This is a genomic window from Streptomyces sp. R35 (assembly GCF_041053035.1).
Classification (GTDB): Bacteria; Actinomycetota; Actinomycetes; order Streptomycetales; family Streptomycetaceae; genus Streptomyces; species Streptomyces lutosisoli.
The window spans coordinates 507,162-564,832 of the sequence record NZ_CP163440.1 but is presented as its reverse complement, the minus strand read 5'-3'; the positions used below and the strand labels follow the sequence as shown (position 1 = coordinate 564,832).

Annotated in this window: 39 protein-coding genes, 1 tRNA gene and 14 pseudogenes (2 of these 54 cut by a window edge); 25 read left to right on the top strand and 29 right to left on the bottom strand. The window is 68.8% G+C overall.

Annotated features, from left to right (window positions below; translation table 11 throughout):
* Window positions 1-319, bottom strand: partial view of an alpha/beta hydrolase family protein gene (locus tag AB5J50_RS02830; RefSeq protein ID WP_369254562.1) — the 5' portion only. It extends 641 nt beyond the left edge of the window; the window shows 319 of its 960 coding nt (coding positions 1-319); it begins with the start codon at window positions 317-319; the stop codon falls past the left edge of the window.
* 169 nt (window positions 320-488) lie between these two features.
* Between AB5J50_RS02830 and AB5J50_RS02825 the strand changes: the two genes are divergently transcribed.
* A complete protein-coding gene (locus AB5J50_RS02825; protein WP_369254560.1) occupies window positions 489-1,076 on the top strand; it encodes a TetR/AcrR family transcriptional regulator in 588 nt (195 codons plus the stop codon).
* A 208-nt stretch (window positions 1,077-1,284) separates the two neighbouring features.
* The gene (locus tag AB5J50_RS02820; RefSeq protein WP_369254558.1) at window positions 1,285-2,025 is read left to right on the top strand and encodes a VOC family protein; all 741 of its coding nucleotides are present in this window, start codon (window positions 1,285-1,287) and stop codon (window positions 2,023-2,025) included.
* Window positions 2,026-2,180: 155 nt separating this feature from the next.
* On the opposite strand, the pseudogene AB5J50_RS02815 reads toward AB5J50_RS02820, so the two are convergent.
* Both AB5J50_RS02815 and AB5J50_RS02810 read right to left on the bottom strand, forming a co-directional pair.
* Window positions 2,181-2,863, bottom strand: a pseudogene (locus tag AB5J50_RS02815) (transposase); the annotation flags it as partial.
* A 493-nt stretch (window positions 2,864-3,356) separates the two neighbouring features.
* Window positions 3,357-5,332: pseudogene (locus AB5J50_RS02810) on the bottom strand (BTAD domain-containing putative transcriptional regulator).
* Window positions 5,333-5,445: 113 nt separating this feature from the next.
* Between AB5J50_RS02810 and AB5J50_RS02805 the strand changes: the two are divergent.
* Window positions 5,446-6,324 (top strand): alpha/beta fold hydrolase, encoded by an 879-nt coding sequence (locus AB5J50_RS02805; protein ID WP_369254556.1) that lies wholly within the window; start codon window positions 5,446-5,448, stop codon window positions 6,322-6,324.
* 165 nt (window positions 6,325-6,489) lie between these two features.
* Here the strand turns inward: AB5J50_RS02805 and AB5J50_RS02800 are convergent, their stop codons facing one another.
* From AB5J50_RS02800 to AB5J50_RS02790, 3 genes and pseudogenes are all read right to left on the bottom strand, one after another.
* Entirely contained in the window at window positions 6,490-7,605 is a 1,116-nt protein-coding gene (locus AB5J50_RS02800; protein ID WP_369254554.1) for an FAD-dependent oxidoreductase, read from the bottom strand.
* Between the two features lie 31 nt (window positions 7,606-7,636).
* Window positions 7,637-8,174 (bottom strand): annotated as a pseudogene (locus AB5J50_RS02795) (DEAD/DEAH box helicase); the annotation flags it as partial.
* Window positions 8,175-8,227: 53 nt separating this feature from the next.
* Entirely contained in the window at window positions 8,228-9,199 is a 972-nt protein-coding gene (locus tag AB5J50_RS02790) for a Clp protease N-terminal domain-containing protein (RefSeq protein ID WP_369254552.1), read from the bottom strand.
* 68 nt (window positions 9,200-9,267) lie between these two features.
* On the opposite strand from AB5J50_RS02790, the gene AB5J50_RS02785 reads away from it, so the two are divergent.
* Window positions 9,268-9,627 carry an excisionase gene (locus tag AB5J50_RS02785; RefSeq protein WP_369254550.1) on the top strand — a complete coding sequence of 120 codons (360 nt, stop codon included), beginning with the start codon at window positions 9,268-9,270 and terminating at the stop codon, window positions 9,625-9,627.
* 91 nt (window positions 9,628-9,718) lie between these two features.
* Here AB5J50_RS02785 and AB5J50_RS02780 read toward each other — a convergent pair.
* Window positions 9,719-10,393 (bottom strand): annotated as a pseudogene (locus tag AB5J50_RS02780) (transposase family protein); the annotation flags it as partial.
* Between the two features lie 271 nt (window positions 10,394-10,664).
* On the opposite strand from AB5J50_RS02780, the gene AB5J50_RS02775 reads away from it, so the two are divergent.
* Entirely contained in the window at window positions 10,665-11,309 is a 645-nt protein-coding gene (locus AB5J50_RS02775; protein WP_369254548.1) for a dihydrofolate reductase family protein, read from the top strand.
* A 19-nt stretch (window positions 11,310-11,328) separates the two neighbouring features.
* On the opposite strand, the pseudogene AB5J50_RS02770 reads toward AB5J50_RS02775, so the two are convergent.
* The 5 genes and pseudogenes from AB5J50_RS02770 to AB5J50_RS02750 all read right to left on the bottom strand — a co-directional run.
* Window positions 11,329-11,733 (bottom strand): annotated as a pseudogene (locus tag AB5J50_RS02770) (transposase); the annotation flags it as partial.
* Window positions 11,734-11,757: 24 nt separating this feature from the next.
* Window positions 11,758-13,140 (bottom strand): SMI1/KNR4 family protein, encoded by a 1,383-nt coding sequence (locus AB5J50_RS02765; protein WP_369254546.1) that lies wholly within the window; start codon window positions 13,138-13,140, stop codon window positions 11,758-11,760.
* Window positions 13,141-13,392: 252 nt separating this feature from the next.
* Window positions 13,393-13,623, bottom strand: a pseudogene (locus AB5J50_RS02760) (IS5/IS1182 family transposase); the annotation flags it as partial.
* 236 nt (window positions 13,624-13,859) lie between these two features.
* Window positions 13,860-15,542, bottom strand: a complete 1,683-nt coding sequence (locus tag AB5J50_RS02755) for a C1 family peptidase (RefSeq protein ID WP_369254544.1) — start codon at window positions 15,540-15,542, stop codon at window positions 13,860-13,862.
* Window positions 15,539-15,832: a hypothetical protein gene (locus tag AB5J50_RS02750; protein ID WP_369254542.1), complete on the bottom strand. Its 294-nt coding sequence runs from the start codon at window positions 15,830-15,832 to the stop codon at window positions 15,539-15,541. Before AB5J50_RS02750 ends, AB5J50_RS02755 begins: the two co-directional genes overlap by 4 nt.
* 231 nt (window positions 15,833-16,063) lie before the next feature.
* Between AB5J50_RS02750 and AB5J50_RS02745 the strand changes: the two are divergent.
* From AB5J50_RS02745 to AB5J50_RS02725, 5 genes and pseudogenes are all read left to right on the top strand, one after another.
* Window positions 16,064-16,657: pseudogene (locus AB5J50_RS02745) on the top strand (transposase); the annotation flags it as partial.
* Window positions 16,654-16,986 carry a hypothetical protein gene (locus AB5J50_RS02740; protein ID WP_369254540.1) on the top strand — a complete coding sequence of 111 codons (333 nt, stop codon included), beginning with the start codon at window positions 16,654-16,656 and terminating at the stop codon, window positions 16,984-16,986. The pseudogene AB5J50_RS02745 and the gene AB5J50_RS02740, both read left to right, overlap by 4 nt.
* Before the next feature lie 481 nt (window positions 16,987-17,467).
* Window positions 17,468-17,854 carry a DUF4440 domain-containing protein gene (locus AB5J50_RS02735; RefSeq protein WP_369254538.1) on the top strand — a complete coding sequence of 129 codons (387 nt, stop codon included), beginning with the start codon at window positions 17,468-17,470 and terminating at the stop codon, window positions 17,852-17,854.
* 260 nt (window positions 17,855-18,114) lie between these two features.
* Window positions 18,115-21,717, top strand: coding sequence for a patatin-like protein (locus AB5J50_RS02730; protein WP_369254536.1), 3,603 nt, complete (start codon window positions 18,115-18,117; stop codon window positions 21,715-21,717).
* A 666-nt stretch (window positions 21,718-22,383) separates the two neighbouring features.
* Window positions 22,384-22,713, top strand: a pseudogene (locus tag AB5J50_RS02725) (transposase); the annotation flags it as partial.
* Window positions 22,714-22,835: 122 nt separating this feature from the next.
* Here the strand turns inward: AB5J50_RS02725 and AB5J50_RS02720 are convergent.
* Entirely contained in the window at window positions 22,836-23,387 is a 552-nt protein-coding gene (locus tag AB5J50_RS02720; RefSeq protein ID WP_369254534.1) for a GNAT family N-acetyltransferase, read from the bottom strand.
* 741 nt (window positions 23,388-24,128) lie between these two features.
* Here AB5J50_RS02720 and AB5J50_RS02715 point away from each other — a divergent pair.
* The gene (locus AB5J50_RS02715) at window positions 24,129-24,599 is read left to right on the top strand and encodes a hypothetical protein (RefSeq protein WP_369254532.1); all 471 of its coding nucleotides are present in this window, start codon (window positions 24,129-24,131) and stop codon (window positions 24,597-24,599) included.
* Here AB5J50_RS02715 and AB5J50_RS02710 read toward each other — a convergent pair.
* The gene (locus AB5J50_RS02710) at window positions 24,578-24,946 is read right to left on the bottom strand and encodes a VOC family protein (protein ID WP_369254530.1); all 369 of its coding nucleotides are present in this window, start codon (window positions 24,944-24,946) and stop codon (window positions 24,578-24,580) included. The genes AB5J50_RS02715 and AB5J50_RS02710 overlap by 22 nt on opposite strands.
* Before the next feature lie 257 nt (window positions 24,947-25,203).
* Here AB5J50_RS02710 and AB5J50_RS02705 point away from each other — a divergent pair.
* Window positions 25,204-25,464, top strand: a pseudogene (locus AB5J50_RS02705) (zinc ribbon domain-containing protein); the annotation flags it as partial.
* Window positions 25,465-25,521: 57 nt separating this feature from the next.
* On the opposite strand, the gene AB5J50_RS02700 reads toward AB5J50_RS02705, so the two are convergent.
* The 4 genes from AB5J50_RS02700 to AB5J50_RS02685 form a co-directional block, all read right to left on the bottom strand.
* Window positions 25,522-26,085, bottom strand: coding sequence for a GNAT family N-acetyltransferase (locus AB5J50_RS02700; RefSeq protein ID WP_369254528.1), 564 nt, complete (start codon window positions 26,083-26,085; stop codon window positions 25,522-25,524).
* A gap of 255 nt (window positions 26,086-26,340) precedes the next feature.
* A complete protein-coding gene (locus tag AB5J50_RS02695; RefSeq protein WP_369254526.1) occupies window positions 26,341-26,760 on the bottom strand; it encodes a hypothetical protein in 420 nt (139 codons plus the stop codon).
* Between the two features lie 36 nt (window positions 26,761-26,796).
* A complete protein-coding gene (locus AB5J50_RS02690; RefSeq protein ID WP_369254524.1) occupies window positions 26,797-27,462 on the bottom strand; it encodes a hypothetical protein in 666 nt (221 codons plus the stop codon).
* A 144-nt stretch (window positions 27,463-27,606) separates the two neighbouring features.
* Window positions 27,607-28,467: an NADPH-dependent F420 reductase gene (locus AB5J50_RS02685; protein WP_369254522.1), complete on the bottom strand. Its 861-nt coding sequence runs from the start codon at window positions 28,465-28,467 to the stop codon at window positions 27,607-27,609.
* Between the two features lie 41 nt (window positions 28,468-28,508).
* On the opposite strand from AB5J50_RS02685, the gene AB5J50_RS02680 reads away from it, so the two are divergent.
* On the top strand, window positions 28,509-29,336 hold the full coding sequence (locus tag AB5J50_RS02680) for a helix-turn-helix domain-containing protein (protein ID WP_369254520.1): 828 nt from the start codon (window positions 28,509-28,511) through the stop codon (window positions 29,334-29,336).
* Between the two features lie 652 nt (window positions 29,337-29,988).
* On the opposite strand, the gene AB5J50_RS02675 is transcribed toward AB5J50_RS02680, so the two are convergent.
* Window positions 29,989-31,047 carry a VWA domain-containing protein gene (locus AB5J50_RS02675; protein WP_369254518.1) on the bottom strand — a complete coding sequence of 353 codons (1,059 nt, stop codon included), beginning with the start codon at window positions 31,045-31,047 and terminating at the stop codon, window positions 29,989-29,991.
* Between the two features lie 273 nt (window positions 31,048-31,320).
* Here AB5J50_RS02675 and AB5J50_RS02670 point away from each other — a divergent pair, with 273 nt between their 5' ends.
* Complete coding sequence (locus AB5J50_RS02670; RefSeq protein ID WP_369254516.1) at window positions 31,321-31,830, top strand: hypothetical protein; 510 nt, start codon at window positions 31,321-31,323, stop codon at window positions 31,828-31,830.
* A gap of 339 nt (window positions 31,831-32,169) precedes the next feature.
* Here the strand turns inward: AB5J50_RS02670 and AB5J50_RS02665 are convergent, their stop codons facing one another.
* Window positions 32,170-33,117: a GlxA family transcriptional regulator gene (locus AB5J50_RS02665; RefSeq protein ID WP_369254514.1), complete on the bottom strand. Its 948-nt coding sequence runs from the start codon at window positions 33,115-33,117 to the stop codon at window positions 32,170-32,172.
* 287 nt (window positions 33,118-33,404) lie between these two features.
* Between AB5J50_RS02665 and AB5J50_RS02660 the strand changes: the two genes are divergently transcribed.
* From AB5J50_RS02660 to AB5J50_RS02650, 3 genes and pseudogenes are all read left to right on the top strand, one after another.
* Window positions 33,405-34,205: an alpha/beta fold hydrolase gene (locus AB5J50_RS02660; protein ID WP_369254512.1), complete on the top strand. Its 801-nt coding sequence runs from the start codon at window positions 33,405-33,407 to the stop codon at window positions 34,203-34,205.
* Between the two features lie 155 nt (window positions 34,206-34,360).
* Window positions 34,361-35,407, top strand: coding sequence for an SgcJ/EcaC family oxidoreductase (locus tag AB5J50_RS02655; protein WP_369254510.1), 1,047 nt, complete (start codon window positions 34,361-34,363; stop codon window positions 35,405-35,407).
* Window positions 35,408-35,478: 71 nt separating this feature from the next.
* A pseudogene (locus tag AB5J50_RS02650) lies at window positions 35,479-35,832 on the top strand (MBL fold metallo-hydrolase); the annotation flags it as partial.
* Between the two features lie 89 nt (window positions 35,833-35,921).
* Here AB5J50_RS02650 and AB5J50_RS02645 read toward each other — a convergent pair.
* From AB5J50_RS02645 to AB5J50_RS02635, 3 genes and pseudogenes are all read right to left on the bottom strand, one after another.
* On the bottom strand, window positions 35,922-36,482 hold the full coding sequence (locus AB5J50_RS02645) for an SMI1/KNR4 family protein (RefSeq protein WP_369254508.1): 561 nt from the start codon (window positions 36,480-36,482) through the stop codon (window positions 35,922-35,924).
* A gap of 276 nt (window positions 36,483-36,758) precedes the next feature.
* Window positions 36,759-36,832, bottom strand: a tRNA-Met gene (locus AB5J50_RS02640).
* Window positions 36,833-37,262: 430 nt separating this feature from the next.
* A pseudogene (locus AB5J50_RS02635) lies at window positions 37,263-37,972 on the bottom strand (IS5 family transposase); the annotation flags it as partial.
* Window positions 37,973-37,982: 10 nt separating this feature from the next.
* On the opposite strand from AB5J50_RS02635, the pseudogene AB5J50_RS02630 reads away from it, so the two are divergent.
* Window positions 37,983-38,099, top strand: a pseudogene (locus AB5J50_RS02630) (IS5/IS1182 family transposase); the annotation flags it as partial.
* 20 nt (window positions 38,100-38,119) lie between these two features.
* Here AB5J50_RS02630 and AB5J50_RS02625 read toward each other — a convergent pair.
* Window positions 38,120-38,575: a VOC family protein gene (locus AB5J50_RS02625; protein ID WP_369254506.1), complete on the bottom strand. Its 456-nt coding sequence runs from the start codon at window positions 38,573-38,575 to the stop codon at window positions 38,120-38,122.
* 584 nt (window positions 38,576-39,159) lie between these two features.
* On the opposite strand from AB5J50_RS02625, the gene AB5J50_RS02620 reads away from it, so the two are divergent.
* From AB5J50_RS02620 to AB5J50_RS02605, 4 genes and pseudogenes are all read left to right on the top strand, one after another.
* Window positions 39,160-39,693, top strand: coding sequence for a hypothetical protein (locus AB5J50_RS02620; protein WP_369254504.1), 534 nt, complete (start codon window positions 39,160-39,162; stop codon window positions 39,691-39,693).
* A 543-nt stretch (window positions 39,694-40,236) separates the two neighbouring features.
* Entirely contained in the window at window positions 40,237-40,725 is a 489-nt protein-coding gene (locus tag AB5J50_RS02615; RefSeq protein ID WP_369254502.1) for a hypothetical protein, read from the top strand.
* 74 nt (window positions 40,726-40,799) lie between these two features.
* Window positions 40,800-41,094, top strand: a pseudogene (locus tag AB5J50_RS02610) (RNA-guided endonuclease InsQ/TnpB family protein); the annotation flags it as partial.
* Between the two features lie 264 nt (window positions 41,095-41,358).
* Window positions 41,359-42,456, top strand: a complete 1,098-nt coding sequence (locus AB5J50_RS02605) for an NAD(+)/NADH kinase (RefSeq protein WP_369254500.1) — start codon at window positions 41,359-41,361, stop codon at window positions 42,454-42,456.
* Between the two features lie 2,224 nt (window positions 42,457-44,680).
* Here AB5J50_RS02605 and AB5J50_RS02600 read toward each other — a convergent pair.
* The gene (locus AB5J50_RS02600; protein ID WP_369254498.1) at window positions 44,681-46,195 is read right to left on the bottom strand and encodes an exo-alpha-sialidase; all 1,515 of its coding nucleotides are present in this window, start codon (window positions 46,193-46,195) and stop codon (window positions 44,681-44,683) included.
* Between the two features lie 1,057 nt (window positions 46,196-47,252).
* Between AB5J50_RS02600 and AB5J50_RS02595 the strand changes: the two genes are divergently transcribed.
* Complete coding sequence (locus tag AB5J50_RS02595) at window positions 47,253-47,459, top strand: acetyl-CoA synthetase (protein ID WP_369254496.1); 207 nt, start codon at window positions 47,253-47,255, stop codon at window positions 47,457-47,459.
* A 38-nt stretch (window positions 47,460-47,497) separates the two neighbouring features.
* Here AB5J50_RS02595 and AB5J50_RS02590 read toward each other — a convergent pair whose 3' ends face one another.
* On the bottom strand, window positions 47,498-50,167 hold the full coding sequence (locus AB5J50_RS02590; protein WP_369254494.1) for a glycosyl hydrolase: 2,670 nt from the start codon (window positions 50,165-50,167) through the stop codon (window positions 47,498-47,500).
* Window positions 50,168-50,323: 156 nt separating this feature from the next.
* On the bottom strand, window positions 50,324-51,535 hold the full coding sequence (locus AB5J50_RS02585; protein ID WP_369254492.1) for an MFS transporter: 1,212 nt from the start codon (window positions 51,533-51,535) through the stop codon (window positions 50,324-50,326).
* 16 nt (window positions 51,536-51,551) lie between these two features.
* Between AB5J50_RS02585 and AB5J50_RS02580 the strand changes: the two are divergent.
* Window positions 51,552-52,058: pseudogene (locus tag AB5J50_RS02580) on the top strand (RNA-guided endonuclease InsQ/TnpB family protein); the annotation flags it as partial.
* A gap of 112 nt (window positions 52,059-52,170) precedes the next feature.
* Here the strand turns inward: AB5J50_RS02580 and AB5J50_RS02575 are convergent.
* Both AB5J50_RS02575 and AB5J50_RS02570 read right to left on the bottom strand, forming a co-directional pair.
* Window positions 52,171-54,288 (bottom strand): SpoIIE family protein phosphatase, encoded by a 2,118-nt coding sequence (locus AB5J50_RS02575; protein ID WP_369254490.1) that lies wholly within the window; start codon window positions 54,286-54,288, stop codon window positions 52,171-52,173.
* An 824-nt stretch (window positions 54,289-55,112) separates the two neighbouring features.
* On the bottom strand, window positions 55,113-56,558 hold the full coding sequence (locus AB5J50_RS02570) for a PHB depolymerase family esterase (RefSeq protein ID WP_369254488.1): 1,446 nt from the start codon (window positions 56,556-56,558) through the stop codon (window positions 55,113-55,115).
* 506 nt (window positions 56,559-57,064) lie between these two features.
* Here AB5J50_RS02570 and AB5J50_RS02565 point away from each other — a divergent pair.
* Window positions 57,065-57,671: the 5' end (the start) of a glycosyltransferase family 4 protein gene (locus AB5J50_RS02565; protein WP_369254486.1), read on the top strand. Its footprint extends 659 nt past the window's final position; the window shows 607 of its 1,266 coding nt (coding positions 1-607); the start codon lies at window positions 57,065-57,067; the stop codon falls past the right edge of the window.

The following is a 57,671-nucleotide window of genomic DNA, read 5'->3' as shown; positions in this document are numbered from 1 at the left end:
GCCAGTGCGGAAGCGCACCGGGGGCGTCGGGATCCAGGCTCAGTGTCCTGGAGTCCAGATGGGTGGGCTGGATGACAACGAAGCCGTGCGCCGCCCAGAAGTTGGCGAGGGGGGCGTAGCCGTTCAAGGAGGAGAGGTTGTTCGAGAAGCCGAGACCGTGCGAGAGGAGGATGACCGGCAACTCGCTCCCGGTCATCGGGGCGGAGACGCGCACCTCAAGGTCCACAGCCCGGCCGGGAGCCGGCAGCACGACCGGACTGACCGCGAGGACCGGAGTGGGCGAGCTGAAGGCGTCGGCCGTGTAAGTCGATTCACTCATGACGCGCATTTCCCTTCGATAGCCTCTGCTGCCCGGCTCATGCGGCCGGGCAGCGGGCGAGACGGGGCCAGGAACGCCCGGCTTCAGCTACCCTGAAATCGGAGCGTCGTTCCGTTTACGATACGGAGCGCTGTTCCGTTTCGTCAACTGTCCTTGGAAGGAGAGCGTGGTGCCCGCTGCAAGCCCGTCCAGAGGGGCGTCCGCCCGCAGCAAGCGGGCCGACGCGGTGCGCAACCAGCAGACGCTGCTCGAAGTCGCCGCCGAGGTGTTCGTCAGCTCCGGCGTCGACGCGCCCATCCGGGAGATCGCGGCCAGAGCCGGCGTCGGGATGGGCACGATCTACCGCCACTTCCCGACGCGCGCGGATCTCGTCGTCGCCGTCTACCGCCACCAGGTCGAAGCCTGCGCCGAAGCAGGCCCGAACCTGCTGGCCAGTGCCGACTCCCCGCTCGCGGCACTCCGCCAGTGGGTCGACCTCTTCGTCGACTTCCTGGTCACCAAGCACGGACTCGCCAACGCACTGCAATCGGACAGCGGCGGCTTCGACGCACTCCACGCCTACTTCCTCGACCGCCTGGTGCCCGTCTGCACGCAACTGCTCGACGCCGCCGCCGACGCCGGCGAAATCGATCCCGGCACGCACGCCTACGAACTGATGCGCGGCATCGGAAACCTCTGCATCGGACACGACAGCGACCCCCGCTATGACCCCCGCCGATTGATCGAACTGCTCCTGCAGGGGCTACAGCGACCGTAGCGAGCTACCCCAACGCCAAGATCGTCCCGGTGACGGGCTTCTGGCGCATCTGGGTCATGCACAACACGCTGAACCTGACAGGGAAAGCCGGTCAGTGAACGGCTGCGGCACCATGCGCAGCGCATGCGCGAGACGTTGGTGAGCGAGTTGATCTCTGTTTGGCGACGGTACCTGCGTCGTTGCAGAGCGGGTGCATAGGATCGCGGGCATGACACTGCGACCTGTCCTGGTGAACATAAAGGCACTTGATGACTCGGCGGTCGGCCGGTTCTGGGCGGAGGCGCTCGGCTGGAGTGTTGCCAGCGCGGAACCCGGCGCGACCGCCGCTAAACCAGCCGGCTTCGATTGGCTGGACCCGGTCGGCGTCTGCGTCGACGTCATTGCCGTCCCGGAACCCAAGACGGCAACAAAGAACCGTGTGCACCTCGATCTCGCCACCACCTCTGCGGCCCATCAGGCGGAGTTGGTCGCGCGCCTGAAGGCTCTTGGTGCGACGCCCGCCGACGTGGGCCAGGGTGACGTGCCGTGGACGGTCCTCGCCGACCCCGAGGGCAACGAGTTCTGCGTGCTGGAGCCTCGGGAGGTCTACCGGGACACCGGGCCGATCGCCGCGGTGGTGGTCGACTGCGTGGATCCGCAGGCCATGGCCCGGTTCTGGGACGAGGCGATGGACTGGACCCTGCACGAGGTGACTGACGATCATGCGGTGTTGCGCGACGCCAGAGGTGTCGGCCCGTATCTCGAGTTCCTCCGCAAGCCCGGCGTGAAGACCGTGCCGGACCGCGTCCATCTTGACGTGGTGCCGGACCCCGGTGACGACAAGGCAGCGGAGGTGGCCCGGCTGCGGGCCCTCGGCGCCACCGACCTCGACGTCGGCCAGGGCGACGTCCCGTGGACGTGCCTGGCCGACCCGGAGGGTCACGAGTTCTGCGTCCTCGCCCGGTCCTGACGCGGAGCCTTGACGACACCCCGACACGTGAGCCTTGTGTGTTCATGGGCCATGCCCCTGGGTGGGTTGGGCTGCGGCGGCTCGGTCGATTCGGGCGGCGAGAGGTTGTGTGTAGGGGCCGAGATCGGTCGTGTCCCCTCCCGTGGCGTAGCCGATCAATCGGTGGGCTCGTTCGTGGTGCGGGGCAGTGCGGGGGCGCTGTCGGGGAGTTCGGGGTAGAGCTTGTCCATGCTGCCTTCAGGGAGGTAGCGGCGCGGGAAGGCGATCCATTCGTCGTGCATCTCGCAGAGCACGGCGGGGGTCAGCCGTTCCAGGGCGGGAGGGTTCGGGAAGACCTGGACGACGTCGGGCCGGCATTTGATCTCCCGGCTGATCCGCCCCAGCGGGTTGGCGCCGAGCATGTCGGCGACGGTGTCCAGTTGGGTGCGCACGAGGCCGGCGGTGGGCTGGGTGAAGATGGTGCGGACTGTCGCGGCCACCATTCCGCGGACTCCTTGTCGATCACGCCGAAGACGTTGCGCAGGAAGTGAACCCTGCACCTCTGCCAGGCAGCTCCGAGCATCACCTTGCGGACGGCGGCGACCAGTCCGGAGTGGTTGTCGGTGATGACCAGGCGGACGCCGGTCAGGCCGCGTTCGCGCAGGGAACGCGGGAACTCCTTCCAGAATGCCTCGGTCTCGCTGTCGCCGACCATCAGTCCAAGGACCTCACGCCCGCCGTCCTCAGTGATGCCGGTGGCGATCACGACCGTCTGGGAGACGATCTGGTGGTTCACCCGCACCTTGCCGTACGAGGCGTCGAGGTAGACGTAGGGGAAGCGGGTGTGGTCCAGCGGGCGTATACAGGTCAGACTGAGACAGGGCCATCGTGCACTCCAACCGCTTGAACTCGCGTTTTAGCAGGGAGAGTTGCACGATGGCCCGCCCGATGCTGAGGGAGCGGCCACTCGCATCAGGTGCGCGCCGGGGGTAAACGCCCGCGCACTCCCACACCTTGATCGGCTACACCACGGCAAGGGACACGATCCGTGCGGGGTGATCCTGTCGGATGCGAGCCTGCTGGACCGGCTGTGTAAGGTCCGTGGCTCCGTGCGCACCGGGGCCTGCGGAAACGCTGGAATCTGGGCTTGACGCGCACTGATTGCGTCGGCTGGGAATGCGCGCTCTGCTTCATGCCACCCTGTGCGGTGGTCACGGCGTGTTGTCGTCGAGGAGGCGCTCAGGACACGCACGCCGCCTCGGGGGTCAGGTTCGGCCCGGCCCGCGACGTTCCGAGGACGCCGCGCGTGGCGAGTTCCGCGTCATGGGGCACGGACGAGTGGTGCGATCTGCTCACCGAGGATGCTTGAGGGCGGTAGCGAGGTCGTTGAGGTGCTTTGCCACTGGGCCCAGGGTGAGCAGGCCGCTGCCTGCACCGGCCAGCTCCGCCGCTGCGGGGGTGAGTTCGGTGTAGGCGCGCTCCATCGTCTTCCGGTCGCCGACGGCGATCGCCGCTTGTGCGGCGAGGCACCACAGGGCTTCGAACAGCAGGTCGCGGGGCGGTTCCGGGAGCCGGCGCAGGACCGACGTGACGTCACCGGGGCGGTGTTGGGCCAGCAGCACGAGGGGGCGGGCCCAGGGCTCGTAGGGTCCCCAGTCGGTGCGTTCGTGCGCCTGGGCGGGCTGTGCGTGCTGCAGGCGCAGGGACAGCAGGGCGAGCGGCAGCAGTCCGTGTTCCAGCCCGGGCATGCCGGCTCCGCTCAGTCGCGCCGCGGCGTCCTGGTAGGCCGCCTCCCCCTCGGCCGTCGACGCCTTGCCGGTCGTGGCGATCCGCAGTGCCCGGTACCACTGGGTGAACACGCCCACCAGCGGCAGCTCATGACGCTCGGCCAGGCGGTCCGCGGCCGCCGCGTGCCCGTCGGCCGCGGGGAAATCAGCGAGCGCGCTGCGGGCCTGGAGGCGGATGAGGTGTCCAAGCACCTCCCAGGTGGCCAGGCCGTTCCTGGCAGACAGGTCGATCAGCTCGGCGCCGATCGCGTCCCGGCGCGGGGCCAGACCCGCGCGGTGGAAGGTCTGCATGAACACGCCGTTGAGGGTGAACGCCAGCAGCGTGGGGTCGTCCAAGCGGCGGGCGATCTGCTCCGCTTGCCGGGCGGCTTGGGGCCCGCGCGCCGAGCCGGTGCCGCGTGACTCCAGGGCGATCGTGGCCAGGAGGCGGGCCCGCGCCGCGGGGTGCGCACCCGGCCGGAGGACAGACAGGGTGCGCTCGGCCGCCGCCACGACACGCGCGGCCTGCTGCGGGTCGTCGACGCGGGTCCAGATCGCCGGGACGTCGTAGGCACCGATCACACGGGCGATCAGTTCCGCGTCGCCGAGCTCTTCCGCCGCTGTGATGGCTGCCAAGCGGTGCCGGCGGGCGGCCTGAAGGCCCTCGCCTCCGGTCACCGCGAGACTGCGCAACAGGCCCACCGCTGACTCCAGTCGCGCCCGAGAGCCAGATGCGACGGTTCGGTCGTAGTCGGCGGCCGCCTGCGCCCACACCCGCCCCGCCGGACCGCTGGGCCCGGAAGCGGGGTAGAGGTGGTCTGCGTGGTCGAGGATGTCCGCCTCCAGGTGGCGCAGACCCGGGCCCAGATCCACCCCAGTTGCTCGGCCAGGAGCGTTCGTGCCCGGCGCAGCACCGCGAGCGCGTCGCCCTGGCGGCCGGTGCGGTACAGAGCGAGGGCCAGCAGCCCCCAGGCGTCCTCGCGCCAAGGGTGCTCGGTCACATGCGCGTCCAGATCCGGCACCGCCTCGCCCGCGAGCCCCAAGGCCAGGCGGGCCTCGGCCTGCCGCTCGACGGCGTGCAGCCGCAGCTCGCCCAGGCGGGACCGCTCCGCACGGGCCCAAGTCTCCTCAGCGAAGTCGGCGTAGGCGGGCCCGCGCCACCATCCCAGCGCCTCTTCCAGCCGGGCGAGCCCATCCTGCGGTGGCAGCGTCGCGGCAGCGGCCACCGCCCGCTCGAAACGCCAGGCGTCAACCCCACCCGGCTCGGCGTGCAGCGCGTACCCCGAGCCCTCGGTGACCAGCAGCCGGGCCCGAGCACGGGGCGGGCGCTGCGGCTCCAGCGCACGGCGCAACGCGGCCACGAAAGTGCGCACCGCACCTGCCGCATCAGCGGGCGGGTCCTCCCACAGGTCCCCGACCAGACGCGTCACCGGGACGACGCGGCGGCGTGCGACGATCAGCCGGGCCAGCACCGCGCGGTGCCTCGGCCCCTTCAGCGCGATCGCACCGCCGGCACCGTCCCAAGCCACCACCGGCCCCAGCACCCCGAACGCCACCCGCACCCTTGACCACCCTTTCCGGGGCATCGCCCCTGGTCACGGTAGCGCGCTCACTCGATGCTCATCCGCGTCCAGCAGGCTTTGAGGCGCCTGGTCACCTACGAAAGGGCGAAATCATGACGCCTGCCATCGCCGGCTTCGACTACCGGTGCGTTCCCGTCGCCGACGGCGTCACTCTGAATGCGGCCGTCTCCGGCTCGGGCTCCCCGATCGTGTTGCTGCACGGCTTCCCGCAGACCCACCTGATGTGGCGGCATGTCGCCGCCGACCTCGCGGCCGACCACACCGTGATCTGCCCGGACCTGCGCGGCTACGGCGCCAGTGACAAGCCCGCCGAGACCGACGCCACCACCTACGCCAAGCGAACCATGGCTGCGGACATCGTCGCCCTGACCCGTGCGCTGGGGCACGAGCGCTTCGCGCTGGCCGGGCACGACCGCGGGGCCCTGGTCGCCTTCCGCGCCGGGCTCGACCACCCCGAGACGATCACTCACCTGGCCTGCCTCGACGTGCTCCCCACGCTGGACATGTGGGAGGTGATGCGCGGTGTCACTGCCGCCGTCGGCTTCCATCTCTACCTGATGGCCCAGCCCCCCGGCCTGCCCGAGCAGATGATCGCCGCCAGCCCGGACGCCTTCTTCGGTCACTTCCTCGACATCTGGACCAACAACCCGCAGGCGATCCCCGCCGACGTCCGCGCCTCCTACCTGGACGCCTGCCGCGACGCGGTGCCCTCGATCGTGGCCGACTACCGCGCCTCCGCCGGCATCGACGTCGACCACGACCAGGCCGACCGGGACGCCGGCAACTGTCTGCGGATGCCGGTCACCGTGCTCCAGCAGGACTGGGGCGCCGCCCTCGGCTTCGACGCGGCAGCCCTGTGGAGCGCCTGGGCACCGGATCTGCGGCACACCACCGTCACCAGCGGTCACTTCATGGCTGAGGAAGCCCCCGCCGAGGTTGCCAAGGCACTTCGAGACCTCCTCGCCCGCTGAGGACCGAGGCCGGGAGCGGCGCCAGGGCAGCGCCGGCGCATGGTCCGGCGCCAACCGGGCACCGAGACTCATGTCGCGTGACGTTCCGTGAGTTAACCGAGGGACCTGAACCTCGGGTGATCGCGCTGGCTGGGCGGCCGGTTGCCTGGTCGTATGCGGTTACCTTCAGCCCGGTAGGAAGAACGCGAGCAATTTTCGGCCGGCGTCCGGCGACATCAGGATTTCCTGGACGTGCGCGGACTGTCGGCCGACGGCGCTGGTGCGTTCGAACATCTCGCGTTCGTATTCGTTGACGGCGGCGGGAAAGTCGTCCGGGTGCGCGGCCAGCGCGAGGCCGAGCAGGGCGCCGTCGAGCAGCGCCATGTTGGCGCCCTGCCCCACCGGCGGCATCAGGTGCGCGGCGTCGCCGAGCAGCGTGACGTCTGGCGTCGACGGCCAGGTCAGGCCGACCGGGAGAGTGGTGATCGACCGCGGCAGGACCGTGTCGTCGCAGGCTGCGATCAGTGCGGTGAACCGTGAGTCCCAGCCGGTGAACAGGTCGATCAGCCGCACCCGGGCGACGGCTGGGTCGCCGAACGGGATCCCACTGGTTGCGAACCAGTTCTCGGCGGTGTTGTTGAAGCTGAGGTAGATGCGTACGCGGCCGTCGCCGTTCCGCTGCGCCGACAGGGATTGTCCGTTGCCGAGCACCCAGTAGTTGCCGCGCCCAACCATCGCCGCCAGGTCGGGGTGGGTGCGGTCGATGTCAGGAATGCCGAGCTCAACGACGTTTTGGCCGGTGTGTGCTGGCCGGGCGTCGGTGAGCAGCGCACGGACCCGGGAGTCCGCGCCGTCGGCGCCGACCAGCAGGTCGTACGTCGCACTGCTGCCGTCGGCGAAGTGCAGCAGGCCATTGTCGGCGGATTCGAACGCGTGCCCCCAGTGCACCGTGTGTTCGGGGAGAGAGTCCAGCAGCAGGTTGCGCAGATCGGCACGGTCGACCTCGGGTCGCTCGAGTGGGGCGTCGTCGGGCGTATCCTCCTGCAGCAGCAGGGTGCCGTCCGGCTCGAGAAGTCGCAGGTCCTGGCCTTCACGACGGGCAATCGCGTGGAACTGGTCGATCAGGCCGGCCTCGCGCATCGCCCGCTGCCCGGTCCCGGAGTGAAGATCAAGCATGCCGCCCTGACCGCGCGCGCCGCGCGACGATTCACGTTCGTACACGACGGCGTCGATGCCGTTCACGTGCAGCACACGGGCAAGGGCCAGGCCGGCCAAGCCGGCTCCAACGATGGTGATGGTCATGGTCTTGGTTGCCTCCGATTCACGGTATTGCCTGCTCGCGGGACATCGGCCCGTGGTGCGCGCGGGCCACCACCACCGGCGGGGCGGCGAACGCGATCCCGGACTCGCCGATCGCCTCGGCCGGGAACCTGGTCAGCTGGCCGGCCTTGGTCGGCTCGGCGATCCGTTCGTTCAGCCGGGCGCTGAACCGTTCGGCGAGCCGGCGGGAGTTGGCGAACACGATCGTCGACCGATGTTCGGCGACCAGCGCGAGAATCCGCTGTTCGGCATCCGGCCAGCGGCGCCCGCAGGTTGCGCTCGACCGCCAGCGCCTTGAGAGGCGAGATATACAGCACCCGGCAGCGTGCCGGCGGATCCGCCGGCACCGGGTCGGTGGCCAGCCGGTCCAGTGCCCAGAGAAACGCGGCCGGCGTCTTGCCGGAGCCGGTCGCCGCGACTACCAGCGACTGCTGGCCGGCGGCGACGGCCTGCCAGGCGCCGCGCTGCGCCTCGGTGGGCGCGGCCAACGCGCCTGTGAACCACGCCCTGGCCGCCGGCGAGAACGGCGCCAGCGCCGCGTCGCTCACCACGCCCCCGTCCTCGCCTATCCCGCGGACAGGTTCCGGCCCGCTGATCAGCTGGTTCACCGGCGGAGCCGGGGCGCGAGCACCGTGCGCACGACCTTGGCCACCTTGCTCGCGGCGGATCCGTCCTCCTCTTCGGCTTCCGGTTCCAGCACGCGCTGGATCTGCAGCAGCAGCTGGTTGGTCGACCGCCAGAGCGGGACGAACATGCCGGCGACCGGCCCGACGCCCTGGATCGGGCCGTCGGACAACTCGGTGACCTTCTTGGCGATCGTGACCGTTGTCGGGTCCCGAAGGATCAGGTGCACCTCATCGTCGACCAGCCGGATTTCCATCTTGCGCGCGGCGGCTTCCTCCGGGTTCGCGTCCGTGGTCGTCTCCGGATCCAGTTCGTCGATCTTGGCGGCGACCGCGTCCGGGTCGACCCCGAGTTCGCGCAGCACCCTGGCCGCCATGCTGTTCTCCGTCCGCAGCATCGCCTCCAGCAGGTGATGGCTGCCGACCGGTGCGCCACCGGCCAGCGCGCTGGCGGCGGACACGGTGTCCTCCGTGGCAGGTGTGCCGGCCGGCCATGGGCCGGCCGCGACGTCCTGCGACCCCTCCAATGACGCCAGCACCGCGGCACGGATCTTGCTGATCGGATTGATCCGCTCGGCAAGCACCTTCGCGCCGACGCCCTCACCTTCCCGGACCAGGGCGAGCAGGATGTGTTCCGTACCGATGTAGGTGTGGTGCAGCTGCTGCGCCTCGCGCAGGGCGAGATCCAGCGTCTTCTTCGCGCGCGGCGCGAACGGGATGTGGCCGCTCAGCTCCTGCGTGCCGGGCTTGACCGCCGCGGCGATATCGACCAGCGCCGTCTCCTTGTCGTACCCGAGCCGGTGCAGCACTTTCGCCGCCATGCTGTCCGGCGCGTCGAGCAGCCCCAACAGGATGTGCTCCGTGCCGATGTAGTTGTGCTTGAGCAGCCTCGCCTCCTCCTGAGCCGTGACGACCACCTTGCGGGCTTCCACCGTGAACCTTTCAAATGGCATGTCTCCATGGTCGCAACCATGTCAATACACTGTTATTGATAGGGTCACCCTGCTGAAGGGAGCGTGTGATGGAGACACCGTCGGACTGGGAGTACCGGCTCGCGCGCTGGCAGAGCGAGCTGGAGCTGTTCGAGCAGCTGGACGAGACACCCTGGGTCACGCTGGCCAAGGCGGAAGCCGAGACCGGCGTTTCCCGCTCGGCCCTGCGGTCCTGGTACCGCAACGGTGAGATCCGGTCCCGGCTGGTGGACGGCCCGAACGGTCCACAGCGCCTGGTCCAGCTGGACGCGGTGATCGAGCGCGCCGCCGCGTCACCGCGCATTCAGCGCAGGGCGGAACGGGAAGTCAGTCTGGAAGCCCAGGTCACCCTGCTACGGCACCGGGTTGACCAGCTCGAGCTGCGGCTGGCCGCGCTGGAACGGAAGTGACCGGCGCGAGCAGCACCGTGCCATCGGCCCGGAACGGTGCCACCGTCGCCGGAATCGCCTGCTTATCCACGTCCAGGGTGTACGGCCGGTCCAGCGGCGCCCAGCAGGGGAACGGGCTGGCACCGAGCTTGGAGTGCTCGGCCGGCACCACCGCGGTCCGCCCCGCGTACAGCATCATGTGTTTCAGCTGCGCCTGCTCCAGCGTCGGCGCACAAAGGCCACGCCCGGCGATCAGCGCGTCCGCGCCAAGGAAAACCACATCAGGCGTGATGGACCGCAACTGCTGCTTGGCGGCGCTGCCCACCATCGCCTCGTTCGGGTACCGCAGCCGCCCGTCGGATGCGATCACCTCGAGCTCCGGCGAATGGGCCGGCGCCAGTAGCGCGGGCGTGGAATGGTGCCTCGCCACTCCTCGCCGCTGCCGCACACTTTCCGATGACATGTTCCACCCGGGCGCGGACCTTGCGGTGCTCGGCGTTGTCGTCCTCCTCGCCCGGTAGGAGAGCCCGCCCGGGGCGTTTGCGGTGCGGTAAAGCCATCCCGCAATTGAGGGGGGAGACGGGCTCGAGCGCGAGCAGCGGCCCCAGCCGCTGGATGCCCCGGCACTCCGTGGAAGAGGAGACACCGAGCAGCGGACCCAGCTGCCGCATGGTCAAGTTCGTACGCTAATACACCGCGACCACCAGCACCCGCCCGCCAGCGGCAGAGACCACGGCCGGCCTCGCAAGGTGCCGTTGCCGCCGCGTTCCCGCACCACCTTCACGAGTGCTCTGACCGCATAGGTTCGCCGGGTTGGCGGTCGGGGCGGTGGGATGGGCGGTGACGTCCGTTGCGACGCATGTGAATGGTCGCGGCGGCCACCCGGCCACCTCGATGCCGTCCGTGTCCGCCACGGCCACACCGTCAACAGGGCGGCTTCCTGACGCGCCTTGGAAAAAGAGTTGCGGGCCGCTGTCGATCCGGCCACGTCCCGTTCGACGTCATGATGTGCGGCGCCTCGCCACACGATGACGCGACAGGACCCGACGAGGAAACACGTGGATCAACTGCTGAGAGTCATGAACTTCAACATCTCGAGTGACGGAATCGGTGCCGGTGAGCACCAGAGTCTCGAGAGACCGTTCGGCCACGACCATCCCGAGAGGCTTTTCGCCTGGGCCGGAGCCACGGCGAGCTGGCCCATGCGCACGGATCCCGGAGGGAGCCGGGGTCTCGACGACTACTTCACGCGAGACTTCGCACGCAACATCGGTGCCGAGATCATGGGCCGCAACAAGTTCGGGCCCCAGCGCGGGCCTTGGCAGGACGATGAGTGGCGCGGTTGGTGGGGGGAGGAGCCCCCGTTCCGGACGCCAGTGTTCGTCGTGACCCACCACAAGCGTCCGTCGTTCACGCTCTCCGACACCACGTTCCACTTCGTCGACGGCGACCCTGCCACGGTCCTCGAACGGGCGCGGGAAGTGGCGCAGGGCAAGGACGTCCGACTCGGCGGCGGGGTCACCACCATCCGGCGGTTCCTTGATGCTGACCTCGTCGACACCATGCATGTGGCGGTTTCGCCGGTAAAGCTCGGGTCCGGACTACGACTCTGGGAGTCCCCCGATGAGCTGCTCGACCGGTTCCACCTGGAGGTCGTGCCCAGCCCGAGCGGCGTGACGCACCACCTGTTCTGGCGAAAGTGAGGCGAGGGCCCACTTGAGTTCAGGCTGCGACTGCGAGGGGGCGTCCGCCCCAGCGGATGCCCTTCTCGCTGCGGATACGGGCGCGTTCCTTGCGTTGGGCGGCGACTACGTCGGGGTGGCGGGCGTTGGCGTTGCGCCGGCGCAGGTAGCGGTGCAGGGCCTGGGTCTGCGCGAGATGGCTGCGGTGGTTGGAGTTGGCCAAGGTGAACTGGCGCAGCAGACCGAAGTGGGCCTCGATCGGGTTGGCCCGGGAGGCGTAAGTCGGGGTGAAGCACAGCTCGACCTTGTTCTTCTTCGCCCAGCGGCGGATGTTGGCGCCGGTGTGGGCGGAGAGGTTGCCCAGGAAGATGTAGATCGGGGCGCCGTCGGGTCGGGCGGCTCGGATCGACTTCAGCGCCGCCAGGGTGTTGGCGGTGCCCCGCTGGCCGCCGCCCCGGCCGGGCATGGGCTATGGCACGGGGCCGAGGTTGCCCTCCAGGGTGGTGCGGGTGATCAAGGGGCGGTCCCAGCCGGCAAGGATCTCGTTGGCGAGGTCCACGACCGGCAGGGGGTCGACGTCGTTGCGCACCTCGATGCCGGCGGCCAGCAGGCTTGGCGGGACCATGTCGGCGTCCAGGAGCACACGCCAGTCCTGCGGGCACAGCTCCAGGAACTCCAGGCCGGTGAGCCGGGAGATCTCCAACGGGTCGGCGAGCGTGCCCGGGTAGGCGGTAAGGGTCCGCAGGCGCGGCAGGTCCACGACGGGCTCCAGGCTGAGCGGTTCGCCCTCCCACACGCCGATGCTCAGGACCTCCAGGGCGGGGTGCGCGGCGGCCTCGACGCTCTTCAGGCTGCGGATGTTGACCCGGGCCGCGGCAGGCGGTTCCTCCGTCCGTGGGGCGCTGCGGCGCTGTGCGGGCAGGCGGAGCATCAGTTCGGTGAGGGAGTCGGCGACCAGGCCCGCGCCGACGCTCTCCTCGTGGCTGAGCATGATGATCTGCCCCGTGTGCCCGGCTGACCCCGGCGTCAGGTCGACCGCGAGCCGGTCGCCGTCGCTGTTGCCGAAGACGATCCAGCCCGGCGATCCGACCAGCCCCTGCACCGCGGCGCCGGGCGGCGTACCGACCGTCTCCATCGCCGCAAACCGCCACGGGGAGTGCCGGGAGGGCGCGTCGGCGATGTACAGCTCGTCCAGGGGGAACAGTTCGCAGGTCACCGTCTCCATGAGGTGCCACATCGCCTCGTCGTCGGCCAGGTCGTCCCACCGGGCTCGCGTCACCCGGTAGAGCGCCTTGAGCTCGTCGGGCAGCGGTATCCCGAGGCGCGCCTCCGCCGTGGCGATCTCCTCCTCGGTCGCGCCGATGGCGTCGGGGAGGCGTTCGCGCAGGAAACTCTCCAGTGCTGCCGGATCCGCCGCCGGCGAGGGCTTCACGTCGGGCACCGGATCGGGCAGCCGGCGCCATGGCTCGGGTACAGCGCCTTCGACCAGTACGAGCGCACCCGGGAGTGGCCCGCTGACCTCGACCTCCACGGCGGGCCCGAAGTCGAGCAAGTGCAGCACGGCCGGGCCGTCCGGGGACATCCGGGCCACGAAGGAGACGCCGTCGGCGTCGGCCTCCGCCAGCGCGCCCCGCACCCGCTGTACGGCGTCGAACTCGGGCCGTCTGTCCGCCGCGCCAGACGCCTGCCCGTGCATGGCGAACATCGTCCCCCATGGCATCGGCACGCTGTACGCGTGGGTGCCGATCCGTCCGGCGACGTGACCGCCCAGAGCGCCCGGCGTCGCGTTGTGAGCGGATCGCAGGATGTGCAGCAGAGGCTCCCAGGTCGTGAACTCATGGAGCGTGGACAACAGGTGCCTCCGATCGGCGCGGTCAACGTGGCGAGGTGATTATCACGGGAGGCACTGACAGCCTCCTTCCCCAGCGTCACTCGGCCTCGCCGACCGTTTGCCTTGAGCGGCGAGGAACCTGCGGAAGCCGCCGACCACGGCCCGCTGGACCCAATCCGGATCCCCGGCGTTCTGCCGCTGCACCACTGCTGGAGTCGTCCGGGGCAGCGGTCGAAGTGCTGGCGGTGCGCGACGTTCAGAGGTGCGCGGCGGTTATGGCCGACGGTTCGGGCCTTTGTCCCAGCGGTGAGTCATCCATGTCCGCTGGATCGGACTGCGCACGGTGATGATCGTGCCGGCGAGGTCGAAGAATGCGTCGACGACGGTTGCGCGCCGCTCGTCACAGCGGGCGAGCCGGTAGAAGGCGTTCTGCCAGGCGTGGGTGCACTCCACGTGCCACCTCTGACTGGCCTGGATGCGCGCCTTCTCGCCCTTGTGCGCGACCCCTAAGTCATCGCATCACAGCCCGTCCAGCCGGTCTCTCACCCACATCGCCGGCGTACCGCCCGGACTACTCGCCCGCGCGATCTGCGCGGTCAAGGACCGAACCCTCTCACCGGAGCGGGGACCGACGGACAACGGGCACCTCAACTACTGGGTCGGCCTTCGAAGTTGTCCCGAGTGTGCCCGGCGATCATGCTGCCGCACCTGGAAAGACCAAGATCCCCGACAGAGTCAAGCTAAGTGATCACCGGTCCCGCGTGCCAGCCCGCACCGTCCCTCCAGTAGTGCTGGCAGCGGCCGTCCGTGCGTTCTGCGATCAGCTCCAGGTTGGTGGCGTACGTGCTCTGCAGGAGGCCGAGGACGCGGCGGACGTCGCTGCCGAAGACTGCCGAGCGGTTCCATGGGCCGGGGGAGGCGTTGTAGCGCCACCAGTGCTCGATGTGCCCGCCCGCGACGGGCACGCACAGTTCGAAGTTGCCGACGCCCGTCTCGTTGCCGGCGCCGTAGGTGCCCTCGATGAGGCAGGGCGCCTCCGTCGCGTCCTGGCCGAACGTGCCCAGCTGGGTCCAGCCGTCCGCAGCGGAGGCACGGCGGAAGTGCGCCATCCCGCCGCCGGACAGCGTGCAGACGTAGTGGAGTTCACCCTGCCCGTTCTCGGGCGACGCGGTGACACCGAGCTTGCTCTGGACGAGCGAGGGGCCGCTGAAGGCTATGCCGGAGCCGAACGTCTGCTGCCCGTACCATTCGCCCGGTGTGCGGGTCCACGGTGTGCTGTTGTGCTTGGTCAGGTGGTGGGCGCGGCCATCGCCGGTGACCGCGATGACCTCGAAGTCGCCGGGAGCGCCGCGATTGCTCTGCACGAACCCCGGAATGCCGATGGGGTCCTGCGGCCCGAGAAGCGTCGCGTCGTTCCACAGGCCTCCGGCCTGGTCGTAGTACACGTGGCGCAGCTTCCGGTAGTTGGAGCGGTAGACGAGCTCGAAGTCCCGGTTGAAGGAGCTCTGCACCGCGGCCGGGAAGTCGAGGGCGTCGTCGTGGAACGTGTCCCGCCACACGTCGGTCGACCGTACGGTGCCGACGCGCGCCCAGGGTGTCTTGGAGTCGGCGTTTTCCCGGTACCAGTGGTCGATGTTCGCGCCTGCCTTGACGAAGAGCTCGAAGTTGTTGCGCAGCGCGCCGTTGCTGCCCTGGACGAGGACCCCGTTGCGCAGCCGCCGCTTCGCCCAAGGGTCGGGATTGGTGCCGCGCAGCCCGGTGAACCCCACGTTCTCCAGCAGTCCGGCGTCGTACGAGATCTTGCCGAATCCACCCACGCCCCAGGAGGCGGTGCCCCAGGAGTTCTTCACAATCCAGTACCGTTCGTCGTCGTTGAAGCCCACGACGAGCAGGGCGTGTGCGCCGCCGAGGGCGCTGGTGGTGGGCATGTAGATGCCGTCGCGCAGGCTGCCGAAGTCCGCGGGCGGTACCAAGATGACGGCCATCGGTCCGACCAGGTCGATCCACTGGCGTTTCTGTGCGGGATCGGTGAGCGTGACGGTCGCGCCGGCGGCGATGCGCATGGTGCGGCCCGAGCGGTCCGGTGTGGTGGACAGCGGGGTCGCCTGCAGGTTGGCGCCGTGCGGCTTGGACGTGTACAGCGACGCCGCCTCGCCCCACGGGAAGCAGTCGGGGTCGGCCAGTCCGTACCGTTCGACGAAGATCGTGCCCTCGCCGATGTTGCCGAGGTCCCACGCCTGCTTGCCGGTGCCCCGTGCCAGATCCCCTTCGGAGCGGCGGGTCCACAGCAGATGCTCGATGCGGATCATTGCTTCGTACAGGGCCGTCGTGGCGAACGCCCAGCAGTTCTGCGAGCCGCCCTGGTTGCGTACGCTCGTGATCCAGCCGCGCCCGAAACGCGAGCGCCAGTCGACGTTGGTCATGACGCGTCCCCCTCCTCCGGTGGCAGGAGCCCGACTTCCCGCCAGCGGGCGCGAAGCTCCGGGTTGGCGGGCGGTTGCGAGCTGATCAGGTCACCGAGGTCCACGTCCTCGGGCAGCGCCGCGAGCCGCACTTCCGCGGGTGCCTCGTCCTCCGTCAAGGCGCCTCGCGGCGGGTCGGGCAGCGGATCGTCGTCGGCAAGCCCCGGATCGACCGTCCAGGGATTCCCCAACTCGTCCAGCAGACGCCGCAGTTCACCGACCGTCTGTGGTGCATGCGCGGGCGTGCTCACGGGAACTCCCCCTCCACGGCGGCGGACGGCCCGTCGCCCCTACGGGGCAGTGGAGGATCGTTCCAACTCCCCGTCAAGCAAGGCAGATTGATGACGTAGCAGCAGGGCCGCGAAGTCCAACCTCCGCACCGGGGCGGCACGGTGCACCCGGCGTACGGCCGGTACGCCCCTGGCGGGCTCTGGCTCTCGGTCCATGCAGCAGGCCCTCCGGGCCGGTCGAGGTCCGGGCCCTGGGCCGACCTGCTGCGCGACTGCCGCCGACGCGGCATGCGCGACCCCGAGCTGGTCGTCGGCGACGGTGCGATGGGACTGTGGAGCGCACTGGCCGAGGTGTTCCCCGCAGCCCGCCACCAGCGCTGCCGAGTTCACAAGGCGCGCAATGTCACGAACGCCTTGCCGAAGTCCGCTCAGCCGGGCGCGACGAAGGCGATACAGGAGATCTGCAACGCCGAGGACCGGGCCCATGCCGAGAAGGCGTTCGAGGCGTTCGCGCGCACCTACGGCACCAAGTGGCCCAAGGTCGTCGCGAAGATCACCGAGGACCAGGAAGAGCTGCTGGCGCTCTACGACTTCCCGGCCGAGCACTGGAACCACCTACGGACCACGAACCCGACCGAGTCGACGTTCTCCACGGTCAAGCTCCGCACCAAGGTCACCCGCGGCGCCGGCAGCCCGGCCGGGGCCCTCGCGATGGTGGTCAAGCTCGTCGAGTCCGCCCAGGCCCGCTGGCGCGCGATCACCGGCGCCCACCTCGTGCCCCTGGTCCGCGCGGGCGCCCGGTTCAAGAATGGCATCCTGGTCGAGCGAGAGGAGGCAGCCGCGTGAGCGAGATCCCCGGCCTTGGCAGCCGTCGTAGCAGCGTAGAACTGCAGATTGACCGGGTCATCGTCGCATCCCTCGAACAGGCCACTGTCAGTGTGCGCTGCCTGCGGGGACCGGTCCGTCGCGGTGCCCGCTTCAACCGGCTCAGCGGTTCAGCACAAGTGATCGACCTGACGCTGACGCAGGCAGTCTTCTTCAGGCATCAAGTGGCAGCACTCGATACTGGCCTCACCGCCTTCGTGACGCTCCGAGGAGAGGGCGTTCAGCATCTCAAGTCGGGCACCTTGGCCTCCGGGTGGCAGGTCATCGAAGGCGCCAACCCGTTGTCCTAACCCAGCGATCCACAGGAATTGACAATTACTGGCCTTCTCCGAAGTCTGGCTTCTTCTGCCGGACATATGACAGGCGTCGTGGCCGACGGCCCGCACAACGACGCTCAGTCACAGCCGGCAGGTTGGAAAGGGCTCACTGGATTCTCACCCAGTTGCAGGGCGATTGACTTCCTGAATGGATCGAAGCGGCCACGGCCGCCACCGACCTGCCCAGTCTCCGCCAGTTCGACCAGCACCTGGAGTGCGACCTCGACGCCGTTATCGCCGGCCTCACACAGCCGTGGAACTCCGGCGTCGTGGAGGGCCATGCCAACCGGATCAAGATGCTCAGGCGCCAGATGTCCGGCCGCGCTGGATTCGAACTCCTCCGCAAGGGAGTCCTGTTGGCGTGACCGACGCCACCACACCACACGAAGTGCATCGATCCGGACGCGGCATTACTCGATTGCGACAGTCCTGGTGAGCTCGGTGAGATACGTCCATGGACAGTGCAACAGACGATGTGAATCAGGCAATCGCGGGTGAATTGCAGCTCATGGATCCGCTTGTCCGCGCCTCGCGTGAACTCGCCGGACAACTCCTCGACCCGCAGTTTGTGGAGGTGGGCGGGTCTGGGCGACGGTGGACGTACGAGGCCATGCTCGCCGAATTGCCCGACCATCCGGGTAGTTCACTGGATGGTCCCCGATTCGAGCCCTCAGACATCTCGGGCGTACTGCTGGCCCCGGGGCTGGTCCATCTGACGTTCGAGACCGCCCTCGGCGAGCGCATAACCAGGCACAGTTCCATCTGGCGCAAGGCAGACGCAGACGCAGGGTGGCGGATGTACTACCACCAAGCGACGCGCGTGCCTCCCGGCCTGGAATAGGGCTCCACCAGAACCGAGGATCCCAGAAGTGAGGTCCAGCACCCGGACCGGTTCGCTCGGCCACCAGTGCGGGGCGGTGGTGGCGATGATCGCGCCGTCGGGACGGTCCGGGGTGGGCTGCGCCGCGTACAACGCCAACCACCGGTGAATCGCCCACGCAAGATCATCGGCGTGTCACACGCAGGAAGCGGAAGGCCACGATCGGGTGATTAACGCTTCCGAGTCCTTCCGTGGCACGCCGCCCGGGAGAACCCTTGAACATGGGCAATACGACAAGGCTCGGACCCACTACCCAGGAGCTGCGGATCGCCACGGCGATGACCGGCGGTGTGAGCCTGGCGATCTGGATGGGCGGGGTGGCCCGCGAGCTGAACCTGCTCCAGCAGGCGGCCTGGTGGCGCAACGCCCTCCAAGAGGACGATCCCCTGCCCGAACCGGACGACACCGCCGGCGGCGACGAGCGGGCCAAGGCCCTGTATCTGCGTCTGCTGGAACTGCTGGACACCACCGTCTCCATCGATGTGCTGTCCGGCACCAGCGCGGGCGGCATCAACGCCGCGCTGCTGGGCCTGGCCAGGGCCAGGTCGTGGGACCTCGGGCCACTGCGCGACTTCTGGCTGAAGTCCGGTGCCTTCGAGACGCTGCTGCGCGACCCCGCGCAGAAGCAACCGCCCTCGCTCCTCCAGGGCGACGGCGTCCTGTTCCGCGAACTGCTCAACGGAATCGAGGGGTTGGGCCTGGCCTCACAGTCCGGGAGACCATCGCCCGGCACCGTCGCCGACGACGTCACCAACGGTACGCAGGTCTTCATCACCACCACGCTGCTCACGGGAGAGACGGGGCGGTTCACCGACTCCTATGGCACCCAGGTCCAGGACGAGGACCACCGGGGCCTGTTCGTCTTCGACGAGCGCGTCCTGGGCGAGAAGTCCGGCGAGCAGGCCGTGGCGCTGGCAGCCCGCAGCAGCGCCTCCTATCCGGCCGCGTTCGAGCCGTCGTTCCTGCCGTACGACACCCCGGTGGACGGGACCCGCGACGTTCCCGAGCGCCCTGTGATGAGGAAGTACACCAACATCACCCGCTCGCATTGGGCCGCCGACGGCGGTCTGCTGGCGAACCGGCCGATCAGACCGCTGCTGCGGGCCATCTTCGACCGGCCGGCTGAACGTCAGGTGCGGCGCGTCCTCCTGTACGTCGTGCCCTCGGCCGGCGCCGCGCCCGACCCCCGTGCGACACCACCGCAGGAGTCCTTCAACGAACCGTGGACCCTGGGCGAGGCCCTGATGAAGGACCTCGGTGCCGCGCTCAGCCAGTCCATCAGCGCCGAGCTGAGCGAACTGCGCGACCACAACGACCGCATGGACGCGCTCCGAGACACCCGCCGCCGTATGGCCGAGCTCGGCGCCCGGGGGCGTATGGCGGCGCGGGCACTGGCCGAGTGCCGGGAGCGGCACGGCGAGGACGAGGTGGCGGATGCTGCCGTGGGCCGGCTCGTGACCCTGCAGATGTGCGAGGACTTCCGGATCCGGGAGGGCACCTGGCTGGCCCGGCCAGTGAACACCGCGCTGATGCGCGCCCTGACCACCCGGCCCGCCAAGGCGCTGGCTCAGGCGTGGCTGGCCGCGATGGCTCCGGGCGGCGGCGCGGAGGAGGTCTGCCGGGACGCCGCGGTGAACGCGGTCACGGCGCAGTGGAATTTTCCGGAGCCGGGCGACCGAGGCGACGTGCTGTACGGGCGGCTGGCCGACTTCGGGGTGGCTCCATTCGACGGCGCGAAGGCGACGGTGCTGGCGATGCTCCGGGAGGCGTTCGTGTGCTGCCCCGAGCAACGTACGGAGCTGGCGAAGGTCGTACGCCGGGTGCACCGGGCGTTCGTACCGGACAGGCGGCCGGACGTTGAGGAACTCGTCGAGCGTGCGATGAACGAGGGACAGGCGCGCGGCTCGGCACTTGGGGACGTGGCGGGCGACGCCGTGCGGGCGTACTGGGACCAGCGCGGCCGGCCGGCGCCTCCGCCGCAGGACGGCGGCGGGGAGGATCTCTCCCTCAAGGGCGCGTGGTCCCGGCTCGCGGCCGCCGTGATCCGGCTGCGGGAGCTGGTCCCGCAGCAGAGCATCGAGCAGGCGGCGGTCGCGCCGCCGGTGGCCACCACGGCCCAGGGGAGACGTCGGCGGGCGGCCGCGGAACTGGGCACCTACTTCGGCTTCCTTCCCGATGGGCGTGACGGCGTCGCACTCTCGCTCTTTGAACTGCACGTGGCCACCCGTTCCGTGCTGTCCGTGGGTACCGAGGTCGAACAGCCGGTCGAGCTGGTGCAGGTCAGCGCCGACACGCGGTGCGCGCTCGCACCCCGCCGGCCGACCGCCGCGAAGAAGCTGACCGGGCTGCAGCTGCACCATTTCGGGGCGTTCTACAAGTCGTCATGGCGGGCGAACGACTGGACGTGGGGCCGGCTGGACGGCGCCGGCTGGCTGGTTCACCTGCTGCTGGACCCGCGGCGCGTTCTCACCGTCGTACCGGATGCCGAGGCAGGGAAGAGTCGGGCCGAAGCGTTCTACGAACGGTTGTGCATCCTGTTCGCCGACGGCGAGGACCCAGACCAACCCGTCGACGAAGCCCCGGACGGGACCGTCACCCGGCTCACCAAGAAGGCGATCTGCGGCGAGCTGCGCTTCCTCGACCACCCGGACGAGCGTCTGCCGTCCAGCCTGCCCCTGACGTCGATGTGGATCGCGCAGAGCTGGCAGCGGTGCGTCGCTGAAGTCGAACTGCCGGTCATCGCACGGGAGATGCTCAGCACACCGGCCACCCGGACACACCCCTGGGCCACGCAGGTGCTAGACGTCGCAGGCAGCCCCGAGCGGGCCCGGGCAGCGGCCCAGACCGCGGTCGCCGCGGTGATGAGCGGCGAATGGACCGCGCAACAGCGGGAACTGATCGAGTGGGAACAGCGAGCCGCCGAGCAGAGGAAACCGGGCAACGCGCAACAGCGGTCCGCCGGGCAGCGAAATCCGGGCGAGTCACCACAGCGAACCGCCCAGCCGCAGAAGCCGGGCGCGTCGGAGCGCCAGACCTACGACCCGGTCACACGCGCGGACCCTGCCGCCCTCGCCGCACTGCTGGCGTCCTGCCCAGTGCCCGACGAGACCTTCGCCGGCGAGCTGGGGCAGCCGCTGCTGACCCGCACCATCAGCAAGGCCGTCGCCGTGGCCACCGCCGGGGTCTGCGAGGTGCGCCGGATGCCGGCGCCGCTGAAACCGTTCCTCGCCTCGACCCGCACCATCACGCTGGCCGGCTACCGCGCCTCCGCCCTCACCCGCGGCCGGTCCCGCACTCTGATCCTCACCGGCGCCGCCGCGCTGACCATCGGTGTCCTGTCGATGATCCAGCACGTCACCTGGCTCGGCCTGACGGGCACGGTGCTCGCACTCCTCGGCTCCTATCTGCTCGTCCTCGGTACCTGGGCGCACTGGCGCAAGGCGCTGGTCGCCGCGGGCGCGCTCACCGTCGTGGTGGCGGTCTTCTTCACCGGCTGCCCGGTCGGCCGCCGCGTGCTGTTCGGCACCGGCGGCAACGACACCGGGGTGGCCGGCCGGGACGTCGTGCCGTGGCTGCGCACACCGTGGTGGCACCCGATCGTCGCGCTGGTCGGCATCGCGCTCCTGGCGCTGCTGTTCAGCGGGATGTTCGCGGCGGCGTGGCGGGGGATCCGGCGCCGCGTCGACCGGCGGACGGGCGCGCCCACGACCGCCGGGCCGACATCACAGTCCGGCTCCGAATCCGGCGCCGAAGTGGCTACCGGCCAGACGAAGGAGCCGACCGGCCACACGGAGCCGCACTCGGGGCGGGGAAGCCCCAGGTGACCCGGCCCCAGTGGTCCATCGGGTGCCGGATGACGCCGATACCAAAGCACCTGATGGCGATCCCGAGGAGCTCTGGGTGTCGTGCGCGCGAGGCTCGTGCGTAACGCCGTGAAGCTGGGACATGAGCATGCGAAGCGAGCCTTTCGTGAGTGCGGAACACGTCGTTGCGGTCATGATCCTGCTGGGGTCGGTGCCAGCCCCTGATCCGGAGTCACGGCGGAAAGCCAGACGGAAGGGGTTAAGAGATGGCGCTGGGTGCTCTGTTAGGGGGCGTCTGAAAAGCCGGTCAGGGAGCTGGTCTTGCGAGACGGCGTACGAGGAGCATGGCCATGGTGAGGTGGACGGTCTGCCACGGTGGCAGGTCATGCCGCAGAAATCTCCAAGCGCAGCTGGCCCGCAGCCAGTACGCCAGCGGTTGAGGATCCCCCGCCGTGCGTGTTTTGGCCGCCGCCCTCCGGGCCTGACCGCAGGAACCAGCAGACGGAGGATCTCCCACTCCGGATCAGACAGAACCGTCGAGTAACGGGTACGCAGCCCGCACACCCCAGCCCCCGAAAATGCGCCACCACCCCGCTACCAGGCAACTTGCCCGCTGACAGGCTTTACGACTCCTAACAAAAGGAGGCTTCTGGACCTCTGGAAATGACGGTGTGTCAGTTCTCGTTGATGCTGGCCGAAGGGGGGTGCGAGCCAGTCGAGACGAGGAAGACCGCTGCCAGACCGTGGGAGATCGACGACGAGTTGTGGGCGCGCATCGAGCCGCTGCTGCCGGTTGTCCCGCGTAATCCGCGGCGTCCAGGTCGTGAGCGTCTGGATAGTCGCAAGGTGCTGTGCGGGATCCTGTTCGTGCTGTACACCGGGATCCGCTGGGAGTTTCTGCCCCAGGAGCTGGGCTTCGGCTCGGGGATGACCTGCTGGCGACGGCTGCGGGACTGGAACGAGGCCGGAGTCGGGCAGCGCCTGCACGAGCTGCTGCTCTCCGAGCTGCGGGCCGCAGACCTGCTTACCGGCGCTGCGGCCCGAGGCGACCCTGTAGCCGGACACCTCAACCCAGGGACCATCCCCGCGTGCGCGGGGAGCAGTCGGAGGGTGATGCGTCGGGGCCGATCGCGTCGAGCTCAAGCGAGCGGCGCGACCGAAGACCACACGCCGAACCACTGCTCGGCGTCGTACGCCTCGAATCGCTCCAGCTCGGTGAACCCGAGCTTCGCCGCGAGGCGCATCGAGCGGACGTTGGCGGTCTGGGTGTAGAGCACTACCGGCTCACCGGGAAGCGCGCCGGCAAACCAGTCGAGTGCTGCTGCGCACGCCTCGGTGGCGTACCCGCGTCCCCACGCCTCCGGCAGGAACAAGTAGCCGAGCTCGGTCTCCCCGGCCTCCCGACGGCGGTTGCTGCCCGGAAGCTCGGGGGCGTGCGGGTCGAGCTGTATTGTGCCGATCGTCGCTCCGTCGAGCTCGACCACGAAGAAGCCAGGGCGCCGCCCGGGCACCTCGGGCACCGTGCGTTCGAGCTCGGCACGCGGTCGAGGACCACCGAGGTAGGTGCCCACCTCTGGCGAGGCGTTCAGCTCGATGACCGCCTCGCGGTCCCGGGCCTCGGACTCGCGGAGTACGAGCCGCTCGGTCTTGATCGGGGCAGGTGGCCAGGCGAGGGCTCTGTGGTCGGTCATGCCGGCCAACCTAACCAGCAGACTCAGAAGCGATCAAGACTCGCCGACCGATCAACCCACCGGCCCGGGGCCTCACCCTCACCAACGGGGCCGGGCCCGACAAGCCAAACATCCCTCCTCACCGATTGGTGTCCACTCCTTGCCCCACCCTGCGCTCACGCGCTCGAACCCACGTCCCCGACCCCCGATATCCCGACCGCACACCAGCAAGTTCACCGCGCTGCGCCTTCAGGAAATGCGAACTTGCCGCGGAACGGGGCTGGGTTGGTGGGCGTTGCAGCCAGTTGAGCGTTGACGCCGGTTGAGGTGGCAGGGGACTGTCGGTGGCTGGTGGCAGGATCACCGGCATGGTTTTCGTACGTACGACTCCGCCGCGGCCTGTCGAGGTGACCGCGGTCTTTCCTGAGCCGGCTTCGTTGGCACGTCCTGCGATTCGGCTGCATCCTCGTCCCGGGGCGCCTTCGATAGGGGAGAGGTCGGTCGGTCGGGGGGCCGTTGCTGTGACCAACTGAGGAGCCGTGGCCACACTGCGAAAGCGCGCACCTGGACAGTGGGTTCCGCCGGTCGTCGGCAGACGTACGGCTGGAGAGGCGCAGGCGGGCCCGGCGACACCGTGATCCCCATGGTCCCGCGTTCACGCCCGAGGAGGAGGCGACCAAGGAACAGAATGCCGCGAGGCTCGCGAAGCGACTCGACGCCGGCCCTCCCTGGCCCGCGGAGTGCCCGGTCCCCATGTTGCCCGTGGCCCAGCTGTATCTGCGCGACATACCCCTGTTGCGGCCGCCCGGACAGGCCGATCTGCTCCAGGTCCTCTGGTGTCCCTACGACCACGATCCGGATTACAAGCCCGCGACTGCAGTGTTCTGGCGGTCCGCCGCCACGGTCGTCGATGTCCTCGCCACACCACCGGAACCGTATGAGGCGAACTACCCGGGCTATGTGCCGGAGCCGTGTCTGCTGGCACCAGAAGCAATCACCGAGTACCCCAACAGCCTCGATTTGAGCCCGGAGATGCGGCTGGCGGTGGGGGACTGGAGCAGATGGCAGGCAGCCAGCGCCGGCTTGGCGCAGGAACCCCGCGAAGCCCTTGACCGGAGGCGGTGCGGTTCGTTCGGCCTGGCGAATCCATTCCTCCAGCAGGGCTCTCTACCGCAGGTAGCCCACGATCAGCACATGCCCCCGGAACAGCGTCACCGGGCCGGGATCGGCTGAGTGAGGTTCACCGGGTTGCCGTCGGGGTCCTGGATGTGGGCGACGCGCTGTCCCCACGGCATGTCGTTGGGGCCGCTGCGGACCGAGCCGCCCAGCGCCTCCACCCGGCCGAGCGTCTCGTCGACGTCGTCGACACCGATACTGAGCAGGATCCGCGGTTCCGCCCCAGTCCCCGGGTCCGCCTTGGCCACTAGCCCGAGGTCGGTGTCGCCGATGCGCAAGCCGAGGTAGAAGGCCGGGCCTTCCGCCGGTACCCGGAAGACCTCCTCAGCGCCGAACAATTTCGTATAGAAGCCGAGCAGAACGTCCAGGTCGGCAGTCACGATCACTGGCTGGATGGTGGACATGGCACTCCTGTCGAGAACGGTCGTGTCGCTGGGTAGACCGTTCGAGGACGGTGAACTCATCGGCAAAACCACCCCACCGGACGATCTACAACACAAACTGCCGCCCACGACCAGCACGAGCACCCCGAAACGAGGTCACGCCACGCCGCTGACCAGCCACTTCAAGATGGCGGAGCTTCCATGTTCGCCCTGTGCCTGCTCGCAGTGCTCGGCGGCGCCACCACGTCGGCCGGCATCGCCCGCTATGCCATTGATGCCTCGGCCGGTTCACGTCGACCAGCCAGACCTGCTCGGAGTGCGGGGCCAAGGACGGCCCCAAGCCCCTGCACATCCGGACCTGGACCTGCGCCGCCTGCGGCACGGTCCGCGACCGGGACCACAACGCCGCGAAGAACGTCAAAACGGCCGCCGGACTGGCGGTTACAGCCTGTGGAGCGCGGTTAAGACCAGGACTCGTCCCGGCGCAGTGCGACGAAACAGGAAGCCACGGATTCTTCACCGAACCCCGTGCCGCGTAGCGGCACAGCAACCGGCAGGGAAGGCCAGAATCCCCGGGCTTCAGCCCGACCAGCAAGTCAATGCTGCTCCCACTGTTCCTTGGTGATCTCGTACCGCACGCCCCCGTGCTCGGAGCCCTCGATCATCTTCATGTCGGGGGGAGTGGGGATGGTGTCCGCGAGCGTCATTTCGAGCTTCTCCATGATGTTGCGCGAACCGTGGTTCACGGCCATCGTCTCAGCCCAGACCATGCGCACACCGAGCCCTGTGAACGCCTTGACCAGCAAAGCCCGCGAGCCTTCGGTGGCATAACCCTTACCCCAAGCCGCCTGCCGCAGCCGGTAGCCAAGTTCGACCTCGTCCGGCGGGCCCTGCGGCTCGGGACGCAGGCAGAACCAGCCGATGAACGCGCCGCCGTCCTTCTCGTGCGCGGCGAACAGTCCAAGATCGCCGCGCCACCTCTTGTAGCCGTCGATGATGTTTGGCAGGTGGCGCTCGCGGACAATCTCCGGGGCGGTCGGATTGCCCCCGGTCAGATAGCGCATCACTGCGGCGTCGCTGTCCAACTCGATCAGCAAGTCCGCGTCGTCGGTGGTGAAGCGGCGCAGGGTCAGGCGCTCGGTCTCCAGGTAGGTGTCCACAGAGTTGATCATGTCTAAAGCGGGGCGGGCAGTTCAACGGCTTTACTCGGATAGTGTCGGCGAACCTCGAGATGCTGCCGCGGAATCCGCGCGGAGGTCGACACCGCAGTGGGGCGCTTGCGGGCCTCAGTCGTGGTGAGCGCTTGACCGTCTTCCCAGCCCTCGGGGCCCGGCCTTCGCCCCGCTCCTCGCCGAACCCGTTCGGGCTTCCCTCTGGAGCGGGACGATGCGCGGCCTTGCTCGACCTTCAGACGCTTAAGGACGAGTAGTTGCAGCGGGGATGCCGGACTTCCGAAGCGCGCGGGCCAGATACTCCATCTCGGGAAGCGTTCCTGAGTAGTCACCATCCAACACACGGCGCAGCACAGCCCTGGCGTTCATCAGGTCAATGCCGAGCTCGGCCCGCAGCACGCGCATGATGGCGACGCTCGTCACCGGCGGAGTGCTCACCTGCAGCCACGCGGGTCCATGCTCGGAGAGCATCTGGTCCCGCCGTTCTGTCGGTACGGCGCCACCGCACACGGCTACAGCAAGGCCACAAGTGGAACAGGTCGACTCAACGTCCCAGCGCAACCGGCCATTCACCAGGGCCTGAACTCCCCAGCACTCCAGCTCCGCATCGCAGTCCTGGCACACCACGGAGTACCTGACGGATTCAAAGACCGCCTGATCCATACCTACCCTCAACCGAGACGAGGTTGAACGACTAGGTCAGCCATCGTCGTCCACGCCTCCTCGCAGTCCCCACTCATCGAGGCCGGAGTAGATCACTGCGATGCGGCCTCTGGGGAAGTCGAGTGACGTAGCCTCCCCGCTATAGAGGGCTACCAGCGAGTCGGGCCCTCTCCACCAGGTGTCTGCCAGGCCCATCACCTCGCGCACCGGCGCGTAGCCGTTCAGCTCGATGCCATCGACGTCATCGCCGACGAGCTTGGTGACCTGTTTTGCCCACATAGACGCGTGGTGAGCCAAGGCGAGCGATTCCACCCAGCCCTCGATGGTTGCATGGAGGGGGGCCCACCTATCTGCCTGGATACCGAACTCACCAGACGGACTGATCATGAATGAGTAGGGGACTGCGGTCCGCTGCATCCCGGCTTCGAACCACCACCCTGCGGAGTCTGCTTCGGGCGAGTCCGGATCGAGGTACTTGGGGCCTCCGTCGTACTGCGGTGCGGGTGGCAAGAGCAGACCGCCCCATCGCTCTTGGTAGGCCGCCATTCGATCGATCACCGCTGCTGGGATGTCCCGCTCAAGCCACCACTGCCTGTGACCCTCGACGGGGCGAACGTCGACCTTGACGCCATGCGAGCTGACAAAGGATCGCGCTCGTCGGGTCAGGCCGTCGGGCACATCGTTGATGAGGTGAAGATTCACCCGGGGGACGCTACCCAGTAGCCGTGGGGAGAGCATGCCCGGGGCCAGCCTCCGTACCCAGAAGCGGCTCTCCCTCGGTCCACGGCCCTATTCCGCACGTCTGAATATCCGAAGCTGCCGATATTCGAGCGTCTGGGACCGCGTTCAGCCGTCGTTGGGGATCCTGGCCTCGCCTGCCGGTCGGCGAACCGCGGATTCGACGAGCTTGCCGACCTGTGCTGCAGGAACGAGGATGCCGGGTGTCTGGAGAGTCCAGCGGAAGAATGCCTCCACGCTCATGGGAGGTGTTTCGCCGAGATAGGGCCGGACGTATACCGGGGTGTCCGGTTCACTGCGCCAGCTGGCGGCGAGTGTGCCGATGTCGACCGTGTCGTAACCGAGGATGTCCAACAGCCCGATGGCCTCTGTCTTGGCCTCCGGGTTGTCGCCGGCTATGGGCAGGGCGCTGCGGTTGCTCGCGCCCGCGGGCCGGGCGAGGGAGAACAGCTGGTGCGGGGTGATGTTGTTGAATGCCTTGACGACATGGGAGCCCGTGAGGTGGCGCTGCATCAGGGCGCTGGAGGTCAGTTCGCCCGTGTCCAGTTCGGCCAAGTGGCCGTCCCGCTCGGGGTAGTAGTTCCCCGTGTCCAGCACCGTTTTCCCGGCCAGAGCATCGGCGGGGAGCTGTTCGCGGGCTTTCAGTGGAATGGCCGCCACCACCAGGTCTGCGGCGCGTGCTGCGTCTGCCGGTGTGGCCGCTCGGGCCCGCCCGCCTAGGTCAGCGACCAGGTCAGCGAGTGACTCAGGGCCTCGCGAATTACTGAGGACAACCTCAAGTCCTGCCGCGACGGCCAGGCGGGCAACGGAAGACCCAATCATTCCGCTGCCGATGAGTCCGAGGGTTTGCGGCACGGCTTCGCTCCGTTCGTTCGTGTGGATGAGCGCGGCGCGCCGGGCGCGCGTGGCTCGCCTGACAGCGTGGATCTGGCGTGACTGTCCGACCAGGCCCGTGTGCTGCGTACTCACGGCGTGATCACCCGCCGCCGGCCCAGGCGTAGGGTCGTTGTGTGGACGACCGGACCGAGTTGAGCGAGTTCCTCAAATCACGTCGCGCCCGCCTTCGCCCGGAGGACGTCGGGTTGCGTGACTACGGCGGAGTGCGCCGGGTCGCGGGTCTGCGGCGTGAGGAGTTGGCTCGGCTGGCGGGCGTGAGCATCGCCCACTACACGCGTCTGGAACAGGGCAAGGGCGACAGTGTCTCGGACGAGGTCCTGGAGGCGATCGGCGCGGCGCTGCGCCTGGACGCGGACGAGTCGGCGTACCTGCACCGGATCGCGCGGCGTCCCCGGCCGTGTGCGGGGGCCGCGGCCCTGTCGGACGTGCGTCCGGGCTTGCGCTACCTGCTGGAGTCGTTCGTGATGACACCTGCGCTGTTGGTCGGGCGGCACACTCAGATCATCGGCTGGAACCGGCTCGCGGTGGCGGTGTTCGGCGACTTTCCCGGGCTGCCGGAGGGCCGCCGCACCATCTCGCACCTGCTGTTCACCGAGCCGTATCTGCAGCTGTACCGCACCGGTTGGGAGCGGGCGGCATGCGCACACGTGGCCCATCTGCGCGTTCTGCTCGGGCGGTATCGCGGGGACACCGAACTCGCGGCGCACATCGACCACATGCGGGATCTGAACGGGGACTTCGCGCGGATGTGGGCGGAGCACCCGGTCGCGCAAGTACGGGGCCGGGCGTACCTGCTGCACCATCCGGTCGTGGGCGACCTCACTCTGCACGGCGAGCTCATCGCGCTGCCCGACGAGCCGTCGTGCTGGGGCCTGGACCTGTTCGCCGCTGAGCCGGGCTCGGCATCCGAACAGGCGCTACGGAAACTCGCGATCCTGTAAGCCGACACGCCAAGGTGAGAGGAAGAAGAGCGGGCGGTCCGGCCGCCAACTCGCGCCGCGATCATTGAAACTCCCCACTCCGCTGAACTCCGGACCGAGTGAGGGTAAGAGCAGATTCTGTTCCCGGGAGAGGGGGATACGAGCAGTCCGGACGCCGCCTGGTCCTACATCGGCTTCGCCGCATTCCGGCGACGCCTGGCACAGGCCGAGGGGTTCACTCTCTCCGAGATGCGGGGCTTTGGTGGGGAGCGCCCCCGGCGCGACGTCCCCACCGCACTCGAGCCAATCCTCAATCGCCCAGATGGCGGCGGCGGCGAGCTCTCGCCCGCCGAGTGCGCCGCGATGCTGCCCCGGCTGAAGGCCATCACCGAACGATGGCAGGCGTCGGCGTACATCGGAACGGAACGTGCACCGGTCGGTACAGCCGAATGTGCCCAATGCGCCTGACCCTTTGGGCTGGTGCGGTCGCCGGGGCCACCCACTTCGTCAGGATGCGGTACGGGCGTCCCCGTCAGTGCCTGTGAGCAAACCCCCGGCCTTCGCGCCGGCCTGTGCCGCCGGTGACCGCACGGGGCGACATCTGCTGCTCATGGCGGAGCTGAGCGATGGGAGCGGGCTGCTCCCGGGCCACCCCGCTCTCCGGTCTTTGATTTCAGAGCATAATGAGCAGGCGGGTGTTCGGCTTGAGCTTCCTGTTCACTGAACGACTCTGTACGTATACCTCCAACTTGGGGTTGTTCCCCGCCTTCACGGAGACGGTCCCCTGGATTCCGGTACCGAACAGAAGGCTGCGCGCCGCGTCGCCCGTATAGGCGCGGTCGGTGTCCTTCTCGACCACGATGACTTCCTTGTTCTGCTGAACCTGAGCCCGGGCGCCCAGCTGGTAGTAGCACGAGCCACGTTCGTACGTCACGCCGGGATGTGAGTTGACGAAGGGGCGAATCTCGGTCTCCTTGTCGACCTTCAGGATCCGGTATTTGTCGGCCGGAATTGGTTCGAGGTTCGCCCGCACCTCGTCAACCGATATGTCCTGGCCGACGGCGAACAGGTTCTTCGTGCCGCGCACCCCCTGCTCCCGTCCGCGGAGGAAGCTGGTGGCGGCGGCGCGCACGGTGCCGATCGCCTCCTCGACGCCCTTCTGGGAATCCGCATCCCAGATGGCGATGTTCCCGGCAGGGAAGCCGTAGTTCTGGGCGGTCCGCTTGGCCAGGGAGTTTGGTACGAGGATCGCGGAAGTCCAGTGGCCCGGAAGCCCGTTCATCTTCGCCGTGATCCTGTCGAGCCAGGGGCCGAGGATGGTCATGTCGCCGTCGTGCCGCCGGTCACCGCCGGACGCGTTCTCCTCGCCGTCCGTCACCACGATCTGGAGGAAGCTGTGCTCGCCGTATTCCTCCCAGATATGGCCCAGGTCGTCCAGGGACTTCAGAGAAGCCTCAATGAGGGCCGTAGCGCCATTGTTGACCTGGTACAGCCCTCGCATGGACGGCAGATGCTTCACATCCATGTCCCAGACCAGGTTCTCCACCTTGTGGTCGAAGGAATAAAGACTGATCCGGGTCTCGTGGCCGAGGCTGTCTGATTCGGCCTTCAACCCCGCCACGAACTCGTCCACAACGCGAATGAGTTGACTCTGGTGCGGACGCATGGAACCCGAACAGTCCACTACCAGCGCGACGTGATTCACCTTGTGCTGGATCTTGTTTGCGGACACGTTTTTGCTCCCCCTCCGAGGATCCCCGAGTGATGTGTTCACTCTATGGGGAGGCACTGACAACGGCGTTTGACGCTTGTGGGCGGTAGCGATTTTCCCCATCTAGGGCGGTTTGAGCGTCCCGATTCTCCCCATCCTGAATCTTCGTAATTGGCCATGGGCAGCGCGGCGTTCGGGATCGAGGGGCCTGGTCGTCGCGGAGCTGCTCATGTTCCTCGTCCTGTGGGTTCGGATGGCCGATGGGCAGCCCGGATGGCGAGGAGGACGTTCGTCGTGGTCGACATCACGGAGATCTACATCCACTGGTACGAGGGGCGCTCGAAGGGCGCGCTGGCCGTGTCATTGGGGATGGACGGCAAGACGGTCAGGAAGTATCTGGCCCCGGCCGAGGCCGCGGGCATGTCGCCGGGCGGGCCGCCCGTGAGCGAGGCCGACTGGGCCGAGCTGATCAAGGATTGGTTCCCGCAGGCCGCGGACAAGCGGCTGCGGCAGGTGACTTGGCCGGAGATCGACAAGCACCTTGAGTACATCAAGCCGCTGCTGGGAACGGTGACCGTCTCCACGATCCACCAACGCCTGTGCGACGAGCGGAAGTTGCACGTATCACTGGCCGCGGTCCGGCGGTGGGTGCACGCCACGCTGCCGGAAGAGGTGTCCAGCTCGCAGGTCACCGTGTTGCGCGACGAGGTCGAGCCGGGTCGGAAGCACAGATCGACTACGGTTTCCTGGGGCAGTGGACCAACCCGCGCACCGGGAAACGGCACCGAGTCTGGGCGTTCGTGATGGTGCTGCCGTGTTCGCGGCACATGTTCGTGCGCCCCGTGTTCCCCTTGGATCAATACGCCTGGACCGAAGCCCACGTGGCGGCGTTCGCCTGTTTCGGCGGCGTCCCTCGGCGGCTGGTGCCGGACTGCCTGAGCCAGAACCCGTTCTCATGGACGTAGCCAGGCCGAGGTGTCGAGTTCGGCGAGCAGGCGGCGCACCCGCTGTTCGATGGCGTCCTGGATTGGCCGGACGGCCTCGACGTCCTACCGTGAGGCGATCTTTCTGCCCTGGACACTGCCGGGGCGGACGCGCGCCTGGGTCGACGGGCTCGGTGACCGCGCAGTCTGGCCTTCGCCGTCAGACGGCCTGGTGCTGGAAGGTGCGGCGATAGGCCGTGGGTGTGATGCCGAGGGCGTCACGGAAACGGGCGCGCATGTTGGCGCCGCTGCCGAGGCCGCACCGGATGGCGATCTGTTCCACCTGGAGGTCGGTGGTCTCCAGGAGTTCTCGCGCGCGGTTGATGCGGGCGGTCAGGAGCCATTGGTGGGGGCTGACGCCGGTTTCCTGGCGCCATAGGCGGGTCAGGGTGCGTGGGGAGACGCCGGCATGGTCGGCAAGGTGGGGGATGGTGAGGTCTTCTTCGAGGTGGAGCAGGGCCCATTCACGGGTGTCGGCGAGCGTGGTGGCCTGGGGGGTGGGGAGGGTTCTGCTGATGTATTGGGCCTGTCCGCCGTCGCGGTGCGGGGCGGCGACGATGTCCCTGGCGATGTCGTTCGCGACGGCTGCGCCGAGGTCTTTGCGGACCAGGTGCAGACACAGGTCGATGCCGGCCGTGACGCCCGCGGAGGTCAGGATGGTGTCGTTGTCGATGTAGAGGACGTTGCGGTCGACGCGCACCCGGGGGTAGAGCTCTTCGAGGTCATCCGCGCTGGCCCAATGGGTGGTGACGGTACGGCCGTCGAGCAGTCCGGCCGACGCGACGGCGAAGGCGCCGGTGCAGATGGAAGCGATACGAATCCCGGCGCGGCCGGCGAGCTTGAGAGCGGCCCTCACCCGTGGGTGCGGAGCGCGCCGGAAGTCCTCGAAGCCCGGGACGATGATCGTGTCCGCGTCGGCGAGCGCCTCGAGACCCGCGGTCAGCCCGAGGGTGAAACCGGCGCTCGTGGTCACGGCCTCCTCGGTGTCGCCGCACACGGTGAGCTCGTAGGGGGTGTTCGGACGGGCGTTGAAGATCTGCGTGGGGATCCCCAGATCCATGGGCAGCACGCCATCGACCGCCAGGACCATGACCCGGTGCATGTTCATGGCCGCAATATTACGTCCGACACCAATGTCGCAGGGAGGGCCAGGGAGCCGCCATGCCTGACCCAGGGATGCCACGGGGATAAATTCCCTGATCAAGCCGCTGATCGTGTGACCGGAAAGCAAGGCCCCATCCGCACCCTTCTGGCCCAAAAGATGCGCATGCTGACAGATGAGCCGTGGCCTGGAAGGGAGGTTCCGCAGCAGGATCGAGGAGCGAGCGCGGGGCAGCCGACTCCACACACCGGTGGAGCGGTCCCAGAGCCCCGGCCGTGGACGAGGAGCCGGCAATGACTTCGCAGAATGTGGTGGGCCGCTTCTTCGACGTGCAGGGCGGCCAGGTGTACGCCCATGTCCGCGAGGGTGACGCTCCGGCGCTGGTCTTCCTGCACTACTGGGGAGGCTCACGGCGCACCTGGATCCCGGTGCTGCAGCGTCTGGATCCCGGGCAGGGCTTTGTGGCCTACGACCAGCGTGGATGGGGCGACTCCACGAGCGTGCCGGGACCTTATGACCTGGAGCAGCTCGCGGACGACGCGCAGCGGGTCGTCGACGCGCTCGGATACTCCCGCTATGTGCTGGTCGGGCATTCCATGGGCGGCAAGGTGGCTCAGATGCTGGCCGCACGCAAGCCCGCCGGTCTGAGGGGAGTTGTCCTCGTGGCGCCCGCGCCGCCCGTGCCGATCGGGGTGACCGAGCAGGTGCAGGAGACGGTTTCCCACGCCTACGACAACGAGGAGACGGTTCTTCAGAGCATCGACCTGATGCTGACCCGCGGCGGGCTGACTCCCGAGCTGCGCCGGCAGGTGGTCGAGGACAGTCTGCGCGGCGGCGACGAGGCCCGTCTCCAGTGGCCGCGCCAGGGCCTGGTCCAGGACGTGTCGGCCGGCGTCTCAGCCATCGAGGTGCCGGTGCTGGTTCTCGCGGGCAGCCACGACAAGGTCGACCCGCCGACCGTGCTAGCCGACCACCTGCTGCCGCTGATCCCGACCGCCACGCTGACCGTCCTGAAGGACACCGGCCACCTCTCGCCCCTTGAGGTGCCAGACCAGGTGGCCGCGCACATCGGCGCGTTCGTCGCCCAGCTGTAAGCACAGCACTCCAGCCGCGCATCCCCCGTGGGGCGATCGGCTGTCGCTCCACGTGCCGTGCGGCCGCACACCCCCCCATACCCGGCACCCGTGAGCGCGCCGCCGGCACCGTACCGATCTGCCCCGGACCGGGGCCCAAATGAAAGAGACACATCATGACCACCGACGCACACCTGTCCGTCTTCGAGCAGCTCGACCTCCCCGACACGAGCCTCGCCCGGGACGCATACGCCTATGCGGCACAGGCCACGCCTGCCTTCGTTCACCATCACAGCGTCCGCAGCTATGTCTTCGCCCGCGCCCATGCCCAGAACCAGGGTCTGCGCGCCGGTACCGACTACGACGACGAGCTGCTGTTCGTCGCTTGCGTCCTGCACGACATCGGACTGAGCGAGGAGGGCAACGGAGACCAGCGTTTCGAAGTCGACGGCGCCGACATCGCAGCGGCATTCCTCCGCGAACGCGGTGTCGAGGAACGGCGTATCGCCGTCGCCTGGGACGCCATCGCTCTGCACACCTCGGACGGCATCGCCTCGCGGAAGGGCACGGAGGTGGCGCTGGCCCAGGCGGGCATCGCCACCGACATCCTCGGAGCCCAGCGTCAGAGCCTTCCGCCCGGCCTCGCCGACGAAGTGCACGCCCTGCTGCCGCGTCAGGACCTGGCCTACGGGCTCAGCGACGCCATCATCACCCAGGCCCTGGCCAAACCCCACAAGGCGTACCCGATCACCTTCCCGGGCGACCTGCTGCGCCGCCACCTGCCCTACGGCGCCCAACCCAGCTGGTACGACCTGATCGCGGCGGCCGGCTGGGGCGACAAGCCGGTCGGCGTCACCGCCCGGCGTCGGGCCGAGACGCCCCAGCAGGTGGGGACCTTGTTCATGGAGTACCTGGAGGCCGGTGACATCGAGGGCCTGGTGTCACTCTACGAGCCGAACGCCCACTTCGTCCCCACTCCCGGAACCCACCTGGTGGGCACGGACGCCATCCGCAAGGCCATGCAGCAGATGGTCGACAGCGGTGCCCGCCTCAAGCTCGAACCGCGCGAGATCCGACAGGTCGACGACGTCGCCCTGGTGTCGAACAACGCCATCCTCACCGGAGCCGGACCGGAGCCGGTGGTCTCCACCACCACCGAGATCCTCCGACGCCAGCCGGACGGCGGCTGGGTACACGTCGTGGACGACCCGTTCTTCAGCTGACCGCGCCGGGCGGCCTGAGCACGGATGCACAGGCCGCCCGCCCCTCCCAGGGCTTAGCAGGCATCTGACCAATGTTCACGATGCACGCCTCCCACTCCTATCTGCTGCTGGGCAGGCAACCGATCATCGTCGACGCCGGAACACCCGACAGCGGCCGGCTGATTCACGACCAGGTCGCCGCCCACGGCGCGGACCCCAAGGGCGTCCGCCTGATCGTCGTCACCCATGGACACATCGACCACTTCGGCTCCGCAGAACTCAGCCGACCCACCGGCGCACCGATCGCCGGCCACATCGCCGACCCCGTCACCGTGCCGCCGGGACCGGACGGCGCGCGCTCGAACCGTCAGCACCCCGGGAGGCGGCTGCCGCAGGGTGGCAGGGACCGCCCCGGGGCGGAGGTGCTGTCGGAACAAGCGGTGGGACATGAGGGCGAAACGTCGCGGTCGTCCGTAACCACAACCAGCCTCAGCCGGGCAACGCCGTCTCTGCCCATGCGGCCATGGTACGAGGGTCACGCAGCGTCATACCAGGGCTTGTTCGCCGCCCAGTGCCGGACCCAGCCCGCAAAGCCAGGATCAGCGGTGGTGAACCCGAACTGGGATCCGAAGGGGGAGGCGCCGACGTCACCGATCAGCCAGATGTGCCCTCGGTGAGGGCCAGTGACGATGAGGTGCCAGTTCATTGCGCATCCGTCAGTGCCCAGCACGATCGAGCCATGGCCGTAGACCTGCTCAAGGAGTTCGTCGGAATCCTCGGGCGGGTCCGAGTCTTCCTCCCACACCCATGTTTCCGTCAAGGGGAACGGCTTACTCAGATCACGTTCCTGCTCGTCATCACCCCAGTCGGCCGGCAGCTCCGCCACCGGCAGCAGTCCGTATGACGGCGGCCCGGACGACACCCCGTCCGTCATCTCAGCGACGAAGGTCCGATACGGCTCAGGCAGCACGATTCCGTTGTCTGTCTCGAAGGCACGGACTGCCTCCCAGCCAAGAGCCGACTCACCCCCGTCTTCGACATCGAACGCCGCCCGCAGCGCCGCAAGTTCAGCAGGGTCGGCCTGACCAATATTCATGCGGCATACCTACCACCCCGCTCTGACAACGCCCCGCGTGCCGAGCCGCAGCGGACAGGTTCAGAACTCGTCGTCGGCGTCCCAGGGCTGCTGTTGAGCGCGCCGCACGACCAGTGCCCCCACTCGCCGGGCAGCTCGAGTCGGCGCTGCACTCCGCGCGACACTTCGTGCCCACGGCGCAGTTCGGCCCGCCCGTCCCGCGAGCTGCAACGCCGTGTACCCGGGGCTGGACGCACCTGAGGGGCCAGCACATCGTGCTGGCCCCTCAGGCGTCAGTAGCGGGGACAGGATTTGAACCTGCGACCTCTGGGTTATGAGCCCAGCGAGCTACCGAGCTGCTCCACCCCGCGTCGGATAGCTCCACCCTACGCCAACTATCTTGGCCCCGAGACCATGATCGCCTGCCCCGTGAGGGTCGGCGGTCGCGTCTGCCACTTCCTCCGCCCCCCACGTTGACGGCCAGGCCGTGTATCCGCCGGCTCACCGAGAGCGCGTTGAGCGCCGGACGGATTCCCCCGATGGGCTGGCATTCCCTGCCTTGGCGCTGTCCAGACCGGCATCGACGTCTACGGTCGGCGAACGCGTACGGGCGCGGCACACAACACGGGGGAGCGGGGTGTGGTGGGGGAGCACTCAAGGAACTCGACCTCCACACGGACCGGATCCGCCAGCGCGTGTTGATCGTGGCCACCAACGAGTGGCTGTGACCACTCAGAGAGCACGCTCCATGCACACCAGTTGATCCCGTTCCTCCCATGATTCGGCGACGGTGAAGCCGAGCCGCTCGTAGTGGGTCGCGATGCCCCGCCACGCCTTGAGCTTGTTGATCAGGCGCTCAACGGTGTTCCTCTCCTTGTAGAGCTCGGCGTCGTGGTCGACGGGGCGTCCCCCTTTGCGGCCCTTCCTCTTCCGGTTGGCTGCCTGGTCCCGTTTCTCCGGGATGACGGCCTTGATGCCGCGCCTGCGCAGGTGGGCGCAGTTGCCGCGGGACGAGTACCCCTTGTCCCCGGCGACCGAGTCCGGGCGGGTGCGGGGACGGCCGACGGGCCCGCGGACGCGCACCTCGTCCAGTACGGGGATGAACTGCGGGCCGTCGGCGGCCTGCCCAGCGGTCAGGACGAACGCCAGCGGACGGCACCTGCGGTCGGCGGCGAGGTGAACCTTGCTGGTCTGCCCACCCCGGGAGCCTCCCAGGAGTGCGGCCTTCAGCCGGCGTGTGCAACGGCGCCGGATGCGTCGTCGCTCTTCCCGCCCGGGATCGTCTTCGGTCTTCCGCCCGTTTTGCTCTTCGCGACCGCCCCCTTTGACCTGAGCTCTTCCTCGGTGGCCTTCTCCAGCGCGTCGAGCGCGCCGGGATCGAGGTGCATCCCGGCGGCGTCTTGGTGGGCTCGGGCGGTGGTGGAGTCAACGCTGACCAGCAACAGGTCCACCTCGCTCCACGTCGCTCCACGTCGCTCCGCGGCCTCTGCTATGAGCCCCTCCAGCAAGGAAAGGCATGCCGTTGAGTGCGGCATCAACCGGCTCAAGAGGCACCGTGCCGTCGCAACCCGATACGACAAGCTCGCGGTCCGCTACGAAGCGACCGTCCTCGTCGCGGCGATCAACGAGTGGCTGTGAGCAGCATGGCCGAACGATTCCTAGACGACGTCGAATTCGTTGCCTTCCGGGTCCTGCAGCTGGACGGCGTACTGCCCCATGTCCGGCTCATCCGTGATCCGAAGCACGCTGGCGCCGGCTTTGATCAGTCTTTCCACCGTGGTCGTGACCCGCTGCGTGCGGACCGCCAACGGGACGTTGCGCCCGCCGCCGACCTTCAGGTCGAGGTGTATTCGGTTCTTGGTGGCTTTGGGTTCCGGAACCTGCTGGAACCACACCCGGGGCCCTTGCCCTGCGGGATCCACGATCGACTCCGGGATGTCGCCCGCACCTGCAGGCAACTCCTCCTCGGACACCCCCATGGCCGCCCAGTACTCCCGCCACGTGGCATGGCCGCCCGGTGGAGGTTCGGGTATGTATCCCAGAGCCTCGCTCCAGAACGCCACCAGCCTCTGCGGGTCGGCACAGTCGATCGTCAGTTGCAGCGTCATCTCCATAACCAGAGCCTGACAGACACGTCTGACATTCATGCTGGATCGACCCCGCCAACGAGAGAGGCACACTTTCGAAACACCGTAGTTCGCAGCCAGAGGCGAGGTGTCCGTGGGTGCCGTTAGCCAAGAGTCTCTGCATGTAGTTGATGGACGGTGGTTGCTGGCGTCGAAGCTTGTCCCTGCGAATCAAGCCGGCTGCCACAGCAGCCACTGGGAAGGTGGCCAGAACCTTTGCGGGCTGAAGAGGATGCGATGCACTTGTAGCCCCAAGGGTGCTGAGCCCGCTGTACTCACCTGGCGCGCTGGACCGTCTCAGGGCCGCCGCGGCCGACCGACGGACCGAGATCACAGTGAGCCTCCGTCATCAGCTGCAAAGTCACAAGCGGCCGCCTGGCCGCAGCGGTTCCCGATTGGATAGCTGTAATGGGGTGTTTCTCGCGGATAGGTCAGCTGCCCTGCGCAGACAAGGGTCTCGTTTGGACAGCCTCCGAAAGCCGTAACAAATAGTGCATCGATCGTCACGCTCTGCTTCTCTGGCGGTGAGGGTTCCGCCCGGTGCCCTTACGGATGTGTGAGAGGTGCAGAGCATGAAGATCGCAAGCAGGACTCTGATACGTGTGGCGGTTCCGGCGGCCCTGGCGGGACTGGCGATGCCGCTGGCGCTCGCCTCTCCGGCCGCCGCGGTGGCGGGCTCAGGCATCAACCGCTGGGGCTCGTACGTCGCCTACAACGCCGCATCCGGCTTCAGCAACACGGTGACCGTCACGGCGCCCGGCGGAGTCCTCACGGTCACTGACACGGCCGGGATCGCTGTCGGGTTCGGCTGCATTCAGGTCAACGCCACGACGGCGACCTGTGGCCTGGCCGCAGGCGTCAGCAACTTCACCGCGAATCTGGGCGACCGGGACGACTCGTTCACGGACAGCCTCCCCGCCCCGACCTTCCGTGTCGTCCTCAACGCGGGCAGCGGCAAGGACACCGTGACCACCGGTGGCGCGAACGACGTCGTGAGCGTCGGGGACGGCTTCGCCGACACAGTCAACTGTGACGGTGGCACTGGTGACATCGCCAACGGAGACGCCCTCGACACTTTCGTGGGCTGTGAGCTGCACAATCCGTAGAGGACGCGCGCGAGAGCGTGCCGGTGACGGCGTGTCTGGTGCGCCCCAAGATCAACCGAACAGCTCCTCGACGTGTGTGTTCCGCCGCAGAGTCACCGCCGCGCCCGGTGTCTTTTCCCCCTGAGCATCTGATCGCGGCACTGATCCGGCTCCGCGACGACCTGCTGACCACGCTGCTGCCACCACGACGGCTCCGTAGCCAGTCCCGCGTCGTCAAGCGAAAGATGTCCAACCAGAGGGCGTCTGAGAAGCCGGTCAGCGGGCAAGTCGCCTGGTAGCGGGGTCGTGGCGCACGTTCGGGGGCTGGGGTGTGCGGGCGTACCCGTTACTCGACGGATCTGTCCGATCCGGAGTGGGAGATCCTGCGTCCGCTGGTTCCGGCGGTCAGGCCCGGTGGACAGCCGGCGAAACACACACGGCGGGAGATCCTCAACGCGGTGGCGTACCGGCTTTTGACGGCGCTGCGCGAACGCGAGCGTGTGCGGCTCGGCCGTGATCCCAGATCCAGTGCGGCCATTGTCGACAGCCAGAGCGTGCGGGCCAGTGAGCGCGATCACGCGGGCCTGCACACCACTGGTACCGAGGGCGTGGATCGCCTCGGTGTCCCGGCGCAGCTGGTCTGCGGCGGAGGAACCCGCAGGCTCGGCGACGGCGGTGGCCGCCTCGGCGGCGAGCAGCAAGGCGGTGGCCAATACAACGGCGAGGCTCGTGCGCGAAGTCGAAGTCACGGCCAAACGCCAGGTCTGCCCCGGGGCGGTGACGATCCGGCGCACCCCAGGATCGGGATGGGGGCCGCATGCCCTGTCCATCACAGAGGCCACCGCCACCGACGGCGCGCTTCGGCTCAAGGTGAAGACCTTCAACATCGACCGGTTGGACGTCTACGTCGACCAGCGGCCCCGCGCGTCGATCGACCTCGCCGACGGCCTGGCCGACGTCACAGTGCCGGGCGCCGCCACCGCGCGCTCGGCACGGCTGGAAGGGTTCGCGAGCGGCCGACTCGTCGTCAGCCGGACCGAGCAGCTCCAGTAGCCACGACACCGTGCCGGCTCCCGCGGGTGCCGGCACCGTGCCTACGGTCGGGGCGGCACGCGCTCTGTGGCAACTCTCGTATGCACGCTCGCATCACCGACCGTAGACGTGACCATCTGCGGAAACTGACCACTCGACTCGTGCGTGAAAAACAAACGCTCGTGATCGAGGACCTGACGGTGTGCAACATGGTCAGGAATTGGAGCCTGGCTCGCGCCATCTCGGATACGACATGGGCCGAGTTCCGGAGCATGCTGGAGTCCAAGGCTTGCTTGGTACGGCCGGGAAGTGATTGCGGTGGACCGCTTCTTCCCCTCGTCCAGGCTGTGCTCGGCCTGCGGCAGCCTTCAGGACAGGATGCCGCTCAACGACGGCACCGGCCTGAGCTGACGTGCGCCCAGCAGAGCGGAAGCAGCGCTCCCAGACCAGGAGTTCGCGGAGAACGCGCGGAGGGCGTGGCGTTTGCGCGCGATGGATCGCCGCGCGGAGAGTATGGCCTTGCGCCTGCCGTTGCTCCGCATCGGTGCGGTTTTGAGCCCGCGTCTTCGGCGCGGTGCTGTTGTGGATGCCGGGGGCCGGGGCAGCGGGGCTCCCCGCCGCCGGCCTTCACCCGCGAGTCGGCTTGGAGGAGACGTGACGGTCAGTCGTGTCGGCTTGGTTGTTCACGGAGGGCGTGCAGAAGCCCTGGAGGCTGCTGGAATCGTTCGGGCGTGGTGCGCCGAACGTGCGGTGGCTTGCACGGACATCGACGTGTGGCGTGACGGCGCGCGCCGCAGCGCGCGCGAGGAAGTCGAGTCCGCGGGCCATCCCGATCTCATCGTCACTCTGGGAGGCGATGGAACCTTCCTGCGCGGCGCCCGGTTGGCCGCCGAGAACGACGCGCTGGTCCTGGGAGTCGATCTTGGTCGGGTGGGATTCCTGACCGAAGTCCCCGTCACGGAGGTGTGCTCGGCGTTGGACGCTGTGCGGGATGAGCGCCTCACGGTCGAAGACCGCATGCTGCTCACTGTGCGCGCGTCATGCCGTCTGGAAGTGCCCTCGGGCATGGAGGCGCTGCTGCGGTACGGCCGCGGTCCTCTCCTGCCGCCTCCGCGGGTACGCACCGACTGCCCGTCTGGTGACGACTGGGGCATTGCCCTGAACGTCACCGCACTCAACGACGTTGTCCTGGAGAAACTGTCGAGGGACCGGCAGGTATCGGTCGCCGTCTATCTCGCCGGCAGACTCCTGGCGTCCTACTCCGCCGACGCGCTGCTGGTGGCCACACCGACTGGCTCGACCGCCTACAGCTTTGCCGCAGGCGGTCCTGTCGTCTCGCCTCGCGCGGAGGCCCTCATCTTCACCCCGGTTGCCCCGCACATGGCGTTCAACCGCTCGGTGGTGGCCGCCCCCGACGAACCCGTCGTCCTGCGCGTACTCGAACGGTCGGGCCCGGTGGCCGTCAGCATCGACGGCCAACTGCGCGGCGTGCTCGACCCGGGGGACTGGATCGGCGTCTATGCCGCCCCGCGCCGACTGAGGGCCGTCCGACTGGGGCCGATGGACTTCTACGGCCGTCTGCGTGAGCGCATGCGGCTGACCGACGCTCCGGCCGCGGTGGCCGACGGGGCCGCCGTCCCGTTCTGGCCAGTGACCACCCCTCCGCCCGAAGATCTGTCGCATCTGGCGCTGCCTGCCGGTCCGGATGCCGCGTCGCGCCTTCCATGGAATCCCGCCTCGAGCGCCGATTGAGCGGGGGAGTGCTCCGGCATCGGATCCGGCAGCGACTTCTGCGGTCGCCGCTGACGGGCGTGGAGCCAGCGCTTGCACGGACACCGGGCACCCTGATCGGCGCGCGGTGAGCGACCATGCAAACGGCCCGGCCGTTGCGTGGACGCGTAGGAACGCGATCCGTCCCGTTGCCTCCGCCAGTGTTCCGATCGGCCAGTCGGTGTAGACCTCATACGCGCTCCGGCCGAAGGTGCTCGCGCGCATGACGCCGCTTGTGGGGTGCACTTCGAGGTCGTTCACGCTGACGATCGGCAGGCCGTTGTTGTAGCTGGTCCAGCTCCAACTCGCGCCCCTGTTCGTCGACACTCCTCGATATACGCCGCGGTTCGTGCCCACATAGACGGTGAACGGCGCCATGCGGTCGACGGCGAGCGAATTCATTCCAAGGCCGGCGGGCAGGTTCGCCGTGATGTCGACCGCCGACAGGCTCGTCGGCGCCGCGGCGGTGCGCGTCATACGGTACACACGGCCCGCGCCGCTCCCGCTGAATGTCCCGTAGAGGACGCCACGGTCGTCGGGATCGATGCGCAGGTCGGTGACTCTGGCGCCGGTCGGGTTCGCGAAAACCTGCTGCCACGAGCCGCCGCTCGGTCCGGCGTACAGCCTTCCGCCGCTCGAGCCCGCGTAGTACAGGTCGACCGGGGGATCTACGGCCGCGCGCACGATGCTGTCGCCAGTCGGGGTGAAGATCGGCGTCCACGTACCGCCCGGGGCCGTGATGCGCCACAGCGACGTGCAGCACGGCAGCAGCGTTGCGGGAGTCGTGGGATGCACGAGGAACTGGAGGTTGAAGCAGACCGAGCCGGTCGGCAGCCCAGGCGCGAACGGGTTGAAGCTATTGCCGCCATTCGCCGAGCGGGTGATGCTGCTTGCGTACTGGCCCATCGCGTAGAGGATCTGCGCGTTAGTGGGATCAAACGCGACGGTGGCGCCGTCGCCTCCCTGGATTTCGTTCCAGACCGTGCTCGTGCCGTCGTACTTGATGGTGCCGTTGTCCTGTGTGCCTCCGATCATCAAGCTCGGACTGGTCGCCGCCAGCGCGCCGTCGTAGAACTCAACGTTTGCGATCCCGCCGCCGATCTGTGTGAAGCTCACCCCACGGTTTGTCGAACGGAAGATCCCGTTGTCGCGGCCGAGGTAGATCTCCCCTGGCGTAACCGGGTCAGTGACAAGTTTCTGGCACTCATGCAAATCGCTGCTCGTCACGACGAAGCTGGCGCCCGCGTCGGTCGAACGCTGGAAGTTCGCGCTCGGGAGGTAGACGATCGACGGGTCCACTGGATCGACGCCCAGCCATGGGTTGTAGATCGAGGACGGCGCCGTGTAGCGCAATGCGAAGGTCCTACCGTCGGTGGTCCGGTACAACCGGAACGGGTTCCCGCTCAGGCCGGCGTAGATCGTGTTCGGGACGGCCCGACAGAGCGCGAGCGTGACGCGCGTGAACCCGCTCGCGGGAAGCCCGGGCAGCTTTGTCCAGTCAGGCTCGCCGGCCGCACCGCCGGTTGTCGTCCTATAGACGCCGTCCCCCTGCACGCCGGCGTACAGAATGGCCGGTTCGATCGGATGCATCGCGACGTCGTTGACGAATCCGGTCTTCACGCGTGTCCAGCCCGCGCCAGCGTCGACTGAGCGATATAGGCCGTTCGCACCGGCGGTCAGGTACAGCAGAGCCGGTGTAGTTGGATGTATGAGCAACACCCCCGTCCCCGCCGGCGTTCCTAGATCGCCGAAGACCTGCGTCCACGTGGCTGCCGAATCGTCGGACCGGTAGATGCCGTCGCCCGCCAGTACCGCGAAAACACGGCCCGGCGTGACCGGATCGACGGCCAGCGCCGCCAGCGCCAGCGTGGGAAGGCTGTCGCCCACGGGCTGCCAGGAGCCGCCGCCGTTCGTGGTCTTCCAGATCCCGCATCGCGGGCCGCCCACATAAATGGTCGATGGCGTCGTCGGATGAACGGCGATCGAGGTAATCCTGCCGATTGAACCAAGACCGCCGTCAATTATGCGCGTCGGGCCGATTAAGGCCCACTTCCCCCGCATGAGGGCCACGCAAGGAATTATTCGCTCCGCCGGCACCGATTGACAACCCACGACCTGACTTTGGATCGGTGCGGGTGAGCCGCGGCGCGGCTGTGCGGGGGTCTGTCCGGCGGCTGACCGCCGGACAGACGGGGCGGGCTGTCGGTCAGGGGCTGTCCTCGCCGCCCCCGGTGCCGCCGTTGGCGAGCCATTGTGCGTAGGCGATCGCGGCCAGGCGGGCCGAGAGGGCGTTGTCGCGTGCGGTGGCGGTCGTGGCGGTGGTGGTGCCGGCGGCCGCGGTGAGGCCCGAAGTCGGCGTGTACATCGCCTCGTTGAAGACCGATCCGCTGGGGGCCGAGGCGACGGCGAAGACGGGGTGGGCGGTTCCGCCGGAGAAGGACGTCGAGATGTAGTCGCCGACCATGGTGCCCTGCGTGGTGCTCGCCAGCCAGGAGTGGGTCATCGGACCGGCCAGCTGGGTCGGCGCCGTCCAGGTGCTGCCGGCGTTGGTCGAGGAGACGTACCCGACGTCCAACTGGCAGTTGGCAGCGGTGCAGTTGGCGACCGGGTGGTAGTAGTACGTCAGCGCCAGGTGCGCGGTGCTGCCCGACGTGGCGGGGTCGACGGCGAGGCCGGGGATGAAGTGGTCGACGGTGCTGGTCGTCGCGTCGATCGGGATGCGGGTCACCGACGACCAGGTGGTGCCGTTGGTGGTCGTCGCCATCACGATGTCGTTGGAGGTGCAGGAGCCCCCGCTCGCGCGGAAGCGGCAGTCCTGCCAGACGACGTACACCTTGCCGGCGGCGTCGATCTCGGCGGAGGGCAGCGGGCCGCTGCGCAGACCCCCGCGCACGGTGAACGTGCTGACGGTGGCCACGGTCCGGGCGTTGGTCCAGGAACTGCCGCCGTTGGTGGAGGTGAAGGCGCGGATCGCAGTCTCCGAGGCGTTGGCGATCGGGACCACCACGGTGCCGTTCGGCTGGACGACGGGCTGTCCGCCCAGGCCGGTGGCGTTGTTGCCGGTGTTCTTCGAGGCGCCCCAGGTGAGTCCTCCGTCGGAGGAGGTGGTCATCTTGATGCGGTCGCCGTCGCCGTTGTTGTCGTACTCGGTGTAGCAGTTGCCGTAGAAGGCGCTCGTGGCGGTGTTGTCGCAGACGATCCAGTTCTTGTCGAGGTTCGAACCGGTCGCGGTGACCACGGGGTTGCTCCAGGTCAGCCCGCCGTCGGTCGAGCGGCTGGTGAAGACCTCGGGCACGGTGACGGATGACGTGATGGGGATGGTGGAGATCAGCCAGGCGTTGTGCTTGGCGTCATAGGCCACCGACGGGTCGCTGACCCGCTGGAAGGTTCCGCCCGCCTGCGTGGTGATCCCCGGCAGGAATCCCTTGGTCCAGGTGGTACCGCCGTCGATGGAGGTCGCGAAGCCGACGTTGGAGGAGCCGCCGTCGGTGAACCGGCCGACCTGGAAGGCGGAGACGACCGTGGAGCCGAACGAGAAGGTGTCCGGCTCGACCTCGGTGGCGTGCTGGCTGGTGGAGTTGGTGTAGGGATCGGTGCTGATCTGGGTGAGGGCGGGCGCGGCGCTGGCGGTGGTCGTCGACAGTGCCAGCGCACCGGCCGCGAGGGCCGCCGTCACCAGGCCGGGTCTCGCCAGGCGGTGGAGCAGGGATGCCAGGGACATGATCCGTTCCCTTTCGCAGAAGGGGCACGTCCGGCATCGGTGCGTCGCGAAGTGGGGTCGGGAGCATGCCTCGTACACGTCCGCGCCATGGGGGCGGGCGAGGCCCGGCCGAACCGAACATCGTGCAGGACGTGCTGAGGGACGCCGACACTCTGCTGCGGCAAGCATGACCATGTCAACGCCTTCCGGCTCAACACCGCCCGAACCGCAGGGAATTGACGTGCCCTTGACCCTCGAACACCTCGATGCCCCGCCTTTTCCGCACCACACTTTGAGGGCGCCGCTGCCACGGGGCCGGCATCATCGCCGGACCGCTGTCCCGGCTCGTCACCCCGGCCCCGGAGACGACGCATGCCTCAGCCATGGGCGCCAGGGGCTGTTCGGCGAGGGACGGCTCCTGTCCGCCGCCATCGCCGACACCCTTCACGAGCACTAACGCCCTGCTCCAGGGCCTCGATCGTGCGCTCCGTTGATGGCGCAGTGTGGGATGCCTCCGTCGTGAATGGCGACCGCCTCCCGGATGTCCATCCCCTTGGACTCGGGCATACGGTGAGACCCTCCGCTTCTCCTCGGGCGACGGGAACCGAACTGCGGCCGAGGACGTCGCAGTGACGTTCGGTGACGCAAGGGAGTGGTCATGATGACGGAGGACTGCAGACGGGGCCGAGGATCCTGGCCCCTGCTCGCGGCCGCCCTGGCCGCCCTCTCCTGCCTTCTGACCGCCTGCGGAGGCAGTGGCGACGATTCGGAAGCGGACTCGGCGCCGCCGCGTCCTGCTGCCAGTCCACCTACCGCCACCCCCTCGGAGAGCGGCCCCGGCACACCGGGAATCCCCAGCTCGCCCGCTGTGACAAGGTCGGCAACGGCACCGTCGACGCCGTCGACACGAGCCCCGGCCCCTCATGGGACAGCCTCCACGTCCCCAGGGTGCGTCGCGGGCTCCACCACCGTCACCTTTCGCCCGGGAGACGCGTCTGTCCACGATCTGTGCGTTCGGCCCGGGACGGTGGTGTCCCTCGTCCTGCGGCCTCGAACCGACGACAAGCGGTGGACGGGTGTGACGAGTTCCGCGCCGGTCTTCGTCCTGGTGTCCGGGTGGCAGCTGGAGGCGGACGGCTCGGCTCACGCCTCGCTGCGCTGCGCGGGTACCCGGGGCGGTACCGCCAAGATCACGGCAACGGCGAAAGCACCGGACGTGGCGGGCGCCGCGCGCGTCGCCTTCAGGCTCGACGTGAGTGTGGTGCCGTACACGACGCAGGGGTGACTCCGGCAGCCCGGGATCACCCCTGCGATGTCGCTACTTCAGTCGCAGTCGCGCACCTTGATCGTGTAGATGCCGCGGCCGTACGTGGCCGCGTACAGCGTCTTGCCGTCGGGGCTCAGCTTCAGCTGGAGCACGCCGACGGCCGGGAGGTTCCCGACGCGCTGCCATGTCGTACGGCCCGGCGCGCGGTAGACGACGCCGAGGTCGGTGGCGACGGCGAGGCCGCCGTTCGCCGTGACGACCGCCGAGTTGGCGGGTACATCGGGAAGGTTCGCCGAGATGTCCTTCCAGGTGGTGCCGCCGTCGGTGGACTCGAAGACATGGCCGACGCCCGCGCCGGGTCCCTCGGTCCAGTGCCGGGAGAAGCCGTTGACCGCGAGGAAGACGTGGTCGGCGTTCTTCGGGTCCACGGCGAAGCCGCTGAGGTAGCGGTTGGGCACCGCACCGTCCGCGCCGGTGGCGGGCAGGGTGATGTCGTGCCAGCCGGTGCCGTCCGCGTTGCCGACGGAGATGCCACGGGCGAAGCCCTGGTTGTTGCAGGGGCCGCACCAGGCCGCGTAGACCTTGCCGCCCGCGGCCGCGACGGCGGTCGCGGTGTGCCCGGCGCCCAGGTCGTACACGCTGGTCCACTCCGAGCCGCTGCGGATGGCGTAGCCGTGGGTCTGGACCCAGATGTGGCGGCCGCCGGCGATCCAGGTCGAGCTGTTCTTCGCGTCGGCCGTGATCGGGGCGATGAAGCGGGCCTCGCCGGTGGCGTTGTCGGCCGGGGCGACGTTGTACGACGTGATCTTGCTGGAGTCGGTGATCCAACTGCCGTCGTTGACAGCGCAGTTCTGGGTCACCTGGATGGCGAGGTAGACATATTCCTCGGCGATGTTGCAGCCGTTGGCCGGGTCGGTGAGCGTGTCGCCGCCGTCGCCGCCGAAGTTGGAGCCCATCACCGTGTCGTTGCCGCGCAGGATGGACTGGCCGTTGTCCTGGAGGCCGCCGGTGACGGAGACTCCGCCGTAGGTCAGGTCCTTGCCGACGCCCACCGAGTAGTACTGGAGGGTGTCGATGGTGCCGTCGTTGAGGGAGGTCCAGTCGGTGGCGTGCCCGGAGGTGTCCTGGGAGCCGCCCACCGGGCGCTTGTAGACGCCGCCGTCGTTGCCGACGTAGACGAAGCTCTTGCCGTGGTAGCTGCCGATGGCGACGCCGTGCTGGTCGGGGTGGGTGGTCTGGTTGCAGTCGCCGGTCTGCTTGGTGGGGTCGATGCTCCAGCAGGAGAAGCCGAAGTTCCAGTACGGGCCGACGGCCGACCAGGTGGCGCCGCCGTCCTTGGACTCGTGGACCTCCTCCAGGCCCGCGTACACGTGCTTCGGGTCGTTCGGGTCGACGGTCAGGAACTGGTTGTACCAAGCCTGCACGCCTGGCATGTAGCCGCTGGAGGTGAGCGCCGAGCCGTCGGCGGCCAGGCCCTTGTAGTCGGCGACCTTCGTCCAGGGACCGAATGGCGAGCCGGCGCTGTAGATGCCCTGAAGGCCGCTGTCGGGGTTGGCGGCCATCTGCGCGGGCGACTCGTCGATGGCGTAGTAGCGCGAGCCGTCGGCGGAGTGGGCGAAGGTGACCGTGCCGACGTTGTCGGCGTCGGTCGGCAGGTCGCCGAAGCCGCTGGTGATCCGCGTCCAGGTGCCGCCTGCGCCCTTGGTGTAGAAGCCGTTGTAGTCGTCACCGCTGCGCCAGCCGACCGCCAGGACCACCTTGGACGGGTCCTTGGGGTCGATGGCGATGTCGTTGGTGATGTTCTTGTACGCGGCGCTGGCGTCGGTCGCCTTCGAACCCCCGGGCAGGTAGTCGGGGTTGGGGGCGAACTCCAGCTTCCAGGAGCCGCTGAGCTTCTTGGTGGAGTGGCTCCACACGCCCTCGCTGGTCGCCGCCCACACCTTGCCGCCGCCGAAGCGCAGCTGGCGGACGGTGGTGGACTCCAGCTCGTCACCGCCGACCCGGCTGCGCGTGGAGAACGTGCCGTGGTGCGGGTGGGACAGGACGTAGACGCCGCTGCCGAGGTAGGCGTCCGCGTTGGTGTTCGCCTCGCCGGTGCCCAGCCACAGCCGCCCGGCCCCGTCCAGCGCGAGCGCGCCGGTGGACTGCGAGGACAGTCGGTCGCTGATCGGCTGCCAGTGGCCGCCTCCGGTGCGCGAGCGCCACACTCCGCCGCCCGCGCTGCCCGCGTACACGTACCCGTCGTCGTCGGCGGCCATGGCGGCCATCCGGCCGGTGACGTTGCCCGAACCGCCGCTGGAGTTGGAGTCGTAGTCGCGGTAGCGCGGGTCGTCGGAGTTGTACGGCAGGTCGGTGACGTTCCGCCAACTGCCGCCGGTGCTGCGCAGGTTGGTCAGACTCTGCCAGGCGGCGCCGTACGCGCCCGGCGCGACGATGCCGGGTGAGGTGCGGGCCTCGGCGTACTGGTCCGCGCCCTCGGCTATCTCGTCGGCCTCGTTGCCGTCGTCGCCGTCGTCGCCGCCGTCGCCGTCGTCCTCGGCCTTCGCCTTGGGGGTGATGGCACCCGCCGACTGCGCGCGTTCGGCGGCGAGTTGGGCAAGTGCGCGGGCCCCGAAGGGGGTGCCGTCCGGGCCGGACGCGGCGCCTGCGGGTATCGCGACGAGTGCGGCGGATGCGGTGATGGCACAGGTCGTGAGCCATCGTCTCTTACGGGTTGGTGCTGACACCAGGTCCTCCGAAGAACGGGTGGTCGTACAGCCGTCGCAGAGAACCCGATCACCGGCGGCAGGAGGCGTCCGGCACTTGGACAAGTCTTTGACCAGAACCTGTCACTACACCTGATACACGGCCGCCTTCGCCGTGCTTCGGTCACTGAGGGGTGATCAGGGAGCTGCGGTCCGCGAGCGGACGGCAGTCGGCAGCACAATGGCGAGGGCGAGGGCGATGCCACCTGAGATCAGCAACGGGAGGTGGCCGTCGGCGCCCCAGGCGAGCCCGGCCCATACGCCCGCGAGAAAGACGGCGGCGCCGGTGGCGCCCTGGTAGAGGCCCTGCGCGGTGCCCTGCTGGCGGTCGGGAACGAGGGTGGAGATCCACGCCTTGCCCACTCCGTCGGTGCAGGCGGCGAATCCACCGTAGAGCGGCAGCACCACGAACACCGCCCACGGGGCATGGATCAGGCCGAGGCCCAGGTAGCCGATCGAGAAGAAGACCAGGCCGGCGGAGAACACCAGCGAGCGTGGCAACCGGTCGGACAGCGCCCCGGCAGGGTAGGAAAGGGCGGCGTAGGCGAGGTTGTAGACCGCGTAGGCACCCACCACCCCGGCGGTGGAGAGGCCCAGGTCGTGAGCACGCAACAGCAGCAGCGCGTCAGGGAAGTTGACGAGGTTGAAGGCGAGCAGCACCCCGAGAACGCGCCAGTACGGGCGAGGCAGGGACCGCCACGGTGTCCGGGCCGCCTTCGTGGGTGTGCCGTGGGTCGTCCTGCGTGAGCGGGGGTCGCGGACGGCGCCGACCAGCGCGACCGACGCGACGGCGGGGATCACGGCGATCCAGAACAGCGGGCGCAACCGGTGGTCGAGCGCCTCGTACAGGACCAGCCCCACGAGCGGGCCGACCACCGCGCCGGCGGTGTCGGCGGCCCGGTGCAGACCGAACACCTTGCCGCGCTGCCCGTTCGGAACGCCCTCGACGAGCAGGGCGTCGCGGGGTGCGCCACGCAGCCCCTTGCCGAGCCGGTCGGTGACCCTGGCGACCAGGACCAGCGGCCACGCGGTCGCGAGCGCGATGAGCAGCTTGCCGACCGCGGCCAGACCGTATCCCGCACCGATCAGCGGACGGCGGGCGAACCGGTCGGCGAGGCGCCCGGCGGCCACCTTGGTGATCGATGCTGCTCCCTCGGCCAGTCCCTCGATGGCACCGACGGCGGCGGGCGGGGCGCCGAGTACTACGGTCAGGAAGATCGGCAGGATCGGGTAGAGCAGTTCGCTGGCCGCGTCCTGCAGGAAGGAGACCCCGCACAGCACCTTGACGTTGCGGGTCAGCCAGATGGGGCGGGCCCTGGCGGCGTGAGGGGCGGTGGCGGGCTCGGTCACGGGTGCAGGACTACCCAAGGACCGCACCCGCAACCACCAGCGCGCCGTGGACAAGGTCGCGGCCCTGCATGGCAAGGTGCGACGCCAGCGGCTCGACCACGCGCACAAGACCGCACTCGATCTGGTCCGTGAGCACGACTTCATCGCGCACGAAGACCTCAAGATCCGCAACATGAGCAAGACCCCCGCGCCCAAGCCCGACCCCGAGCAGCCGGGCGCGTTTGTGCCCAACGGGGCAGCGGCCAAGACCGGGCTGAACCGTTCGATCGCTGAAGCCGGTTGGGGGGTGTTCCTCGCGATCCTCAACGCAAAGGCTGAATGCGCCGGGCGGGAAATGATGGCCGTGGACCCCCGCAACACCTCCCGCACGTGCCCCGAATGCGGGCACACCGCCAAGGAGAACCGGCCCACCCAGGAGAAGTTCCACTGCCTCTCGTGCGGCCACCGGGCACACGCCGACGTCGTCGGAGCAACCAACGTTCTACGGGCCGGGCTGGTCCGTCGCGACGCCAACCAGGCATAGCGAGAAGCCACCCCGTTTACGGGGTGGAGGAGTCACGCCTGGACCGTATCCGAGCGAGCGCAGCGCAACGCTGGGGGGCAGCTGGGCGACTGTGTCCGCCTGGGGCGGAGGGTCAACGAGGAAGGGGTGCGCGCGCTTCCATGCTCAGGTGTGGGTCGGTTCCGCCGCCGGGGAGGCGGGCGATCAGCAGGGCGATGTCGTCGTCGGCGGAGCCCGGCGCGAGGTGAGTGAGCAGGTTGTCGCACAGTCCCGTCAGGGACGGGTGGGGCTGGGCGAGCAGATGGGTCAGTTCAGCGAGGCGTTCGTCGATGTCGCTGCCGCGGGACTCGATGAGGCCGTCGGTGTACAGCACGAGGATGCTGCCCGGTTCCAGGGTGGTCTCGGTGGTGGTGAAGCGGGTGCCTCCGACACCGAGTGGGGTGCCGGGTGGAAGGTCGAGCAGGTGGACGGTGCCGCCGGGGCTGACGGTGACGGGCGGCGGGTGGCCGGCGCGGGTCATGCGGCAGCGGCCGGTCGTCAGGTCGATCACGATGTAGAGGAAGGTGGCGAGCATCGGCTCGGCGAGATCGTCGAGGGCTGCTTCCAACTGGTACAGCAGGTCCTCGGGTTCGAGGTCGAGCCGGGCGAGTGCCCGGACGCTGGCGGAGAGCCGTCCCATGACGGCTGCGGCCTGGGTGCCGTGGCCCATGACGTCGCCGATGAGGAGGGCCACTCTGCCTCTGGGCAGGTGCAGCACGTCGTACCAGTCGCCGCCGACCTCGTTGACGTCGCTGGCGGGCAAGTAGCGGTGGGCGACTTCGATCCCGGGCGGAGGGGTGATGTGCTGAGGCAGCATGCTGCGCTGCAGGGTGAGCGCGGTGTCGTGCTCGCGGTGATAGAGGCGAGCGTTGTCGATGCTGAGGGCGGCACGCGCGGTCAGCTCACCGGCCAGCGTCACGTCCTCGGAGGTGAAGGGACCGACGGATCGCGTGCGATAGAAGGTCGCCACGCCCAGCACCAGGTCCCGGGCGACGAGCGGGGCCATCATGAACGAGTGCACGCCGAGTTTCAGCAGCTGCGCCGGCTTGCTGGTGTGGCGGGCGGCGGGGGCGATGGCCTTCTCGTCGAGGCGGGCGAGCAGGAACGGCTGGCGCCCGGCGAGGGCCTGGGTGTAGGGGGCGGCCGCTGGGAAGTCGAGGGTGCGGCCGAGCGGGGCGAGGACATCAGCGACCGCGGAGCCGGTCAGCGGGGCTTTGCCCAGGCGGCGCAGGGCGACACCGCCGGTCAGGCCCATGCCGGGTTCGTCGCCGTGGGCGAGGGTGTCCAGGACGTCGACGGTGACCGCATCGGCGAGGTGGGGAACGGCGAGGTCGGCGAGTTCCTGGGCGGTGCGCTCCAGGTCCAGGCTGGAGCCGATCCGGATGGACGACTCGCTGAGCAGAGCGAGCCGGCGCCGTCCTGCTTCGGCTTCGGAATGGGCGCGCTGCTGGTCAGTGATGTCGAGCAGGGAGGCGATGACGCCGATGGCCCGGCCGCCGGGGTCTTCGACGCGTACGTAGGAGCATGACCACACCCGGTCACGGTCGGGGTCGGCCCGCGTGCGGCCGATGTGGCGGCGGTCCACGACCGACTCACCGCTGTCCAGGACCTGCTGCATCGCCTCCTCCATGTCCTCGGCGTTGACCTCGGGCAGCAGCTGGGCCAGGCGCCGGCCGACGTGTGTCGACTCCGGCAGTCCGTTCATCTGCTCCAGGGCCGGGTTGACCCGGAGGAATCGCAGCTGTGTGTCCAGGACAGCGATACCGACCGGGGAGCGGGCGAACAATCCGTCCCATACCGCCGACGATCCGCGGATACGCCGGGCCGTGTGGGCCTCGGCGGCGAAGACCAGGATCGCGGAGGCGTCGTCACGCCGGTCGGGAACGGGACTTGCCCAGATCTCCAGCTCCACGGGGTGTCCGTCCTGGTGCCAGGCGGTGACCGTGCCCATCACCCCCCGTCCGCCGGCCGCCGCCTCCCACAGAGACCGGCCAAGGCTTCGGTCCGCGCCCGGGTGCAACAGCTCGCCGATGTGCCGTCCGATCACCTGCTGCGGGGTGAAGCCGAGCAGTTCGACGGCGGCCCGGTTCCAGCGCACGATCGTTCCGTCGGCGCTGGTGGCCACCTGTGCCACGGGCAGTGCGCCGAGCCAGCCGCCGGCGTCCTGTGCGGCGCCGCTGATCAGTTCCTCGACCGGGTTCGGTTCTCTCATCCCGCACCTCCCCTGTGGGCAGAGTCCGGGCCGTGCTTCAGGTCGGAGAGGCACACGCGCATGTGGCAGTCGATCTTGTGCGTGCTCCCCGTCCCGCGGTCATCCTTGTGCTCCGCCAGCCCCTTCCACAACTCATCGAGCTGGTACGTGCCAGGGTCGAGGAGGGGGAGAAGCTGACCAGCTCCACCAGATTGGGGGTTTCCAGCTCACCGGGCGTGGGCGGAGCGGGGGGACCTTGTGAGCCGACCGGGGGTCCGCCGGCTCCTTGCCGACTGGTTGAGCGGCGTACGGATCGGACCACCGCAGCTCCTGGACGTCCCGAGCTCAAACGTGCGACACCGGGCAGACCCGCGCCCGCCGTGGCACGGTAGTAGGCGTGCGGCCGGAGAAAGTCGGCGCATTGGTCTTCCAGCAGCTCTTCCCGGCCTGCGAGCCCCGGGCCGCGCCACGACATGCCGCTGCCTGCGAACAGAAAGGGCGCCGCGGTCAGCTCCCGGAGCCGCCCGGCAAAGGCGGCTGCCGGCTGCGCTTCCTTCACACCTCCTATGGTCACCCCGGCAGCACCAGCCCGCTCTCCAGTCGGCGGCTGCCTCACTGCCCGACAGCGGTCGGTCACCCACCGAACCAGAAGGCGTGTGCGGATGGGCCCGCCGCGAGCCGATACGCGGAGAGACATCCGGCCGCTGACAGTGAGGGCAGGAGGGGAGGACCGTGTCGAAGTGCAGTCAACTCGGACGAGAAGCGCTCCGGAGCAGGGGGAAGAGCGCGGCGTCCGGCAGCGCCCCTGCTCACCGACGATGGTGCGGCGAGCAGGGGCAGGCCGGTCAGGCGGGGCAGCCGGAGTCGGCGATCACGTAGTAGCCGGTGGAGGTCTCTTCGAGGGTGTGGGTGATGAAGGTGTTGTACAGGCCCATGTTCTGGTCGGAGCCGTTCGCGTACGTGTAGCCGCTGCTCTGGTGGGCGCGGCCGGAGGCGACCTGGTTGTAGTTGTTGGCGGTGAAGCACTGCGGCTGGAAGCCGGTGGTGGTTGCCGACACGGCCGCCGAGGCGGCGCCGGCCCTGCCTGATGAGTCGACGGCGGCGACGGAGTAGCTGTATCCGGTGGCGGGGGAGAGTCCGGTGTCCGTGTACGAGGCGGAGGTGGTCGAGCCCGTCTTCGTACCGCCGCGGTAGACGTTGTACGACGCGGCGCCGCTGACGGCGTTCCACGACAGTGAGGCGCTGCTGTCCGTGGTGCCCGTGACTGACAAGCCGCTGGGCGCGGGCAGGCTGCCGGTGCCGCCGCCGGAGGTGCCGTCCAGGCCCCAGAACTTCGCGGTGTAGTAGCTGGAGCAGATATAGGCGAGGTAGTACGTGCCGGTCGTGCCGCACTGGTCGGCCCCGGAGCCGGGGTTCACGGCGAGGCCGTGGGCCATGCCGGCGACGGTGAAGGTCTCGACGGCTGGGTTCCCGCCGGCGTCGTTGTAGACGGCCTGGGTCGTCCCGCCGGTGAGTGTGGTGGTTGAGGACGGGGTCTGTCCGATGGCCCAGACGTTCGTCCACTGGTCTCGGGACTCGGTGGCGTTGGCCGGGTTGACGGTCGAGTCACCGGAACCCTGCCAGACGGCCACCCGCGGCCAGGGCCCGCTCCAGCCGCCCGACGCCCTGCGGACCAGGTCGCCCCACTGCTGCGGGGTCTTGCTGACCGGGTTGTACTCGCAGGTGAGTCCGCTGCTGAGATCGGTGGCGCAACCGGCCGGGATGCCGGAGTCGATGGACCCGCCGGCGAAGACGTCAGGGTAGTCGGCGAGCATCACGGAAGTCATGGCGCCGCCGGCGGACAGTCCGGTGACGTACACGCGGCCCAGGTCGCTGCCGTACTGCGATGTGGCGTAGTCGACCATCTGCTTGATGGACAGGGCCTCGCCCTGGCCGCGGGTGTAGTCCCCGGACTGGTACCAGTTGAAGCACGAGTTGGAATTGTTGGCGCTGGAGGTCTGAGGGAAGACCAGTGCGAAGCCGTAGGCGTCGGCGTACTTGGGCCAGCCGGAGTGGCTGTAGTAGTCGCTCGCGCTCTGTGTGCAGCCATGCAGCGCCACGACCACCGGGGCGCCGGACGGCAGGTTGTCGGGGACGTAGGTGTACATCGACAGGTTGCCGGGATTGGAGCCGAAGCCGGTCACCTGGGTGAGTGATGCCGCCGATGCGCTCTGCGGCACGGCGAACAGGGCGAGGAGCAGGGCCAGCAGCCCGGCCCAGCAGGAGATACGGGTGCGGTCACGAGCCGACATGCGGTCCTCCCGTGGTGTGGGGACGAGGGGCGGACGCCGCCCCGGTCGTCCCCCGGAGCGGGCGGTCCGCTGCACCGTAGAACCGTGGCGGTCACCCGCCAGTAGGAGCGGACCACACTTCTCGATTGCCGCGGGTGTGGGCCCTCTCCACTGAGCAGTGCGGCAGCGTCAAGGCGGAATACAGGAGTTGACCAGAAATCCGTCGCGTTCGGCAGCGGTGCGTCGAGCGAGCCGTGCCGGCCTTTGGGCTGTCACGCTCCCTGGCCGACGAGCGGCCCGGGGAGCCCACGACCGCGCCCGTCCCAACGCCCTCCTGTGTGTGCAGGCCACTGCGGTCGCGTCCCGATCAACGGGGCCGAGCAGGCCGAGGTGACGTAGTGACGCTCGGCGCGGGAGTTCCTGCTGCCTGGCAGCCATCGCCTCGAATGCCTCCCTGCGCATCGAGCGGCCACTACGAAGCGGTAACAGGAAGCAACTGTAAGGGAGTTGTCATGGTCTAAGCCGCCATGAAGATCTCTTTCCTGCTCCACAATGCCTACGGGATCGGAGGAACGATCACCACCACCTTCAACCTGGCCCACGCCCTGGCCGAGAGCCACGAGGTTGAGATCGTCTCTGTGCTGCGGCACCGGGAGCACCCGAACTTGACCCTGGACCCGAGGGTGTCGCTGCGGCCGCTGGTGGACCTCAGACAGGAGAAGGAGCATCCCCTGCATCTGAGACCGGCGAGGGTGTTCCCCCGCGCCGAGTACCGGTACCTGCAGTACAGCGAGTTGACCGACCAGCGGATCGGCGGATGTCTCGCCTCAATCGACGCCGACGTGGTGATCGGTACGCGGCCGGGGCTCAATGTGCATCTCGCGCTCCAGGCTCCGCGACACGTCGTGCGCATCGGCCAGGAGCATCTCACCCTGGACAACCACCCGCCACGGCTGCGCAACACGCTGCGCCGGGCCTACCGCAGGCTCGACGCGCTCACCACGGTGACCGAGGCGGACGCCGCCTCCTACCGGCGCAAGATGAGGCTGCCTGGTGTAAGGGTGGAGGCACTCCCGAACAGCGTGCCGGATCCGGCGCTGCCGGCCGCGGACGGTGCCGCGAAGGTGGTCGTCG

Excerpts from the sequence above, each read along its gene's own strand:
- AB5J50_RS02820 (WP_369254558.1), top strand. The coding sequence starts at position 1,285 with ATGACACTGCGACCTGTCCTGGTGAACATAAAGGCACTTGATGACTCG.
- AB5J50_RS02805 (WP_369254556.1), top strand. The coding sequence starts at position 5,446 with ATGACGCCTGCCATCGCCGGCTTCGACTACCGGTGCGTTCCCGTCGCC.
- AB5J50_RS02800 (WP_369254554.1), bottom strand. The coding sequence starts at position 7,605 with ATGACCATCACCATCGTTGGAGCCGGCTTGGCCGGCCTGGCCCTTGCC.
- AB5J50_RS02790 (WP_369254552.1), bottom strand. The coding sequence starts at position 9,199 with ATGCCATTTGAAAGGTTCACGGTGGAAGCCCGCAAGGTGGTCGTCACG.
- AB5J50_RS02785 (WP_369254550.1), top strand. The coding sequence starts at position 9,268 with ATGGAGACACCGTCGGACTGGGAGTACCGGCTCGCGCGCTGGCAGAGC.
- AB5J50_RS02755 (WP_369254544.1), bottom strand. The coding sequence starts at position 15,542 with ATGACCAACGTCGACTGGCGCTCGCGTTTCGGGCGCGGCTGGATCACG.
- AB5J50_RS02735 (WP_369254538.1), top strand. The coding sequence starts at position 17,468 with ATGGACAGTGCAACAGACGATGTGAATCAGGCAATCGCGGGTGAATTG.
- AB5J50_RS02730 (WP_369254536.1), top strand. The coding sequence starts at position 18,115 with ATGGGCAATACGACAAGGCTCGGACCCACTACCCAGGAGCTGCGGATC.
- AB5J50_RS02720 (WP_369254534.1), bottom strand. The coding sequence starts at position 23,387 with ATGACCGACCACAGAGCCCTCGCCTGGCCACCTGCCCCGATCAAGACC.
- AB5J50_RS02710 (WP_369254530.1), bottom strand. The coding sequence starts at position 24,946 with ATGTCCACCATCCAGCCAGTGATCGTGACTGCCGACCTGGACGTTCTG.
- AB5J50_RS02695 (WP_369254526.1), bottom strand. The coding sequence starts at position 26,760 with ATGGATCAGGCGGTCTTTGAATCCGTCAGGTACTCCGTGGTGTGCCAG.
- AB5J50_RS02665 (WP_369254514.1), bottom strand. The coding sequence starts at position 33,117 with ATGAACATGCACCGGGTCATGGTCCTGGCGGTCGATGGCGTGCTGCCC.
- AB5J50_RS02660 (WP_369254512.1), top strand. The coding sequence starts at position 33,405 with ATGACTTCGCAGAATGTGGTGGGCCGCTTCTTCGACGTGCAGGGCGGC.
- AB5J50_RS02655 (WP_369254510.1), top strand. The coding sequence starts at position 34,361 with ATGACCACCGACGCACACCTGTCCGTCTTCGAGCAGCTCGACCTCCCC.
- AB5J50_RS02645 (WP_369254508.1), bottom strand. The coding sequence starts at position 36,482 with ATGAATATTGGTCAGGCCGACCCTGCTGAACTTGCGGCGCTGCGGGCG.
- AB5J50_RS02625 (WP_369254506.1), bottom strand. The coding sequence starts at position 38,575 with ATGGAGATGACGCTGCAACTGACGATCGACTGTGCCGACCCGCAGAGG.
- AB5J50_RS02620 (WP_369254504.1), top strand. The coding sequence starts at position 39,160 with ATGAAGATCGCAAGCAGGACTCTGATACGTGTGGCGGTTCCGGCGGCC.
- AB5J50_RS02600 (WP_369254498.1), bottom strand. The coding sequence starts at position 46,195 with ATGTCCCTGGCATCCCTGCTCCACCGCCTGGCGAGACCCGGCCTGGTG.
- AB5J50_RS02575 (WP_369254490.1), bottom strand. The coding sequence starts at position 54,288 with ATGAGAGAACCGAACCCGGTCGAGGAACTGATCAGCGGCGCCGCACAG.
- AB5J50_RS02570 (WP_369254488.1), bottom strand. The coding sequence starts at position 56,558 with ATGTCGGCTCGTGACCGCACCCGTATCTCCTGCTGGGCCGGGCTGCTG.